Annotated in this window: 45 protein-coding genes and 1 pseudogene (1 of these 46 running past the window's edge); 13 read left to right on the plus strand and 33 right to left on the minus strand. The window is 64.4% G+C overall.

Translation table 11 applies throughout. The features are described from left to right. From AC1DMG_RS00735 to AC1DMG_RS00795, 13 genes and pseudogenes are all read right to left on the minus strand, one after another. A pseudogene (locus tag AC1DMG_RS00735) lies at positions 1–250 on the minus strand (type II secretion system protein GspM); the annotation flags it as partial. Then, on the minus strand, positions 247–1,407 hold the full coding sequence (locus AC1DMG_RS00740) for a PilN domain-containing protein (RefSeq protein WP_441602810.1): 1,161 nt from the start codon (positions 1,405–1,407) through the stop codon (positions 247–249). The gene AC1DMG_RS00740 and the pseudogene AC1DMG_RS00735, both read right to left, overlap by 4 nt. Continuing rightward, positions 1,404–2,264, minus strand: coding sequence for a type II secretion system minor pseudopilin (locus tag AC1DMG_RS00745; RefSeq protein WP_441602809.1), 861 nt, complete (start codon positions 2,262–2,264; stop codon positions 1,404–1,406). Before AC1DMG_RS00745 ends, AC1DMG_RS00740 begins: the two co-directional genes overlap by 4 nt. Continuing rightward, positions 2,261–2,944: a prepilin-type N-terminal cleavage/methylation domain-containing protein gene (locus AC1DMG_RS00750; protein WP_441602808.1), complete on the minus strand. Its 684-nt coding sequence runs from the start codon at positions 2,942–2,944 to the stop codon at positions 2,261–2,263. Before AC1DMG_RS00750 ends, AC1DMG_RS00745 begins: the two co-directional genes overlap by 4 nt. Continuing rightward, entirely contained in the window at positions 2,941–3,336 is a 396-nt protein-coding gene (locus tag AC1DMG_RS00755; protein ID WP_441602807.1) for a type IV pilus modification PilV family protein, read from the minus strand. The genes AC1DMG_RS00750 and AC1DMG_RS00755 overlap by 4 nt, the downstream gene beginning before the upstream one ends. Next, the gene (locus tag AC1DMG_RS00760) at positions 3,333–3,824 is read right to left on the minus strand and encodes a GspH/FimT family pseudopilin (protein WP_441602806.1); all 492 of its coding nucleotides are present in this window, start codon (positions 3,822–3,824) and stop codon (positions 3,333–3,335) included. Before AC1DMG_RS00760 ends, AC1DMG_RS00755 begins: the two co-directional genes overlap by 4 nt. 2 nt (positions 3,825–3,826) lie before the next feature. Next, positions 3,827–4,252 (minus strand): type II secretion system major pseudopilin GspG, encoded by a 426-nt coding sequence (gspG, locus tag AC1DMG_RS00765; protein WP_441602805.1) that lies wholly within the window; start codon positions 4,250–4,252, stop codon positions 3,827–3,829. Between the two features lie 41 nt (positions 4,253–4,293). Continuing rightward, the gene (gene gspF / locus AC1DMG_RS00770) at positions 4,294–5,511 is read right to left on the minus strand and encodes a type II secretion system inner membrane protein GspF (protein WP_441602804.1); all 1,218 of its coding nucleotides are present in this window, start codon (positions 5,509–5,511) and stop codon (positions 4,294–4,296) included. A 162-nt stretch (positions 5,512–5,673) separates the two neighbouring features. After that, complete coding sequence (gene gspE, locus AC1DMG_RS00775) at positions 5,674–7,407, minus strand: type II secretion system ATPase GspE (protein ID WP_441602803.1); 1,734 nt, start codon at positions 7,405–7,407, stop codon at positions 5,674–5,676. A gap of 291 nt (positions 7,408–7,698) precedes the next feature. Continuing rightward, positions 7,699–7,872 (minus strand): hypothetical protein, encoded by a 174-nt coding sequence (locus AC1DMG_RS00780; RefSeq protein WP_441602802.1) that lies wholly within the window; start codon positions 7,870–7,872, stop codon positions 7,699–7,701. 133 nt (positions 7,873–8,005) lie between these two features. After that, entirely contained in the window at positions 8,006–10,675 is a 2,670-nt protein-coding gene (locus AC1DMG_RS00785) for an ESPR-type extended signal peptide-containing protein (protein WP_441602801.1), read from the minus strand. Between the two features lie 197 nt (positions 10,676–10,872). After that, positions 10,873–12,834: a S8 family serine peptidase gene (locus tag AC1DMG_RS00790; protein ID WP_441602800.1), complete on the minus strand. Its 1,962-nt coding sequence runs from the start codon at positions 12,832–12,834 to the stop codon at positions 10,873–10,875. Between the two features lie 566 nt (positions 12,835–13,400). Continuing rightward, complete coding sequence (locus AC1DMG_RS00795) at positions 13,401–15,359, minus strand: S8 family serine peptidase (RefSeq protein ID WP_441602799.1); 1,959 nt, start codon at positions 15,357–15,359, stop codon at positions 13,401–13,403. Positions 15,360–15,716: 357 nt separating this feature from the next. On the opposite strand from AC1DMG_RS00795, the gene AC1DMG_RS00800 reads away from it, so the two are divergent. Continuing rightward, entirely contained in the window at positions 15,717–16,511 is a 795-nt protein-coding gene (locus AC1DMG_RS00800; protein ID WP_441602798.1) for a TatD family hydrolase, read from the plus strand. Between the two features lie 54 nt (positions 16,512–16,565). On the opposite strand, the gene AC1DMG_RS00805 is transcribed toward AC1DMG_RS00800, so the two are convergent. From AC1DMG_RS00805 to AC1DMG_RS00820, 4 genes are all read right to left on the minus strand, one after another. After that, positions 16,566–17,099 carry a pseudouridine synthase gene (locus AC1DMG_RS00805; RefSeq protein WP_441602797.1) on the minus strand — a complete coding sequence of 178 codons (534 nt, stop codon included), beginning with the start codon at positions 17,097–17,099 and terminating at the stop codon, positions 16,566–16,568. A gap of 43 nt (positions 17,100–17,142) precedes the next feature. Next, the gene (locus tag AC1DMG_RS00810) at positions 17,143–18,036 is read right to left on the minus strand and encodes a class I SAM-dependent methyltransferase (RefSeq protein ID WP_477180095.1); all 894 of its coding nucleotides are present in this window, start codon (positions 18,034–18,036) and stop codon (positions 17,143–17,145) included. A gap of 185 nt (positions 18,037–18,221) precedes the next feature. After that, entirely contained in the window at positions 18,222–19,334 is a 1,113-nt protein-coding gene (locus AC1DMG_RS00815; RefSeq protein ID WP_477180096.1) for an S-(hydroxymethyl)glutathione dehydrogenase/class III alcohol dehydrogenase, read from the minus strand. A gap of 176 nt (positions 19,335–19,510) precedes the next feature. Next, positions 19,511–20,419: a LysR substrate-binding domain-containing protein gene (locus tag AC1DMG_RS00820; RefSeq protein ID WP_441602794.1), complete on the minus strand. Its 909-nt coding sequence runs from the start codon at positions 20,417–20,419 to the stop codon at positions 19,511–19,513. A gap of 98 nt (positions 20,420–20,517) precedes the next feature. On the opposite strand from AC1DMG_RS00820, the gene AC1DMG_RS00825 reads away from it, so the two are divergent. Further along, entirely contained in the window at positions 20,518–20,709 is a 192-nt protein-coding gene (locus AC1DMG_RS00825; protein WP_441602793.1) for a hypothetical protein, read from the plus strand. 39 nt (positions 20,710–20,748) lie between these two features. On the opposite strand, the gene AC1DMG_RS00830 is transcribed toward AC1DMG_RS00825, so the two are convergent. Continuing rightward, the gene (locus tag AC1DMG_RS00830; RefSeq protein ID WP_441602792.1) at positions 20,749–22,965 is read right to left on the minus strand and encodes a beta-glucosidase family protein; all 2,217 of its coding nucleotides are present in this window, start codon (positions 22,963–22,965) and stop codon (positions 20,749–20,751) included. A gap of 131 nt (positions 22,966–23,096) precedes the next feature. Here AC1DMG_RS00830 and AC1DMG_RS00835 point away from each other — a divergent pair, with 131 nt between their 5' ends. Further along, a complete protein-coding gene (locus AC1DMG_RS00835) occupies positions 23,097–24,041 on the plus strand; it encodes an aldo/keto reductase (protein ID WP_477180097.1) in 945 nt (314 codons plus the stop codon). A 63-nt stretch (positions 24,042–24,104) separates the two neighbouring features. Here the strand turns inward: AC1DMG_RS00835 and AC1DMG_RS00840 are convergent, their stop codons facing one another. From AC1DMG_RS00840 to AC1DMG_RS00870, 7 genes are all read right to left on the minus strand, one after another. After that, positions 24,105–25,181, minus strand: a complete 1,077-nt coding sequence (locus tag AC1DMG_RS00840) for a TraB/GumN family protein (protein WP_441602790.1) — start codon at positions 25,179–25,181, stop codon at positions 24,105–24,107. Between the two features lie 186 nt (positions 25,182–25,367). Beyond that, positions 25,368–26,219, minus strand: coding sequence for a nitroreductase family protein (locus AC1DMG_RS00845; RefSeq protein ID WP_441602789.1), 852 nt, complete (start codon positions 26,217–26,219; stop codon positions 25,368–25,370). A gap of 133 nt (positions 26,220–26,352) precedes the next feature. Then, the gene (locus AC1DMG_RS00850) at positions 26,353–28,584 is read right to left on the minus strand and encodes an NADP-dependent isocitrate dehydrogenase (RefSeq protein WP_441602788.1); all 2,232 of its coding nucleotides are present in this window, start codon (positions 28,582–28,584) and stop codon (positions 26,353–26,355) included. A 305-nt stretch (positions 28,585–28,889) separates the two neighbouring features. Next, the gene (locus tag AC1DMG_RS00855; protein WP_441602787.1) at positions 28,890–32,018 is read right to left on the minus strand and encodes an efflux RND transporter permease subunit; all 3,129 of its coding nucleotides are present in this window, start codon (positions 32,016–32,018) and stop codon (positions 28,890–28,892) included. A 210-nt stretch (positions 32,019–32,228) separates the two neighbouring features. Beyond that, positions 32,229–32,750 (minus strand): SLOG cluster 4 domain-containing protein, encoded by a 522-nt coding sequence (locus AC1DMG_RS00860; protein ID WP_441602786.1) that lies wholly within the window; start codon positions 32,748–32,750, stop codon positions 32,229–32,231. A 115-nt stretch (positions 32,751–32,865) separates the two neighbouring features. Continuing rightward, positions 32,866–36,102 carry an efflux RND transporter permease subunit gene (locus AC1DMG_RS00865; protein WP_441602785.1) on the minus strand — a complete coding sequence of 1,079 codons (3,237 nt, stop codon included), beginning with the start codon at positions 36,100–36,102 and terminating at the stop codon, positions 32,866–32,868. A 173-nt stretch (positions 36,103–36,275) separates the two neighbouring features. Next, the gene (locus tag AC1DMG_RS00870) at positions 36,276–37,550 is read right to left on the minus strand and encodes an efflux RND transporter periplasmic adaptor subunit (protein WP_477180098.1); all 1,275 of its coding nucleotides are present in this window, start codon (positions 37,548–37,550) and stop codon (positions 36,276–36,278) included. A gap of 355 nt (positions 37,551–37,905) precedes the next feature. On the opposite strand from AC1DMG_RS00870, the gene AC1DMG_RS00875 reads away from it, so the two are divergent. From AC1DMG_RS00875 to AC1DMG_RS00890, 4 genes are all read left to right on the plus strand, one after another. Beyond that, on the plus strand, positions 37,906–38,427 hold the full coding sequence (locus AC1DMG_RS00875) for a c-type cytochrome (protein ID WP_441602783.1): 522 nt from the start codon (positions 37,906–37,908) through the stop codon (positions 38,425–38,427). A 494-nt stretch (positions 38,428–38,921) separates the two neighbouring features. Continuing rightward, complete coding sequence (gene ubiE, locus AC1DMG_RS00880) at positions 38,922–39,677, plus strand: bifunctional demethylmenaquinone methyltransferase/2-methoxy-6-polyprenyl-1,4-benzoquinol methylase UbiE (protein ID WP_441602782.1); 756 nt, start codon at positions 38,922–38,924, stop codon at positions 39,675–39,677. Continuing rightward, a complete protein-coding gene (locus tag AC1DMG_RS00885; protein WP_441602781.1) occupies positions 39,677–40,201 on the plus strand; it encodes a hypothetical protein in 525 nt (174 codons plus the stop codon). Before ubiE ends, AC1DMG_RS00885 begins: the two co-directional genes overlap by 1 nt. A gap of 35 nt (positions 40,202–40,236) precedes the next feature. Next, positions 40,237–40,896 carry a Pr6Pr family membrane protein gene (locus tag AC1DMG_RS00890; RefSeq protein WP_441602780.1) on the plus strand — a complete coding sequence of 220 codons (660 nt, stop codon included), beginning with the start codon at positions 40,237–40,239 and terminating at the stop codon, positions 40,894–40,896. On the opposite strand, the gene AC1DMG_RS00895 is transcribed toward AC1DMG_RS00890, so the two are convergent. Genes AC1DMG_RS00895 through AC1DMG_RS00905 form a run of 3 tightly spaced genes read right to left on the minus strand, consistent with a single transcriptional unit; the run spans position 40,897 to position 42,819 of the window. Next, positions 40,897–41,580, minus strand: coding sequence for a glutathione S-transferase family protein (locus tag AC1DMG_RS00895; RefSeq protein WP_441602779.1), 684 nt, complete (start codon positions 41,578–41,580; stop codon positions 40,897–40,899). A 20-nt stretch (positions 41,581–41,600) separates the two neighbouring features. Beyond that, the gene (locus tag AC1DMG_RS00900) at positions 41,601–41,897 is read right to left on the minus strand and encodes a cupin domain-containing protein (RefSeq protein ID WP_441602778.1); all 297 of its coding nucleotides are present in this window, start codon (positions 41,895–41,897) and stop codon (positions 41,601–41,603) included. 1 nt (position 41,898) lies between these two features. Beyond that, entirely contained in the window at positions 41,899–42,819 is a 921-nt protein-coding gene (locus AC1DMG_RS00905) for a DMT family transporter (protein WP_477180099.1), read from the minus strand. Between the two features lie 107 nt (positions 42,820–42,926). Here AC1DMG_RS00905 and AC1DMG_RS00910 point away from each other — a divergent pair, with 107 nt between their 5' ends. Next, entirely contained in the window at positions 42,927–43,436 is a 510-nt protein-coding gene (locus tag AC1DMG_RS00910; RefSeq protein ID WP_441602776.1) for an Lrp/AsnC family transcriptional regulator, read from the plus strand. Positions 43,437–43,558: 122 nt separating this feature from the next. After that, entirely contained in the window at positions 43,559–44,947 is a 1,389-nt protein-coding gene (locus AC1DMG_RS00915; protein ID WP_441602775.1) for a sensor domain-containing protein, read from the plus strand. Positions 44,948–45,058: 111 nt separating this feature from the next. On the opposite strand, the gene AC1DMG_RS00920 is transcribed toward AC1DMG_RS00915, so the two are convergent. The 5 genes from AC1DMG_RS00920 to glk all read right to left on the minus strand — a co-directional run bounded on the left by AC1DMG_RS00920 (position 45,059) and on the right by glk (position 54,361). Further along, positions 45,059–46,132 (minus strand): acyltransferase family protein, encoded by a 1,074-nt coding sequence (locus AC1DMG_RS00920; RefSeq protein ID WP_441602774.1) that lies wholly within the window; start codon positions 46,130–46,132, stop codon positions 45,059–45,061. Then, positions 46,129–48,429 (minus strand): family 20 glycosylhydrolase, encoded by a 2,301-nt coding sequence (locus AC1DMG_RS00925; RefSeq protein ID WP_441611449.1) that lies wholly within the window; start codon positions 48,427–48,429, stop codon positions 46,129–46,131. Before AC1DMG_RS00925 ends, AC1DMG_RS00920 begins: the two co-directional genes overlap by 4 nt. A 21-nt stretch (positions 48,430–48,450) precedes the next feature. Then, the gene (locus AC1DMG_RS00930) at positions 48,451–50,283 is read right to left on the minus strand and encodes a glycoside hydrolase family 9 protein (protein ID WP_441602772.1); all 1,833 of its coding nucleotides are present in this window, start codon (positions 50,281–50,283) and stop codon (positions 48,451–48,453) included. Between the two features lie 101 nt (positions 50,284–50,384). Continuing rightward, complete coding sequence (locus tag AC1DMG_RS00935) at positions 50,385–53,153, minus strand: TonB-dependent receptor (RefSeq protein WP_441602771.1); 2,769 nt, start codon at positions 53,151–53,153, stop codon at positions 50,385–50,387. 134 nt (positions 53,154–53,287) lie between these two features. Further along, positions 53,288–54,361, minus strand: a complete 1,074-nt coding sequence (glk, locus tag AC1DMG_RS00940; protein WP_441602770.1) for a glucokinase — start codon at positions 54,359–54,361, stop codon at positions 53,288–53,290. Between the two features lie 620 nt (positions 54,362–54,981). Here glk and pxpB point away from each other — a divergent pair. The 4 genes in view from pxpB to AC1DMG_RS00960 are tightly spaced (each overlapping or abutting the next) and all read left to right on the plus strand, a layout consistent with a single transcriptional unit that may run on beyond the window. Beyond that, positions 54,982–55,695 (plus strand): 5-oxoprolinase subunit PxpB, encoded by a 714-nt coding sequence (gene pxpB, locus AC1DMG_RS00945; RefSeq protein WP_441602769.1) that lies wholly within the window; start codon positions 54,982–54,984, stop codon positions 55,693–55,695. Beyond that, entirely contained in the window at positions 55,692–56,663 is a 972-nt protein-coding gene (locus tag AC1DMG_RS00950) for a 5-oxoprolinase subunit C family protein (RefSeq protein WP_441602768.1), read from the plus strand. Before pxpB ends, AC1DMG_RS00950 begins: the two co-directional genes overlap by 4 nt. Next, positions 56,660–57,451: a LamB/YcsF family protein gene (locus AC1DMG_RS00955; protein ID WP_441602767.1), complete on the plus strand. Its 792-nt coding sequence runs from the start codon at positions 56,660–56,662 to the stop codon at positions 57,449–57,451. The genes AC1DMG_RS00950 and AC1DMG_RS00955 overlap by 4 nt, the downstream gene beginning before the upstream one ends. Continuing rightward, on the plus strand, positions 57,448–57,671 hold the beginning of the coding sequence (locus tag AC1DMG_RS00960; protein ID WP_441602766.1) for a DUF969 domain-containing protein. It continues 472 nt past the right edge of the window; the window shows 224 of its 696 coding nt (coding positions 1–224); its start codon is at positions 57,448–57,450; its stop codon lies off the right edge, out of view. Before AC1DMG_RS00955 ends, AC1DMG_RS00960 begins: the two co-directional genes overlap by 4 nt.

The following is a 57,671-nucleotide window of genomic DNA, read 5'->3' on the forward strand; positions in this document are numbered from 1 at the left end:
GCCCTGCGCCCATCGCGGCGAGCCCTGCGCCCATCGCGGCGATGCGTTGCTGCAGCTGCGGCTTCTCGGCGATGGCGGCGGCATAGCGCGCATGCGTGTCGCGCAGGTCGTCCATCTCCGCGTGGATCGATTGCAGCGGCGCGACGAACCACCAGTGCAGCAGCGCGAAGTACGCGACCACCAACACGACCAGCAGCAACAGCACCGCCGCGATGCGGCTTTCGCGCGGCTTGAGCGTCGTCATCTTCATGGTGCGCTCCCTGAAGCCGCCGGCGCCTTGGGCTTGGCATCGTTGGGCTTGCGCAGCTGCGCCACCATGTAGAAGCGCTCCTTGCCCGTCGAAGGGTCGACCTGGATGGTGCCCTGGAAGTTCGCATCGGTGATGACGGGTGAGCCCTTGAGTGCATCCACCAGACGCGCCGCCTGTGGGCTCTGGCCCTGGAAACCGACCTGCCCGCTATTGTCGATGCTCAAACGCTCCAGCCACGCCGTGGTGGGCAGTCGCTGGCTGATGTCCTGCAAGACGCCGAGCGCCGATACCGTGCGCTTCTTGCGTTCGGCAAGAAAACCGGCAGCGCCGGCGTTGTCCTGCAATTGCTGACGCAGTCCGGCCACCTGCTGCGCATCCGCGCGCATCGCTTCCACTTCGCCGCGCATCTGGTCCAGTGCGCTGGCGCGGTTATGCAGGAACTGCACTAGCGACAGCAGCAACAGCACCATCGCTGCAGCACCCAGCGCAAAATTCAGTCGTTGCCGCGGATGCTTGCGGCGCAGGGCGAGTTCCGCCGGCAGCAGGTTCGCGCCCAGGCGATCCGCGCCGAACGACACATCCACGGCATCCACCTGCAAACCCGAGGCGGCGAGTTTGGCCAGTACGGGATCCAGCGCCTGGCGCGGCACCACGACGAGTTCTGCGGCGAAACGCCCCGGCGGTGCGGGTGCGCGTATTTCGCGCACGTCGTAGCGCACTTGTTCGACGCGGAACGGCGTTTGCCGATCCATCTCGAAGGCGCCGATCTGGGTGAGATTGTCGCGCGCCGCCAGCGGCAGGTTCAGGCGCGGACGAAGGACATGGGTGGGATCCAGGCATAGCGCCATGCGCAGGTCTTCGGCATCGATGCCGCGCAACGCATCGGCCAAGGCCACCTGCTGACTGGCGGGATCGAGCTGGCTGCTCCAGCTCGCCAGCACTTGACTGCTGCCAGCTTTGCGCACCGTCCATTCGTCGCCTTCCAGCTGGAGCAGATACCAGGCCAGGCCGCCGCCAAAGCGGCTGTGCCAGGATGCTGGCAACAGCCCCTGCAGCTCACTGCCCCACCACGCAAAAAAGCGCGGCATGGGCGAGCCACGCCACGCACGACGTGCGCGATCGAACTGCAACTGCAGCGGCTGCGTTGTCGTATTCACTCGCCCTCTCCCTCCTGCCAACGCAGCACGGTATACGGCAATGCGCCCGGGCGTATGCCCTGTAATCGCACCGTGGCGCGCAGGATCGCGCGCGTACCGTCAGCCAGCGTGGCCTCCGCACGAATACTATCCGTTACTCCCTGTATAGCGACCAGGCCCGGCTGTTGCGGACCAGCGCCACGGGACGCGGCTATGGCCTGGGCCTGCTGCGGCGTCATTCCGGGCACGGCGGCCAGGGCCAGCGCCGGCGCGGTCTGCGGATCGGGCGAGGGCCGGCCCGACCACAGCGTGACCTGCGAGGCCACCGCGCGATACGTCTTGGGAGTCATGCCCAGCACCATCTGCAACTCCTCGACGGTGCCAAACGGCCCGTGCCGGGGACCGTAGTCCAGCCCGGCATTGGCATAGGCGGCATTGGGCACCGTGCCCGCGGGTGTATAGGAAAAGCTGCGCCAGTCCACGATATTGCGGGCCAGTGATTGCGCGTCCATGTCGGACATGCCGGCGGCACGAAAGAAGTTCTGCAGCACATCCGGCGTGGCGGCGTTGAGATCGACCTTGCCGGTCTCGCTGATGATGCTGATGATCACCTTGGCGCCATCGAACGCAAACGGATAGTTGCGGCCATCCGGCACCCAGCGCTGGTCCTGCTGCGGATCCTGCAAGGCATAGATGGCGCGCATCACCCCCGCTTCCGCCGCGTAGTGCGCCTGGGTCTGCGCAAACTGATAGCGCGCCTGCAGGCCTTCGGTGCGCGCCAACATCGCATAGCCGCCGACCAGGATGGCCAGCAGCGTGCACGCCCACAGCACCACCAGCAGGGCCACACCGCGCTGGCGCTGCAAGGCCGCGTTCATTGCGTGCTCCGGCGCTGCAGGCCCTGCAGCAGATCCACGGCCTGTCCCTGCACTGCGGTCACGTCGACGCGGATCGGCGCATCGAGCAAAGGCCACGTAGTCGTGCCATCCAGCTGCAGGGCGACGCGCACGATGCGCGGCATGGCGCGCGTGTCATCCCACTCGTCGCTCCACTGCCCGGCGCGATCCTGCGCATCGGCCGAGCGATAACTGAATTTGCCGCCGCGGATGTGATCCACCAGCACTTCAGGATCGCCCACCGGCTTGGGTGCGCTGCCATCGGGCGGCATGACCGCAAAGCTCGCTTCCAGCCGCGAGGTGCCGTCGCGGTTATCCACCAGCTTCAGCTGCTGCAATTGCGGCCCCAGCTTGCCGAGATAACCGGGCAGCGGCGCGACAAATTTGAGCTCTCGCGCATCGCCCTTGAAGTAAAGCGGATCGCCCTTGTCGGTGTGCGCCAGCGGCACGGCGCGCGCCTGCGCCAGTTCACGCCTGAGGAATTGCTGTGCCGAGCGCACTTCGTCCATGCGTTCGATCGACGCCTCGCCGGAGCGCACGGTATGCGTGGCCGTGCGCACACCGGAATAGACACCCAGCAGCAGGATGGCGAACAGCGCCAATGCGCCAAGCACCTCCAGCAGGGTGAAGCCGCGTGCACGATGGACGGCGTGATGCTTCATGAGGTCCTCGCCGGACCGAGCACACGCAAAGTGCTGAAATGCGCCGAACGCGGGTGCACCGATGGTCCCCAGATCACATCCAGGTCGAGCTTCAGCACGCGTACGGGCATGTTCTGACCAACCGGCGCCTGACTCCACGGCGTCACCACCAGGCGCCAGCGATAGTTCGCGTCGAAGCGACCTTCGGTGCTACCCGCTTGCAGAGGCGTGGTGATGTCCACGGTATCGAGCATTGAGCGCGCCCACATCGCGGCCTGGCTGTGGTCGTCCGCATTGCGGGTGAGCTGGATGGAGCCGCCCGCCACTTTCAGCAAGGCCGTAAATGCAATCGCGAGCAGCAAGGTCGCCGCCACGACTTCGAGCAGGCTGAAGCCGCGCGCGTGCCGCTTCATCGCTTTGCACTCACGTCAGCGACGCTGACGGCACCGGTGAGCCACGACACATTCACGCGCCACTGGCGCCGCTCGCGCTGCAGCGTGATGTGGCCGCCGGTGGAACTGCCATCGGGGAAGAAGCGGATGCGGCCGGTGTAACTGTTGACCTGGTCTTCCTTCGCGCTGGTGATCCCTAGGCGCATTCCCGAGGGAAGGCGCACGCTGGGACCGTTGTCTGCGCGATAGGTGTTATCGCGTGTATCGACATCGAAGGTGTGTTCGTTGCCGTGCACGATGGCCTGCGTGCGCACACCGCGCAGCGCAGCGGCGAGTTCACCGCTCGCGGCGTTGACGCGCGCACTGGCCAGGCCCTGCGTCACCGACACCGCGACGGCGGCCGCCGCGATGCCGATCAGCAGAATCACGGCCAGCATTTCGAGCAGGGTAAAGCCACGCGCCGCACCCGAAGTGCAGTGGGTTGACGTGCGTGGCGATATCCCTCGCATGCTTACTGCCAGTTGCCCACGTCAGCGCTGTAGCCATCGCCGCCGGGCTTGCCGTCCTGGCCGTAGAAGATCAAGTCGAAGGCACCGTGATCACCGGGGGCCTTGTAGCCAAACTCATGGCCCCACGGATCGTGCARCTCCGACTCCTTCGCATACGGCCCCTGCCAGTTGCGCGCGTTGGCSGGCTTCACCATCAGGTCCTGCAGCTGCTGCGGCGGGGCGCCGTTGTCGAGCGCRTAGTTCTCGATCTTCTGGCTGAGCGTGGTGAGCTGGGCCTTGCCCGCGCCGTACTTGCCCTTGTCGACGTTCTTGCCGACCTGGGTCACCACCACCGCGCCGATGATGCCGATCAGCACGATCACCGCCAGCATTTCCAGCAGGGTGAAACCGCGCGCYGCCGTATGACGGCCGAAAGTCCTTTGTCGCATGGGGTACCTCATCGTGGTTCGAAAGCAGCTCTAGAAAGGGATTACTGGATATGGCTGGTCAGATCGAGCATCGGCAGCAGGATGGCCGCCATGATGAAGGCCACCATCACCGTCATCACGATGGTGAGCGCGGGCACCAGCGCCGCCAGCAGGCGGTCGATGGCGCGGCGGCTTTCCAGCTCGAAGGTGTCGGCCACCTTGAGCAGCATGGTGTCGAGCTGGCCGGCTTCTTCGCCCACCTGCACCATCTGCAAGGCAAGACGCGGGAAGCGCTGCGCCTGGGCGAGCGCAAACGACAAGCCGGCGCCTTCCTTCACCTGCTCGGAGGCCTGCGCCAGTGCCAGATCCAAGGCCTTGTTGCCGGTGACCTGGCGGGCAATGCCGAGCGAGGTCAGCAGGGGCACGCCGTTCTTGAGCAAGGTGCCGAGGGTGCGGGCGATGCGTGCCGTCTCCACTTTGAGCAGCAGCGGGCCGACCAGCTTCATGGTGAGCAGGCGCGTGTGCCACGCCAGCTTCGCCGCCGGATCGCGCAAGCGCGAGCGGGCAATCAGTACGCCGAGAATCAACAGGATCAGCAGCGCCCACCACCAGCTCTGCAAGGTGTTGCCGATCGCGAGCACCACCTGGGTGATCAACGGAATCGGCACCTGCATGTCGTCGAAGATGGGTACGAACTGCGGCACCACATAGGCGAGCAACAACAGCAGCGAGCCGAGCACACCGACCATCAGGAAGGCCGGATAGATCAACGCGTTGATGATGCTGCCGCGCAGCTGCTGCGAGCGCTCCAGATAGTCGGCGAGGCGACGCAGGGTGTCTTCCAGCGAACCGCCCGCTTCACCGGCACGCACCAGGCTGATGTAGAGCTTGGGGAACACGCTGTGCTCATCATCCAGTGCCTGCGACAACGGCGTGCCGCCGCGCACGCGGTCGCGCACGCGCTCGATCAGCTGCTTGGCGCTGGCGCCTTCGGGCAGATCCATCAGGATGCCGAGCGCGCGATCCAGCGGTTGGCCGGCGCCGAGCAAAGTGGCCAATTGGTGGGTGAACTGCGCCAGCTGATCGCCGGTGAAGGCGCCGCGCTTGAACCAGCCGGCCATACCGCCGCTGGCGGCGCCGCTGTCGGCGGCGCGCGCATCGAGCGGCGTGTGGCCTTGGTCCTGCAGACGGCTCACCACCTCGTCGAGGCTGGCCGCTTCCATCTGGCCTTGCAGCATTTCGCCGGCGGCGCTAACGGCGCGGTAGCGGAATTGGGTCATGCGACTAACCTCCTCTCCCCGTCGGGGAGAGGATTGAGGTGAGGGGCGGGTGCTCGCGATAGAGCAGCAACAGGCGTGGTCACACTTAGCCGCGTTTCCGCGAGCACCCGCCCCTCACCCCAGCCCTCTTCCCGCAGGGGAGAGGGAGCAAGTGCAATCGCGTCAGCCTTCCTGCGTAACACGCAACACCTCCTCAAGCGTGGTAACGCCCGCTACCGCCTTGGCGATCCCATCCTCGTACATGGTGCGCATGCCCTCGCTGCGCGCGAGGCGTTCAATCTCGCCTGCATCGGCGCGCTGCATCACCAGCCGGCGCAGCGGATCGGTCATCACCAGGAACTCCATGATGGCGCGACGGCCGCGATAGCCGGTGGGATTGGTCGTGCTGGTGCCGGGTTTCCACAAACGAATCGGGCGTTCGTTGGTGTACTTGTGCAACTCGAACTGCTCAATGACTTCGGGCAGCGCGTCATAAGGGATGGCGGTCTCCGGATCCAGTCGGCGCACCAGGCGCTGCGCCAGAATGCCGTTGACGGTGGAACCCAGGAGGTAATCCTCCACGCCCATGTCCAAGAGACGGGTGATGCCACCGGCGGCGCTGTTGGTGTGCAGCGTGGAGAGCACCAAGTGACCGGTGAGCGCCGACTGGATCGCGATGCGACACGTCTCCAGATCGCGCATTTCGCCGATCATGATCACGTCCGGATCCTGGCGCACGATCGAGCGCAAAGCCCCAGCAAAATCCAGCCCGATCTGCGGCTTCACCTGGATCTGGTTGATGCCTTCGATCTGGTATTCCACCGGATCTTCGACCGTGATGATCTTCACGTCGGGCGTGTTGATCTGCGACAGCGCCGTGTACAGCGTGGTGGTCTTGCCCGAACCGGTGGGACCAGTGACCAGCAGGATGCCGTGCGGCCGCTCCAGCACATCGACGAAACGCTGCTGGAAGTTGTCGGTAAAGCCCAGCGACGCAAAATCGAACACCACCGATTCGCGGTCGAGAATACGCATCACCACCGATTCGCCAAAACTGGTCGGCACGGTGGACACGCGCAGGTCCAGCTCCTTGCCCTGCACGCGCAACTGGATGCGCCCATCCTGCGGCAGGCGGCGTTCGGCGATATTGAGCTTGGCCATGATCTTCACGCGCGAAATCACCGCGGCAGTGGAGCTCGATGGCGGCGCTTCCACTTCATGCAGCACACCGTCAATGCGATAACGCACCTTCAGGCGATTTTCGAACGGCTCGATATGCACGTCCGAGGCGCGCTGTTCGACCGCGCGCTGAAGAATAAGATTGACCAGGCGGATCACCGGCGCCTCGGAGGCAAGATCGCGCAAATGCTCCACGTCGTCTTCCACGGCGGCACTGCCGTCGAGGTTCTCCACAATGGTGCCCATCGCCGAGCGACCGGTGCCGTAGTAGCGCTCGATCAGGTCGTCGATCTCCGAGCGCAGGCCAATGCGCATCGCCACCGGCCGACCGGCCGCCAGCTGGATGGCCTGCAGCGGATACGGATCAGCGGGGTCGGAGACGACCAGGCCTAGCCCGTCCTCGCCCACCCGGACAGGCACGACATGCTGCTGCTTGAGGAAGCGTGCGGACACGTCGAGCTCGGCCGGGGGCATATCAGGCGCGTCGCGGGCCGCCAGCAAGGGAATCGCGAGCAATTCGGACCAGGCCTCAGCCAGATCGCGCTCCGAGACCAGGCCCAGCCGGGCCATCAAGCCCGTGAGCGTGCCATCGGGCGACTCTTCGTGAAGACGGCGCGCACGGACGAGATCCGACTCCTTCAGCCGCCCACGGGAGACCAGCAGCGAACAGACCGCTACCTCGCGGCCTTCCGTTGCCGCACCCTCCGCGTTGGCCGCCGGCTTAGCGACTGCCGACATGCATCACCCCGTTTCAAGACTGGTTCCAACCCGGACGTCGCCCCCAACGGCACCGGAGGCGCATTGTTAACACACCCGCCTATACGCGCGCGAGCACGGTTTCTCACCTCGGCTCACTGGTTCGGACCACACCGCGCGGCCAGTGTTCCGCGATTCATGCAAAGGACGGGCAGCGCCAATGGGCACGGCTGCGAGGTACCGGCTCGATCGCCGATTCGCAAGAACTCACCGCCACGCCGGGTGCAAAACGGCAGCGCGGGGTGGTGGATGGCGACGGCAGCGATGACCTGGCTAGCGTCGACCCTTGCGCCATCGCGGGGAGCGCCCGGTTTCTTTCATCACGGGACGCCAGAACATGCAGGCGACGGCCAGGACCATGCCCTCGGCCAGCGAACCCGCCAACTCGGTACGCACCGTCGTTTCTCGCCAGACGATCGCCGTCGCCAGCAAGACGGGCGCAGCCATGGCAAGTCCCTTCAAAGTCGTGACAAGACACAACATGGCGGCTCCTTGGTTCCACGCGCGGGCATCGCCCTGAGGCGCGACGACACCCAGCCAGGCAGCCGGCGTCAGTCGAACGCCGGCTGCCTGCCCCTCACTACCAACCGAAGCTCACGCCCACGGTGCCGCTGGATTCGCCGCCGCCCGCGATGGAGCCGCCGAGCAGCACGGCACCGTTGCCCGGTAGACGATGCGAGTAGCCCACGGCGAGTGCACTCTGTCCGCTATAGCCGCCCACCGCTGCACTGACGCGATTCTCGGTATTGGGTGCGGCGGCGATCGCGCCCGCCATGCCGGCCATGGCGCTCCCCATCGCACCGACGCGATCCAATCGCGTGTTGACAGTGTGGAACTGCTGGTTCACCTGGTCACGGAAGGCGTTGAAATCGCCGGTGGTGGTGAATCCGGTCAGCTTGGTATCGGTATAGGCCTTGGCCGATCTCAGCGTGTTCTGGTCGCCGGCATCGGCATAGGTCTTGGCGGTGACCAGGGCTTCCTGCACCTGCCCAAGGTTTGCCGCGTCGGTCTTTTGCACGCCCGCTGCTACATTGGTGACTTGCCGCTCATGACCCACCGAACCCACGGATACCGAGTTGTCGCGCGTGGCCACTGAGTTGCTGCCCAGCGCCACGGCATTGGTCGCCTTGGCTTGCGCGCTGCTGCCGATGGCCGTGCTGTTGGCACCGGATGCGAGGGCCGATGCGCCGCCGGCGGTGGCGTTGTTTCCGCTCGCCGTGGGCGCGGCAGCGTTGGTTCCGCTGACCTGAAACATGCCGGCCTGGCCGGTGCTCAGGTTGCTGACGTTGGCGATGGTGGCTTCCACCTTGCCCACGCGCGTGCCGAGCTTGTCCACCGCTTGATTGGTAGCGAATAGCTGGCCGCCGTTGACGGCGTCGGTACTGCCGTTGCCCAGCGTGCCATTGGCCAGGTTGGTGACGACGGTGCCGCTTGCGCCACCGAGCGCCACGGTGGACTTGCCTGCATCGCCGTACATCACGGCGCCGGCCAACGCGTTATTGGCGCTGGCGACAACGCTGTTTAGCTGCGACATGTTGACGGCGTCCGTGGCGCCCATGCCTGCAGCCACGTTGGTGATGCGACGCTCGCCGCCCATCGTGCCCACGGATACCGTATTGGCCTGATCCGACACCGAATAGGCGCCCAGGGCAACGCTGTTTGCCGCCTTCGCCACCGCGTTTACACCGATCGCCACGCTGTTCGCTGCATTGGCAAAAGCGTTGTAGCCCATGGCCGTGGCGTAAGTGGCATTGGTGCCGGCGCCACTGCCAAACGCCGACGAGCCGATGCCCTGAGCCACGGCGTTGCTGCCCATGGCGGTGCTGTTGTTGTCAAAAGCCGCGCTGCCGGCGCCGACTGCGGTGCTTTCAATGGCCGCAGAGACGCTGTTGGGGCCGACAGCCACACTGTCCTCGCCCACTGCCGACGCGTTCACGCCGATGGCTTGAGCGCGATTTGCCCATGCCTGGGAGGAAGCGCCCACAGCCATCGCGTCACTCACATCGCCTATCTTGCTGGCGCCGTCGAGAGTACCGGCCGAAGCGTTGTTGCCAATGGCAAGATTGCGCTTGCCGTCCCCACCGTCGGCCCGGGCGCCAGTGCCCATGGCCTGGTCCAGGTCCGATGAAGCCAGCGCACCGTGACCCACAGCCAAGCTGCCGGCCCCACCGGCGATGCTGGCGTCACCGATTGCCACGCCGTAGGCGGTACCCGAATCCGGGGCATTGGCAAAACTGTAGCGACCAATGGCGACACTGCCGGCACCGTTGGCCTGGGCCTGATAGCCAATGGCAACGGCACCACCGGCCTCGGGGGCACCGAGCAAATTGGCACCTCCCGCATAAGCCTCCACACCCAACGCCATGCTGTTGTTCAATTCCGCCCGCGCGCCTTTGCCCAGCGCGACACTCTGCGCACCTAACGAGCTCGTACCCACACCGAGTGCCATCGAGTTAGTGCCCACCGAATGACTGTTGGTGCCGAGCGCTACGCTGTCGTCACCGTCACCGATGGCACGGAAACCCTGGGCAATCGCACGGGCCCCGTTGGCCGCCGTGTTGACACCCAGCGCGAGGCTGCTGACGCCATTGGCGTACGCGCCATAGCCCATCGCCGAGGCAAAGTCCGCATTGGTGCTTGCGCCGCTACCGATGGCGGACGCGCCCTTGCCCTGCGCCACTGCCTTCGCACCCAAGGCCATGCTGTTGTCGTCGTAGGCCACACTGCCCGCACCCAAGGCGGTGCTCTCGCTGCCATCGGCAAGGCTATGGGAACCCACCGCGCTACTGCGAGCGCCAGCAGCCGTGCTGTTGGTACCGACGGCCATGCTCTCTTCACCGCCCGCCTCCGATTGATAGCCAGCGGCAACGCTATTGATGGCGTTTGCTTTGGCCATGGCACCAACGGCCAGTGCGTGCGTGGCCGTCGCGGCCGCATCTTCGCTGCCGTCGGTGGCGCCATTGGCATCGATGAGATGACCGGCGACGTCCGTGTTGCCGCTAGCGTGCATATCGATATTCGCAACGTGCGTGGGACTGCTGCTGGCTAGGATGGTCTCGTACCCGACCTTCTCTTGGGGGGCATCACCGGCCGTTGCGGACATCGTCGCCAGCAGCAACGCGACGCCTATCGACGGGATCACACCCGATACCTGCCTTGAACCGGTTGTGCCGTTTCGCTTTGCCAACTCCGATACAACGATCAGCTTGCCGAGAGACCGATTCCAGACCTTGCTGTAGATCTTGTTCATTCAACTGCTCCTGATGGGAGCGGCATGGAACTCGCCCTATGACGTGCCAGCGGCGGGACGAATTCCATGTCGTCCGTCTATGTAGTGATGCGCAGAGCCGCGCGCGCAAACCGCGCACGCAAGTGCCGCACAAGATGGTTCGTTCGATGGGGTGTGACGGCTGCGCAGCTCCTGGCGACGCAGCTGCCTGCGTTGTGTCAGGGTTTGTAGCTGGCCTGCACGCTCACTCCGCGATAGGCCTTCACGCCAACCACGCGCAGGTAGTAAGTGGTCGCTTTCGGGACGCTCCTGACGATCACCGATTCGGCGTTGCCCACGTGCACCGAGGACGCATCGAATGACGTCGCCGCCGGCAAGGCTCCTGCCTTCACGTAGAGCGAGACGTCGCCGGTGCCACCTGCGGTACGCATCACCAGCGCGCGTGCGCCAGCGGGAACGTCGATCTTGTAGAAGGCCTCGCTATCCCCATCGCCCTGTTGGCCGGTGAGCGCCACACCGTTCTGAAGCACCTTGGTTTCCGGCGGCGGAGCCGCTTTGCCAACGGCAGCAAACACGGCTGCCTTGGCATCAAGAATGCCCGCACCGAAGGTCTTGAGTGGATCGGGGGCGAAGTGCGGCTTGTGCGCGGTCTTTTTCAGAATGCTGAGCACGTCATCGGGCGAAAGCAGCGGCAATCCAGCGGCCAGGCGCGCGGACTGCATCAAGGCCACGGTGCCGGCCACATGCGGGGTCGCCTGCGACGTACCGGCCATTCCGCCGTATATATCGCCGGCAGGACTTGCCACCGGCGTGGTGTCTCCGCTGTTGAGCGCTTGCCAGGCGAAGCCTTCGGGGTTGAGTTTGGTGCCGGATGCATCCTCGTTCGCAAAGACACCGCCGCCGAAAGCAGCGAGCGCGATGGTGCTGTTGGTGGGAGTGTTGTAGTTGGAGTAGAACGCCAGGCGGCTACCCACACCGATCGACGCCACGCTGATGACACCGGGGCAGCTGGCCGGCGTAAATTCCTCCGCGGGAGCGTCGGAGTTTCCGGCGGCAACCACCACCGCAGTGCCGTTCGCCCGTGCCCTGGCGATGGCCTTCCCGTAAATGCTGGCAGCAGTACACCTACCCCCGCCACCCAAACTCATGTTGATGACTTGAGCGGGATGCTTGTTGTCGGGCACGCCGTCCACATGTCCGCCCGACGCCCAGACGATGGCGTCGGCGATGTCGCTGTCATAGCCACCGCAATGGCCGAGTACACGCACCGGCAACACCTTGGCCTTGTATGCAATGCCCGCCAGACCGATGCCGTTGTTGGTGATCTCCGCGCCGGTAGCGCTGGCGACGTGGGTGCCATGCCAGGAACTGTCATCCCCGTCATCGCCGGGGGAAAGGCAGGCGTCGTCACCCGATGCGTACGGCGCACCCTTGGTCCAGTCACCCAGATCCCAGCCACCTGCCGCACGGCCATCCGTGCCGCGACCGGACATGAAACCGTCGACGATGAAGTCGTAGCCGTCGCCCGCCGACGAAGTGTCGACGTCGGCGTGTTTGACGATACCGGTATCCAACACCGCGATGGTCACACCGGTACCGTCGGCCAGATTCCACGCGCCTGTGATATTTGCGCCACCCCAATTGGCCACACTATTCCCGGCCGCGGTTGGCATACCGTCGCCGGGCAGATAATCCGTCTGATATTTGTCAAACAGCTTGTCGTTGGGAACGAACGCCGCGGGCGCCTTGATGCCGATAGCATGTCGCAGCACGTCGGGCTGCACATAGGCAACCGTGGGATCGGCAGCGATCGCCTGCATGAAAGCGGCAGCTTCGTTTGAGTTCAATTTGCGCGATGTGGTGATGACATGCGCGCCGATGGCCACGGTGCGCTTGTAGGCCACCTTGGGCGCGTGGATGGAAAGCGAAGACTGCGACCTGGCAGCGCGAGCCATGGCTACCGCGGCAGCCTGGCCTGCCGCTACCGGCGCAGTCGGCGTGTCATCGCGATAACGGACGATAAAACGGTTGTAGGTACCGTTGTTTGCCAGCGAGCTGGTATTGATCCGTGCTGAAGCGTCGTTAACGGATGCCGCGCTTTGAGCATGAACCGTCACGCTGAACGAAAGTGCGACGGCAACGGCGGCAGCCAAAGCACTTCGGATGGTGGTGCATTCCATGAATTGAAACCTCCCTGATGATGTCGATGCCGCCTTTCGGCAGCCGGCCTTGCCTCCACTCAAGCTCACGGTTGCCGGCACTGCGAAAGGCAACCAATCCGTTCTTTTGCGGAGACCAAACAACTATCGACGGGCGATCAGGAGACGAACAATCGAATTAGGCGCGCGCAGCTCGCTGCATTTGTCGCCACCCATAGTCAGATTTATCCGATACGGACGCGCATTGCCGCACCGCAGGGAAGCGGGCCTCTGGTGTGCTTCTGGCCGGCCCGATTCTGCTTTCGACGTCATCTTGCTGCGTCCTCATGACGAGGAAACTCCGGAGTAATGCCCTGCTTCCAGATTTTGGCCACGTAACCTGAAGTGCGCGCCGTAGGCGACCAGTGCCGCGAAATGCTGGATGCAATGAGGCGCACATTTCAGCGACGGAGCCAATGACATGCCGTCCGTCAACGTAGTGATGCGTAGAGCCGTGTACGCAAAAAGCCCGCGAGGGCGCCGCACGGGAGAGGGTTCGATTGCATGGCAACTGCGCGGCACTTGGCCACACAGCTGCCACGGTTTCGTCAGAGCTTGTAGGTAGCCTGCACGCTCACTCCGCTATAAGCCTCCACGCCGACTACACGCACGAAATATGTGGTGGCTTTGGGCACGCTCCTGATGATGACCGACTCCGCGTTGCCGACATGCACCGAGGAATAATCGAAGGAGGTGTTTGTCGGCATGCTTCCCGCCTTTACATAGAGCGAGACATCGCCGGTACCACCCGCGGTGCGAATCAACAATGATCGCGCACCGGCAGGTACGTCGATCTTGTAAGTCGCCTCGCTGTCGCTGTCGCCCTCTTGCCCGGTGAGCGGCACACCGTTCTTCAGCACCCTGGGGTCCGGCGGCGGAACGGCCTTGCCTACAGCCACGAATACGGCGGCTTTCGAGTCGAGAACGCCCGCACCGAATGTCCTGCCCTTGGTGACACCGGCATGCGGTTTGTGTGCCGTCTTCTGCAGGATGCCAAGGACATCGTCCGGCGTGAGCAGCGGCAGGCCAGCAGCCAGACGAGCCGATTGCATGAGGGCAACGACGCCAGTCACATGCGGTGCCGCCTGCGATGTTCCCGCCATCCCACCATACGCATCGCCACCAGGGCTTGGCACCGGCTTGGTCTTTCCGTTATTGACGGCTTGCCACGCAAAACCCTCGGGATTGAGTTTGACGCCTGACGAGTCATCCTTGGCATAGACGCCACCGCCAAAAGCAGCAAGCTTGACGATGTTCTGCTCGGGTCCGTTGAAGTTGGAGTAGAACGCCAATCCGCTACCCACGCCAATCGAGGCCACCGTGATGACACCGGGGCAACTCGCCGGCGAATACCCCACGGCCTCGCTGCTACTGTTGCCAGCAGCAACGACGATGCTCGTGCCATTGGCTCTTGCTTTGGCGATGGCCTTGGCCGTCGAGCTGGCGTCGCTGCACGAGCCATCGCTACCCAAACTCATGTTGATGACCTGCGCCGGATGCTTGTTGTCAGGAACACCATCCACATGCCCGCCTGAGGCCCAGACGATGGCGTCGGCGGTATCGCTGACGTAACCGCCGCAATGCCCGAGCACTCGCACCGGCAGCACTTTGGCCTTGTATGCGATGCCAGCCAAGCCGACGCCGTTGTTGGTGATTTCCGCGCCCGTGGCGCTGGCGACATGGGTCCCGTGCCACGAACTGTCATCCCCATCCTCAGGAAGAACGCAGGGATCGTTGCCTGACGAATACGGCGCGCCGGTGGTCCAATCGCCGAGATCCCAGCCACCTGCCGCGCGGCCGTCCTTGGATCGGCCGGAAACATATCCGTCGGAGATGAAATCGTAACCGTCGTCCGCCGACGAGGTGTCGACATCGGCGTGCTTGACGATACCTGTATCCAACACCGCGATGGTCACGCCGGTGCCGTCTGTCAGATTCCAAGCGCCGGTAATGTTGGCTCCGCCCCAGTTCGGCACGCTACTGCCGCCCGATGTCGGAAGACCGTCGCCCGGCAGGTAGTCCGTCTGGTACTTGGCGAACATGGGATCGCTGGGAACAAAGGCGGCGAGCGCCTTGATGCCGATGGCGTGTTGCAGCACATCCGGCTCGACATAGGCGACACTCGGATCGCTGGCGATCGCTTGCATGAAGGCGCTTGCCTCGCTCGGGTTCAACTTGCGCGAGGTGGCGATGACATGCGCACCTATGGCCAATGGCCGCTTGTACGTCACTTTCGGCGCATGGACGGACAGTGAAAGCTGCATCCTGCCGGCGCGCGTCATCGCCGCAGCGGCAGCCTGGCTTGCCACGACCGACGCGGTGGGCGCGTCATCGCGATAGCGGACGATAAAGCGGTTGTAGGTACCGGAGTCTTCCAGCGAGCTGGTGTTGATCCGCGCCGAGACGTCGTTGACGGACGCCGTGTTTTGAGCATGAACCGTGATGGTGAACGACAGCGCTAGAGTAACGGCGGCAGCCAATGCGCTTCTTGTGATGATGCACTCCATGAATTGAACCTCCCTGATGATGTCGGTGCCGCCTTTCGGCAGCGAGCGTTGCCTCGACCCAAGCTCACGTCAGTCCCGCCATCCCCATGGCGAGACCTCCAGCCACTTGCGAAGACCGAACGACTATCAACGGGCGACCAGTAAGCGAACAATCGAATTAGGCGCGCGCGTCTCGCTACCATTGGCGTCGCGAGTGGTCGGATTTGTCCGATACGGATGCGCATTGACGCATCGCGGTCGACCAGGTGCCTGGTGGGATCGCCAGTCAGCCGGCTCCTATGCCCAATATCGTCCAGGATCGTTCTCACAGCACGGAAACTCTGGGAAAATGCCCTATTCCCAGACCTTGGCCAGGCCATGCAACTCGTCGATATTGGCGCCAATCTCACCCACGAATCCTTTCGGCACGACTTTGATGCCGTGCTCGATCGTGCAAAGCAACATGGTGTCGTCCAGCTGGTGGTGACCGGCGCTTCGCGCGACGGAAGCACGCATGCCTTGGCCCTGGCCCGGGCGCACCCTGGCACGCTCTATGCCACGGCGGGCGTGCATCCGCACCACGCGATCGATTACGGCGACGCCACCGATGCGCTGCTGCGCGAGCTGGCGGCGCATGCGGAAGTGCGCGCCGTGGGCGAAACCGGGCTGGACTACAACCGCAACTATTCCCCGCGCGATGTACAGCTGGCCGTGTTCGAGCGGCAGTTGCAGATTGCGGTGGACGTGCAGAAGCCGCTATTCCTGCACCAGCGCGATGCGCATCATGATTTCATCGCCCTGCTGCGCCGTTATCGCGACAAAGTGCCGGCCGTGGTCGTGCACTGCTTTACCGATACCGGCGAGGCGTTGCGTGATTATCTCGCGCTCGATTGCCATATCGGCATCACTGGCTGGATCTGCGACGAGCGACGCGGCACGCATCTGCGTGAGCTGGTGAAGGAGATTCCCGCCAACCGCCTGCTGATCGAAACGGATGCGCCGTATCTGTTGCCGCGCACGGTCAGGCCGCAGCCGTCGCATCGGCGCAATGAGCCGATGTTTTTGCGGCATATCTGCGATGAGATTGCGCGGGATCGCGGCGAGTCACCTGAGCAGACTGCCGCGAACAGCACGGCGGCCGCACGCGCCTTTTTTGGATTGCCTACCGACTGATGCACAAAGGCCCCGCCATGGCGGGGCCTTGATCTGGCGCACGCGTAGCAGTCGTCAACCGACCACGCGCGTGCTTCCCGGTGCGAGTCCATCCAGCGCATACGGCCCGATACGTTCGCGAATCAGGCGCAGCGTGGGAAAACCCACCGCCGCCGTCATGCGCCGCACCTGCCGGTTGCGTCCTTCACGCAACGTGATGCGCAGCCAGCTGGTGGGTATCAGCTTGCGAAAGCGCACGGGTGGATCGCGCGGCCATAGCCACTCGGGCTCGCTCGCATGTTCCGCGGGCGCAGGCAGCGTGGGGCCGTCATTGAGCACAACGCCGCGACGGAGCGCATCGATCGCTTCGTCGGTGATCTGTCCGTCGACCTGTACCAGGTAGGTCTTGGGTTCTTTGTGCCGCGGGTCGGTCAGCGTATGCGCCAGCCGGCCGTCGTCGGTCAGCAGCAGCAGACCTTCGCTGTCGTGATCGAGCCGTCCGGCCGGATAGACGTCTTTTTGCTTGACGAAGCCAGCCAGCGTGGGACGCCCATCCGCATCGCTGAACTGGCAAAGCACACCATAGGGTTTGTTGAGCGCAATCAGCATGCAGCGCGCGCAGCGACCCGCCGAACGACGGATCGCTGCTCTCTCAGTGTGACGAAGCCGTCGCTGTGTCCGGCTTCACGAAGCGCAGCGTCATGCGGTCCGATTCGCCGATGGCCAGGTACTTCGCACGATCCTGCTCACCCAGGGTCAGCGTGGGCGGCAGCGTCCAGACACCCTTGGGATAGTCCTTGGTGTCCTTGGGGTTGGCGTTGATCTCGCTCGATTCCTGCAGGCGGAAGCCTGCGTCGGTGGCGAGCTTGATCACGACGTTGGTGGGCAGGTAACCGCTGTTCTTCACCGCATCCAGGCTGGCGTTGTCGGCGGCGCGGTGATCTTCCACGCCCAGCACGCCGCCGGGACGAAGCACGGCAAAGAAGGCCTTGAACATGGCCGGCGCCGTATCGGCTTCCACCCAGTTATGCACGTTGCGGAAGGTCAGCACCATGTCCGCCGAACCGGCCGGGCCAAACGAGGGCGCCATCGGGTCGAATTCCACCAGCTGCGCCTTGCCGTAATGCGCGGGGTCGGCAGCGAACTTGGCCTTCAGGGAATTCAAATCGCGGCTAGCCTCGCCATCGGCGGCGGGCTTGGAGGTGGCGGCGATGTAGTGGCCGTTGTTGCGCAACAGCGGCGCGAGGATTTCGGTATACCAGCCGCCGCCCGGGGTGATTTCGATGACGGTGAGATCCGGTCGGATGCCGAAGAACTGCAGCGTGCCCTTGGGATGGCGATAGACGTCGCGCGCCTTGTGGTCCTGCGCACGCCAGTCGCCCGCAATCACCTGATCCAGCTGGGAAGCCGTGAAGTCAGTGGCGCTGGTGGGTGGCACCAGGGCGCCGGCTGGCTGGTCCTGCGCCTGCGCGTTGGCGGGTGTGGAGTTGCCACTGCAAGCGGCCAGCAGCACCACGGCCAGCCCAAGAAACACACGGCTATTCATTGAAAACCCCTATTGAACGTCTGAAAGGCGCACGCAGCACCGCGCGTGAGCTTGCCGGCCACGATGTATACAAAGGGTGGAAATGCGGAGGTTTTCCACCCCTGGGTGAAACTAGCTAAACACGGGAAGCTGGAGGCGGTCTTTCGCGGCCTCGGGCGGTCTCGGGGAGGCGCCGGTGCTGCCGCTCAGTAATGAATGACCGATCGGATCACCTTGCCCTCATGCATCAGATCGAAGGCCTCGTTGATGCTCTCCAGCGGCAACACCTTGGTGATCATCTCGTCGATCTTGATCTCACCGGCCATATAGCGGTCGACGTAGCCGGGCAGCTGCGAACGGCCCTTCACACCGCCGAATGCGGAACCGCGCCATACGCGGCCGGTCACCAGCTGGAACGGACGCGTGCTGATCTCCTGGCCCGCACCGGCCACGCCGATGATGATCGACTCGCCCCAACCCTTGTGGCAGCACTCCAGCGCCGAGCGCATCACGTTGACGTTGCCGATGCACTCGAACGAATAGTCCACGCCGCCCTCGGTGAGATCGACGATGACCTGCTGGATCGAGGTGTCCGCATAATCCTTCGGATTGACGAAATCCGTGGCGCCCAGCGCACGCGCCATCTCGAACTTGTCCGGGTTGGTATCCACCACCACGATGCGGCCGGCTTTGGCCATCACCGCACCCTGCACGACCGACAGGCCGATGCCGCCAAGGCCAAACACCGCCACGCTCGCGCCCGGTTCCACCTTGGCAGTGTTGAGCACCGCACCGATGCCGGTGGTGATGCCGCAGCCGAGCAGGCAGACCTTCTCCAGCGGCGCGGCCTTGTTGATCTTGGCCAGCGAGATTTCCGGCAGGACGGTGTATTCGCTGAAGGTGCTGGTGCCCATGTAATGCAGCAGCGGCTTGCCGTTGAGCGAGAAGCGCGACGACCCGTCCGGCATCACACCGCGACCCTGGGTGACGCGGATCTTCTGGCAGAGGTTGGTCTTGCCGCTGAGACAAAACTTGCACTCGCCGCATTCGGGCGTGTACAGCGGAATCACGTGATCGCCCACTTTGAGCGAGGTGACGCCCTCGCCCACTTCTTCCACGATGCCGCCGCCCTCGTGGCCGAGGATCACCGGGAACTGGCCTTCCGGATCGGCGCCCGACAGCGTGAACGCATCGGTGTGGCACACGCCGGTCGCCACGATGCGCACCAGCACTTCACCGGCCTTGGGTCCGGCCACATCGATCTGCTCGATGGACAGAGGCTTGCCTGCTTCCCAGGCGACGGYGGCGCGCGATTTCATGGCTTGGATCCTTGAGGGCTGTGGTGGGGAATGCGAATGATGAAGGGTTGGGGCGGGATGTGAAACTGTCGGGTACGTCGACTTTGGTGCATGCCGCTACCTTGTAGGAGCGCACTTGTGCGCGACAACCTCGCGTGATGGCATCGACATAGCGCCGGTCGCGCACAAGTGCGCTCCTACACAGGGCTGTTGCCAGTCGCGTACGACATCGTCTCCGCATACTTCCCCGCCTCGCACAGCAACCACTCACGGAACGTGCGCAGCCCCGCGTGATCCTTCGCGTGCTCGGGATACACAAGGAAATACGCCTCGGGAATCTGCTGATAGCGATCGCCGAGCACCGTGAGCTGGCCGGCTTCGATCAGCGGACGCGCCATCACCATGCGCCCCAGGGCGACGCCCATGCCTTCCATCGCGCCGCGCTGCAGCGCGTCGGTATTGTCGAAGTGGGCCACGTAGCGACGCGGCAACGCGCTTTCACCGTCGGCGAACCAGTCGCGCCAGCGATCGCCCGGATCGCCCAGCAGCGGCCATTGGCTGAGGTCGTTGGGATCGAGATCGCCCATGCGCTCGATCAGCGCGGGCGACACCACGGGCGCAATCCATTCACCGAATAGCCGCTCGGTGATCAGGCCCGGCCACGGCCCGCGTCCATAGCGTACGGCGGCGTCCACCGGATCACGTTCGAAATTGACCAGCTCCACGCTGGACTGCAGGTTGAGCTGGAGCTCGGGATGCGCCGCCACCAGTCGCGCCAGGCGTGGCACCAGCCAGCTGGACATGACACCGGGAATGGCGCTGAGCGTAAGCACATCGTCGCGGCGGCAGCGGAAGCCGGCCATGGCGCGATCGATGCCTTCGAAATGATGGCTCACCGATTCCATCAGGCGGCGGCCTTCTGCCGTGAGCTGCACGCCGCGCGGACCGCGCTCGAACAACTTGCGTTCCAGCCGTTGCTCCAGCTGCCGCACCTGATGGCTGAGCGCGCTCACGGTGAGGTTGGCTTGCTCGGCGGCGCGCGAAAGATTGCCCAGCCGGGCGACCTGGACGAACTGTTGGAGGAGATCCAGCGATACGCGTCCCATCTTGAATTTCCTTCAAGGCTGGTTTGCGAATATATCGCTTTTTGGTCGCGCGCGGCGGTTCTACCTTGAGGACTCACTCAAACGGACGGGAGGGTGTCATGAGCTCGATTTATACGAATTTGCTGTTCATGCATGGCCATATCACCAACCTGGAGTTGGCGCGTCGTCTGGCTGACGCACCGCCGAGCCAGCCGCGCTCCAAGGGCAAGCGCCAGCCTACCCCCAACCTGATGACGGCCATCCGCAAGAGCGTGGCGCCCTCGAAACTTGCCCACGACGGCTGCGGCTGAGCTGGTGACACCGGCCCCGTGAGGCCGGTGTCAGAACAGTCAAAGCTTGCTCGCGGCCAGTTGGACGTTGACCGGCGTACCCAGGTCTTCCGAGGAACGGCCTTCGACGACGCTGTACTGCCCGCCACGGATCACCCAGGCGTGCTTGGCGGTATCGAAATCCGCCAACAGTCGCGGTTCCAGCGAGATGGTGAGGGTGCGGTGCTCGCCGGGTTTGAGGAATGCCTTGGCGAAGCCGGCCAGGCGGGCCGACTTGGCCCCGGGTACGTGTACATAGACCTGCGCTACCTCGGCGCCGGCGCGTGAGCCCGTATTGGCGATCTCCACCGTCGCTTCGAGCTGGGCGCCCTTTGCATCAACCTTCAACGGGCCATGCTGGAAGCTGGTGTAGGAGAGGCCATAGCCGAACGGGAACAGCGGCTTGATGCCACGCGACTGGTACCAGCGATAACCCACATTGGCGCCTTCGATGGCGTAGTCGACGGACTCGGGCTGCGTGCCGCCGGAGACGCCGGGAATCTCCTTGCGCGGCAGCTGCGAGAGATCGCGCGGCCAGCTCACCGGCAAGCGGCCCGAGGGATTGACCTTGCCCGACAGCAGATTGGCGATCGCCTTGCCGCCGTCGCCGCCGGGATACCAGGTCTCCAGCACGGCGCCAACCTGATCGAGCCACGGCATCGCCACGGGACCGCTGTTTTCGAGCACAACGATGGTGCGGGGATTGGCCTTGGCCACTGCATCGACCAGGGCATCCTGGTTGTCCGGCAGCGACAGATCCGGCGTATCGACCGACTCCGCCTGCCACTTCTGCACGAACACCACCGCCACCTGCGCCTTCGCCGCGAGCGCCGCCGCGGCGGCCACGTCGGTGCCCTCCGCAAACTGCACATCGGCCTTGGGTGCCGCATCGCGCAGCGCCTTCAACGGGGCGTACGGGTGATACATCACGGGGCCGGGCCAGGTGGTCGGCGGCAGACCCGGCACGGCATTGCCGCCCATGGCCGTCACCAGCGACGAACCGCCGCCGGCCAACACGCCCTTGTCGGCGTGCGCGCCGATCACCGCGATCGATTGCAGCTTGGTGAGATCGAGCGGCAGCAGGCTGTTTTCGTTGCGCAACAACACCGCGCCCGATTCCAGCGTTTCACGCGCGACTTTCAGGTTTGCCTGCGCATCGATCGGCGCCTTGCCGGCCGGATACTGGAACACGCCGACGGCAAACATGCTGCGCAAAATACGTTGCACCATGTCGTCGATGCGCGACTGCTTCACTTCGCCCTTGGCCAGCGCCGTGCGCAGCGGTGCGTCGAAATACACTTCCTTGTCGAACACTTCGCCCGCGGACTCCTGGTCCAGTCCCGCATTGACCGCCTTGGCCGCGCTATGTGCGCCGCCCCAGTCGGACATCACGAAGCCGGGATACTTCCAGTCGCGCTTGAGCACCTGGTTCATCAGGTAATCGTTCTCGCACGCCCAGTCGCCATTGATCTTGTTGTACGAGCACATCACCGATGCGGGCTTGCCGCGCTCGATGGCGATCTCGAAGGCGAGCAGATCCGATTCGCGCATGGCCTGCTCGCCAAGCTGCACGTTGATGGTGTTGCGCGCCGTCTCCTGGTCATTCAAGGCGTAGTGCTTGATGGTGGAGATGACGTGCTGACCCTGGATGCCCTTGATCGCTTCGGCGACGATGCTGCCGGCCAGCAGCGGGTCTTCGCCGGCGTACTCGAAATTGCGACCATTGCGCGGCTCGCGCGTCAGATTGACGCCGCCGGCCAGCAGCACATTGAAGCCCTTGTTGTGGGCCTCGCTGCCTATCATCGCGCCACCGCGATAGGCGACCTGCGGATCCCAGCTCGCTGCCGTCACCGGGCCTGCCGGCAGCGGCGTGGCGTGATCGCCGGGACGCATGCGGTCGGAGCTGGCCACGCCCAGGCCCGCATCGCTTTCTTCCAGTGCCGGGATGCCAAGCCGTTCGATGGGTGGAACGTAGCCGGCCGATGCAATCGCGCCCTTCGGGAACGGCGCCGTGGCGGGACGATCCGGACCGGCGTAGTAGCTGCGGATCAGCTGGAATTTTTCGTCCTGGGTGAGTTGCGCGAGCAGCAGCTGGGCGCGCGCATCAGGCGAAAGCGTGGTGTCGTTCCACGGCCGGGCCGTGGTTTGCGACGGCGCCGCGCCGGCCGACGTGCACAATCCCATCACAACCAAACCGGTCAAAACTGCACACCGCAGTGCGGTCATCTTGCTATTCATCCGTCCTCCTTCGCTGTCGCTAGGCCATCGTGCTCGCCTGGGCATCACACGGGCGGCGCGTATACTCGCGGGCCTTGGCACCCGAGTATGCCCCAAGATTTTCTTCCCCACATCGAACACGGAGCACATCCATGCAACTGCGTCCCCTGGGTCGATCCTCCCTTTCCGTCGCGCCGCTGGCTTTCGGTGGCAACGTCTTCGGCTGGAGCGCGGATGAACAACGCTCGTTCGAGCTGCTCGATGYGTTCGTCGACGCGGGCTTCAACCTGATCGACACCGCGGACGTCTATTCGGCATGGGTTCCCGGCAATTACGGCGGCGAATCGGAAACCATCATCGGCAAGTGGCTCAAGCGCAGCGGCAAGCGCGACAAGGTGGTGATCGCCACCAAGGTGGCGAAGTGGGCGGAGCATCCCGGCTTGTCGCCGATGAACATCAACCAGGCGGTCGAAGGTTCGCTCAAGCGCCTGCAGACCGACTACATCGATCTCTACCAGGCGCATGAAGACGACGCCACGGTGCCCTTGCATGAAACGCTCGAGACCTTCGGCAAGCTGATCGAACAGGGCAAGGTGCGCGTGATCGGCGCGTCGAACTATGTGGCAGACCGCTTTGCCGAGGCCTTGAAAGTCTCCGCCGAACACGGCTTGCCGCGATACGAAACGCTGCAGCCGGAGTACAACCTGGTCAGCCGTGGCGGTTACGAGAAGGAACTGGAACCACTGGTGGTCGCGGAAAACATCGGCGTCATCAACTACTACGCGCTGGCCAGCGGCTTCTTGAGCGGCAAATACCGCAGCGCGGCGGATCTCGCCAAGAGCGCAGCCCGAAGCGGCGCCGTGCAGAAATTCCTCAACCCACACGGGCTGCGTGTGCTCGAGGCGCTCGACAAGGTGGCCATGGCGCACAGCGCGACGCCTGCACAGGTGGCCCTGGCGTGGTTGATTGCGCGGCCAAGCGTAACGGCACCGATCGCGAGTGCGACCACGGTGCCGCAGCTGAAGGAATTGCTGGGTGGCGTGAGCTTGCAGTTGAGCAAGGATGAGATTGCGGCGTTGGATCAGGCGAGCGGTTGAGGTTTTCGCGAAAGGCTGTCGCGCACAGGGTGCGCTCCCACGGGGGAGGCGGGAGCGCCAGGTTCAAGGCGATGGGGAGGGGGACGCCACGCCTTCCGCGTCGCTGCCGTCGGGCGCTTCGACTTGGTAGCCCTGGGCCTTGAGGCGGGCGATCAGACCTTTCGGCGACAGCACTTCTTCCATCGGAAGCATGGCGAAGGTCTGCGTATGGGTGGAAAGTGCTTGTTCCGCCGCGCCTATCCACAAGGCATCGGCCTTCTGCTTCACATCGTTGAAACCCAGCTGCTTGGCGAAGCCCGCCTCGGTCACGGCCGAGATGCATGCTTCGCGCTGGTCGTTCATCGGCAGCTTGCGCAGCGTGTCGATATCGCCCGTAGACCAGGCATTCGCGCGCTCGGTGATTCGGCCCATATCGCGCTCCACGGTATCGAGCGTGCGGCCGAAGCATTCGCGGTCGTCCATGGGCGATGTCTTGAACGTCTTCACCGCGTTGCGCGGTTCCTCGATCATCACTGTGTAGCGCGCCGTGACGAAGTTGACGTTGTGCTTCTTGGCGATATTGCGGACCGAATCCTTCACGCCGCCGGAGGAGGTGAGTCCGTAGTGCTTGATCGCCTTGTCGTACAACTCGACCGCGGCAAAGATCGGGCGCCAGTTCTCGATGCCGCTGTCGTTGCCGATGTATTGCTTCTTCAGCGTCAGCCAGCGCGCATAGTCTGGCGCCGGCACCATTTGCTGCAACGTTTGGCCATCCGGGTTCTTGCGTGCGCCCACCAGCGACGGCAGCAGGAAGAGCTTGCCGAAGAAATTGGTCTTGGGCTTGAGCGATACCGACGGCGGCCCCAACACCTCCTGCGACTCGGCGATGGTTTGCTCGACTTCGTCGGTCTTCCATTGGATTTTGTCGGGCAGCGGCGACAACGTGCCGAGCACCCACATCACGTGATCGCCCTTGCTCACCTTCCACAGGCCGGGGCCGGGCTGGATGCCGCTGACGGTCACCGCTTCGAGATTCTGCACCTGGCCCGCCGCGCTGCTTGCCGGCGCAGGTGCCTGCTGTGCAACCGCCGTGCCCGCCATGGCGAGCGGCCCCGTCAGCAGGAGCATGGATAACGAACGAGCCAGGCGGGTGGGTGTCATCGTTTCGAATTCCTTGAAGGGCTGCTTTGAGACACGCGTGCAGCAGCCGGGTTCCTTGTGGAGGTGCGTTCGGCGAGCCGACGCCGCTGCCTGCGCGCCATTCTAGAACGCTGGCTCGCGGAGAACGGCGACAGCCGATGGATCTTTATCCAGCTGCCGTTTGGTTTCGCATCAACGCGGCGTTCATCATGGCCCGCGAGATGCTGGCGCGCCCAGGCAAGGCGCGACGACGCGTTTCAACACGCCGCTGTCGTCCGGCCAGCGAAATGTCGCCTTAAGCGTCTCGCCGCCCTTGGCAGCCGGTATGGCGAGCGTCACGCTTCCACCGCCTGCGAGCCCCTGTTTCGCCACCGCATCAATGTCGCCCGTGGACGCGCCAAACACGAACGGCGTACCGACATTGAACGCACCGCCATCGCCATACCAGCCGCCAACCTTCAGCTTGACGGATGTCGCCGGCATACCCGTCACGACGAGGGGACCGTGCGCCGTCGCGTCAGGCCCCTCAAATGGGTCCGTATCAAAGCCCAATGCCTTGGGGTCGATCACCAGTTCCATCGATACGCGTCCGCCATCCGTACGACAGGCGAATGCCAGCGTCGCGTTGGCCGTGTAGTGCTGAAACGTCGCGCTGCCGGCGATGCGTGCGCGATACAGCGGCGCCGCTTGCTCCGGCTGCTCGAACAACCAGAGGTTGGCTGCGCCATGGGGCGTTGCGCTGAGCGCGAGCGATGGACACAACGCCAGCCACGGCAAGAGACGCCAGGCCCTGCGAATGCTGTGTGCGTCACTTCGAATGATTGATGGTGTCAGCATGACTGTTGTTCTCCAGCGAGCGCGCATCCGGATCATTTTGACCGGCCAGGGTGATGCGGTCCCCAAATGGATGGTCGATTTCCATCTGGCCCACAGCCGCGACACGGTGTGCCCGGCCTCTTCAAAGATCCCAGAATTCAACAACGAGGCCTGCCCGAAAGGCGCCAGGAAAGCCGTACGAACCCTCCCGATTTCTCCGGGGTCGAGCGGAAATTGGCTCACCGCAACAACGTGCTCTTCGCTCTGGCGCCGGTCAATCTGATTATTTCGTGCCAACTGTCGCCAACGTACTGCACCAAAAGCAGAAGGGCGCCATCGGCGCCCTTCTATTTCACTTGCTTGGTCGACAGTTGGCTCAGCCCTGCAACGGCGCCAGTGCGTCGTTGAAGGTCTTGCTCGGGCGCATGGCCTTGGTGATCAGCTCGACGTTCGCGTGGTAGTAGCCCTTGATGTCGACGGGCTTGCCCTGTGCGCCGTTGAGCTCGCCGATGATCTTTGCTTCGTTCTCGGTCAGCGCCTTGGCGATCGGCTCGAACTTCGCCTTGAGCTTGGCGTCGTCGTTCTGCGCGGCGAGTGCCTGTGCCCAGTACATGGCCAGGTAGAAGTGGCTGCCGCGGTTGTCCAGTTCACCGACCTTGCGGGCCGGCGACTTGTTGTTGTCGAGGATCTTGCCGTTCGCTTCGTCCAGCGTCTTGGCCAGCACGCGGGCGTCGGCGTTGTCGTAACGGTTGGCCAGATGTTCCAGCGACGCGGCGATGGCGAGGAATTCGCCCAGCGAATCCCAGCGCAGGTAATCCTCTTCCACGAACTGCTGCACGTGCTTGGGCGCCGAACCGCCGGCACCGGTTTCGAACAGGCCGCCGCCAGCCATCAGCGGCACCACGGAGAGCATCTTCGCGCTGGTGCCCAGCTCCATGATCGGGAAGAGATCCGTGAGGTAGTCGCGCAACACGTTGCCGGTCACCGAGATGGTGTCCTGACCCTTGCGGATGCGCTCGAGCGAGAACTTGGTGGCGTCGACCGGCGACAGCACGCGGATGTCCAGACCCGACAAATCGTGATCCTTCAGATAGCGCTCGACCTTCTTGATCACCTGCGTGTCATGTGCGCGGTTCGCATCGAGCCAGAACACGGCCGGCGTGTTGGACAGGCGCGCACGCGAGACGGCGAGCTTCACCCAGTCCTGGATCGGCGCGTCCTTGGTCTGGCACATGCGCCAGATGTCGCCCGCTTCCACCGGCTGCTCCAGCAGCACCTTGCCGGCTTCGTCGATCACCTTGACCACGCCGTCGCCGGCGATCTTGAAGGTCTTGTCGTGCGAACCGTATTCTTCGGCGGCCTGCGCCATCAGGCCTACGTTGGGCACGCTGCCCATGGTGGCCGGATCGAACGCACCGTTCGCCTTGCAGTCGTCGATGACGACGGCGTAGACACCGGCGTAGCTGCGATCGGGAATTACCGCCTTGGTGTCCTGCAGCTTGCCTTCGGTGTTCCACATCTTGCCGGAGTCGCGAATCATCGCCGGCATCGAAGCGTCGATGATCACGTCGCTCGGCACGTGCAGGTTGGTGATGCCCTTGTCCGAATTGACCATGGCCAGCGCCGGGCGGTTGGCGTATTCGGCCTTGATGTCGGCGAGGATTTCATCCTGCTTCGGCTGAGGCAACTGGCCGAGTCGCGCGTACAGGTCGCCGATGCCGTTGTTCGGCTCGAAGCCCACGCTCTTGAGCGCATCGGCGTGCTTGGTCAGCACGTCCTTGTAGAACTCGTTGACGGCGAAGCCGAACATGATGGGGTCGGAGACCTTCATCATGGTCGCCTTGAGATGCAGCGAGAACAGCACGCCCTGTTTCTTCGCGTCTTCGATCTGCGCGTCGATGAAAGCGGTCAGCGCCTTCTTGCTCATCACGGCGACGTCGATGATCTCGCCGTCCTTCAGCGCGGTCTTTTCCTTCAGCACCGTGTTCGAGCCGTCCTTGCCGAACCACTCGATCTTCACGCTGGTGGCTTTTTCAACGACCGTCGATTTCTCGCTGCCGTAGAAGTCGCCGCCGTCCATATGCGACACGTGCGTCTTCGAATCCTTGCTCCACGCGCCCATCTTGTGCGGATGCTTGCGCGCATAGTTCTTCACCGAGAGCGGTGCACGGCGATCGGAGTTGCCTTCGCGCAGCACGGGGTTCACGGCGCTGCCCTTCACCTTGTCGTAGCGCGCCTTGACGTTCCACTCACTGACGTCCTTGGGATCTTCCGGATAGTCCGGCAGCGCGTAGCCCTGGGACTGCAGCTCCTTGATCGCGGCCTTGAGCTGCGGCATCGAGGCGCTGATGTTGGGCAGTTTGATGATGTTGGCTTCCGGCGTGGTCGCCAGCTTGCCCAGCTCGGTCAGATCGTCGGCGATCTTCTGGTTGTCCGGGAGGATGTCCGGGAACTGGGCAATGATGCGGCCGGCCAGCGAGATGTCACGCGTCTCCACCTGGATGCCGGCGGTAGCGGTGAAGGCCTTGATGATCGGCAGCAGCGAATGCGTGGCGAGGTACGGCGCTTCGTCGGTGAGCGTGTAGATGATCTTGGGCGTGTTCGACATTGTCTGCTATGACCTCGCTGGCTACGGCGTATTCAAATTGGGGGTTGCGCGCCCGAAGGCAGCGCCGTGCGCGGACGCACACGTCGCCCGAAGCGTTCGACATGGGGTCGAAACGGGCGGACGAAAGCCCCTCATTGTCACGATTTCGCGGAAGGGGCGAAAGCGTGGGGGTGTAGCCATGCGCAAACGTATGGTGCGGCGAGGTTTTTTTGTGGGAGGCCACCCTGTGGGCGACCGGCGACGGAGCGCGGATTCTGCGCCGCCGCAGTCGCGCACAGGGTGCGCTCCCACAGGAATGCGTTTGATCAGACGCCCTCGACGGCCGGATGACGCTTGGGCGCACGACGCCGTGCACGCCACGCGGAGTAGCGATCGGCCAGGCAGGAGAAAATCACATACAGCGCCGGCGTGCTGAGCAGGGTCAGGCTTTGCGAAATCAGCAGGCCGCCGATCAAGGCGATACCCAGCGGGCGACGCAGGTCCGAACCCTCGCCCAGGCCGATCGCGATCGGCACAGCGGCAAGAATCGCCACCATCGTCGTCATCATGATCGGGCGGAAGCGCACCATGCTCGCTTCATAGGCCGCCTCTGCCGGACTCAGGCCATGTTCGCGCCGCGACACGAGGGCAAAGTCGATCATCATGATCGCGTTCTTCTTGACGATGCCGATCAACAAGACCAGCGCAATCTGCGCGATCACCGACAGCTCGGTATCCGTGTACCACAGCGCCAGCAACGCGCCGACACCTGCCGCGGGCAGCGTGGAGAGGATGGTCACCGGATGGATCAGGCTCTCATACAGCATGCCCAGCACGATGTAGACGGTGACCACCGCGCCCAGCAGCAGCCATAGCATGCCGCTCTGCGATTGCTGGAAGCGGCGGAAATCGCCACCGATATTGATGCGGATGTCACCCGGCAGGCGCATCTGCGAGCCAGTCTGCTGGATGATCTCCAAGGCCTCGCCCATGCTCACGCCGGGCGCGAGATTGAAGCTCATGCTCATCACGGTGTACTGGTTTTCGTGCGAGATCTGGGTCGGCGCGAGGCCTGGCACCTGTTGCGCGAACGCCGTGAGCGGCACCATCTTGCCGTTGGTGCTGGCCACGTAGACTGCATCGATGGCCGCCGGCGTGGCCGTCTGATTCGGCAACGCGTTGACGACCACCTTGTACTGGTTGAGGTCGGAATAAATCGTGCTGATCTGGCGCTGGCCGAACGCGTTGTACAGCGCGCCATCGATGGTCCCGATGCCCACGCCAAGACGCGCGGCCTTGTCGCGATCGATCACGATGTTCTGCTGCAGGCCGGCGTCGTCGACATCACTGCCCACGTCCTTGAGCTTGGGATTCTTTTTCAGCTCGGCGACGAGTTTGGGTAGCCACAAGGTGAGCTCTTCGGGATTGTCGCCCTGCAGCGACACCTGATACTGCGCGCCCTGGCTGGTGCCGCCGCCACCGCCGAAACTCGGCAGATCCTGGATGGGACGCAGTCGTACATTGAGATCCGGGTAGCGCGCCGCCTTGGCGCTCAGGCGCGCCAGCACGGCAAACGTATCGTCCTTGCGGCCTTGCGCATGCGTCTTCAATTCGATGTCGAAGGTGCCCGAGGAACCCTGGCGGCTCGTGCCCAGACGCGAGCCCACGCGCGCCACGTCGTGGTCCTTCTTGAGCATGTCGATCAGGCGCTGCTGGCGGGCCACCGCATCCTGGAACGACACGGTGGCGCCGGAGGTGGCGCGGCCACGGATAAGGCCAGTGTCCTGCGGCGGGAACAGGCCGGTCTTCACCTGGCCGAACAACAGGATGGTGATGGCGATCAGCACCAGCGGGGTCAGCGAGAACGCCAGCGCGTGCTTGATCGAGAACTTCAGGCAGCGCGAGTACACGCCGAGCATGCCGGCCTGGAATTTCTCCAAGGCCACGCCCACCTTCGTGGTCGGCTTGTCCTGCTCGTGGCCGCTGAGGAACTGGCCGCACAGCGAGGTGGTGAGCGTGAGCGAGACCAACGCCGAAACGATGATCGCCGCTACCAGCGTGATGGTGAATTCCTTGAAGAACAGGCCGGTGATGCCGCTCATGAACAACAGCGGCAGGAACACCGCTACCAGCGACGCGGTGATGGAGACGATGGTGAAGCCAATCTCCTTGGCGCCCGCCAGCGCCGCCTCCATCCGCGTCATGCCCTGGTCGATGTGGCGCACGATGTTCTCGATCACCACGATCGCATCGTCCACCACGAAGCCGATCGCAATCACCAGCGCCAGCAAGGTGAGGTTGTTGAGGGTGAAGCCCAGCACATACATCACCATCGCCGCACCAGCGAGCGACAACGGCACCGCCGCCGTGGCGATCAGGGTGGGCGCCAGCCGGCGCAGGAACAGCGCCATGGTCAGCATCACCATCAACAGGCTGATCAGCAGAGTGGCCTGCACTTCATGCAGCGAGGCGCGGATGGTGGGTGTGCCGTCGAAGTACGGCGTCAGCGTGGTGCCGGGCTGCAGGTAATCGCGCAGCAGCGGCACCGCATCTTTGACGCGATCCACCGTGCCGATGATGTTGGCGGTGGACTGGCGATACACGTACATCAGGATCGCCGGCTTGCCCTGGAACCACGCCGCCTGATACGCGTCCTGCAGGCCGTCGTACACCTTCGCCACGTCGGACAAGCGCACCGGCGTGCCGTTGTTGGAGGCGATCACCAGGCTGGCGAAGTCGGCCGCGTTGTGCAGCGAATCGTTGGCGGTCACCGCCATGGTGGTCTTGCCGTCGGACAGGAAGCCCTGCGGCGAGGTCACGTTGGCCGCGGTGAGCGCATTGCGCAGCTGGTCCGGCGAGAGGCCCAGCGCGTTGAGCTGGCGCAGGTTGACGTCGACGCGGATGGCCGGTGTCGCAGCGCCGAGGATGTCCACTTCCGACACGCCTTCGAGCTGGCGAATGCGCTGCGCGAGCAGCGAATCGGCGATGTCGTAGAGCTCGCGCGCCGACTGCGTTTCCGAGGTCAGTGCGAAGGCGATGATCGGATCGTCGTTGGGGTTGGCCTTCTGGTAGCTCGGCGGCGCATTGAGTCCGCTGGGCAGGTCCGACTGCGCGGCATTGATCGCCGCCTGCACGTCGCGCGCTGCCGAGTCGAGATTGCGACCCGCCTCGAACATCAGGAACACCTGCGTGCTGCCCAGCGAGCTGGACGAGCGCATGGTGTCGATGCCCGGCACCTGGCCGAGGTGGCGCTCAAGCGGCGCAGCCACGGTGGAGGCCATGGTGCTGGCGCTGGCGCCGGCCTGGCTGGCCTGCACGAAGATCACCGGGAACTGCATATTCGGCAACGCGGCCACGCCAAGCAGCGCGTAGCAGATCAGGCCTACGGCGAAGACGCCCATGGCCAGCAACGAGGTACCGATCGGGCGGCGAATGAAAGGACCGGAAATGTTCATGCCGTCAGGAAACCAGGTACGACGCGCGGGGCGCGAAGGAATTCAAAGAAGCCGCACACCACTGAGGAGGCGCGCGCACGAAGGTACGTATATACCGCACATTAACGCAAGAACGCATGACGGTCGGTTTGGTTGAAGCCGTTTGAGCGTGGATCGACGGAATATCTCCTCGCCGTCATTCCGGCGCAGGTGGCTGGAAGTCAATCGGTATTAGACGTCTAAATGCAGGAGTCTCAGGGATTGCAGCTGCGCTTTGAGCGCGGCCATGGAATCCCACGGCAGGATGGGCGAATTGCCGCGCTCGTCGGGCGGGTTCTGCAGCAGCCCGTCTGACCAGCCGCCGCAACCGGTCAACGGCAGCAGCGGACGATGATGCAGCCAGGCCAGGCACACTTCGGAGATCGTGCCGGCGCGTCCGCCGATCACCAGGCAGGCGTCTCCCGCCAACGCCATCAACAGGTTGCGCGCGTCGCCCATGCCGCAGGGAATGACTACGCTGGCGGGCCAGTCGTCCTCTGGCATCGCATCGGCCGGAATGATGCTCAGGACCAGTCCGCCCGAGTCGATGGCTCGCTGCGCCGCGTGCCGCGTGGCGGGACTGCCGCAACCGCTGACCACGGTGATACCTGATCTCGCCAACAGCTCGCCTGCCTGACCGGCCAGCTCATAGGCCTGCGAGCCCGGTTCGGCGCTGCCCAGCACGCAGACCTGCGGCTTTCTCAGTTTGCTCATGTCGTCACTCCGGACCTGGGGAAATTGCACAACGAAAAGGGGCGCGCCATCCCGGCCGCGCCCCTTTCGTGGTTTTGCCGCCGACCCGGCAGGTGCCGGATCGGCGTGGTTGCCATTACATGGCGCCTCGCGTCTGCGCACGCGCCAGCGCGCGCTGTTCGCGACGCTCCTTCAGCCAGTCGGCGAAGCGTTCCATGTAGAGATAGATCACCGGCGTGGTGTACAGCGTCACCAACTGCGACAAGAGCAGGCCGCCGACGATGGACACGCCCAGCGGACGGCGCAGTTCCGCGCCGATGCCATTGCCCAGCGCCAGCGGCAATGCACCGAGCATGGCCGCTGCCGTGGTCATCATGATCGGGCGGAAGCGCAGCAGACACGCGCGACGGATCGCCTCGCGCGGATTCATGCCGTCGCGCTGCGCCTCGATCGCGAAGTCGATCATCATGATCGCGTTCTTCTTCACGATACCGATCAGCAGCACGATACCCACGATGCCGTCCACCGACAGGCTCATATCGCACAGGATGAGCGCCAGCAACGCACCCACGCCGGCCGGCGGCAGGGTCGAGATGATGGTCAGCGGGTGGATGTAGCTCTCGTACAGCACGCCCAGCACGATGTAGATCACCACGATGGAGGCAACCAGCAACAGCACTTCATTGGTGAGCGAGGTGGAGAACTCCGCCGCCTTGCCGATGAACTGGCCACGCACCTGCGGCGGGAAGTTGAGCTTCTGCTCGACCCCACGAATCGCATCCACCGCCTCGGACAGCGAATAACCCGGCGCGAGGTTGAACGACACCGTCACCGCCGGCAACTGCTGCTGATGGCTCACCACCAGCGGCGCCGTGGTCACTTGAGCCGTGGCCAGCGAAGCCAGCGGAATGGTGCCGCCGCCACCGATGATCACGCCGGTATTGGCCACGCCCAGACCCGTGCTGGTGGACGAGTTGCTCGAGGCCACCTGGCCGAACGCGGTGGCATTGCTGCCGGTCAGCGCGCCGCTGCCATTGCTCTTGACCGTGAGCTGGTTGAGCAGCGCGGTGCTGGTGCGGAACTGCGGCGCCACTTCGAGCACCACGCGGTACTGGTTGAGCTGGGTGAAGATGGTGGAGATCTGGCGCTGGCCGAACGAGTCGTACAGCGTGTCGTCGATGGTCTGCACCGGCACGCCCAGGCGGCTGGCCTTTTCGCGATCGATGGTGAGCTTGAGCGAGGTACCCTGGTCGGCGAGGTTGTTGTCGACGTCGGCCAGCTCGGGCAGTTCGCGCAGCGCCTGCGTCATCTGGTTGGCGTAGCCGGAGAGCTCGGTCGCGTTCACGTCGGACATCGAGTACTGGTACTCGGTGGCCGATACGCGGCTATCCAGCGTCACGTCCTGCACGGGCTTGAGGTACAGCTCCACGCCCGGAATGCCGGCCGCTTCCTTCTGCAGTCGCGCCAGCACCTCGTCCAGGCCGTCGCGGTCGCCGCGATCCTTCAGCACGATGCTGAGCTGGCCCTGGTTGAGCGTCGGGTTGATCGAACCGGCGCCGATGAAGGCAGCCACGCCTGTCACGGCCTTGTCGCGACGCAATGCATCGGCGACGGCCTTGGTGCGCACTTCCATCTGCGGGAACGCCACATTCTGGTCGGCCTGCACCACGCCGGTGACCAGGCCCGTGTCCTGCTCGGGCAACAAGCCCTTCGGAATCACGACGTAGAGGAACACGGTGAGCACGACTGCCGCCGCTGCAACCAACAGGGTGAAGCGCTGGTGGCCGAGCACCCAGTCCAGCGAGCTCTCGTACACGTTGACCGTTCGCGTCCACCAGGTTTTCTTGCCGGCGGCGGCGTGGCGCTCGTGCGCGTCGTCGCCCTCGGGCAGCGCGTCGGGCTTGAGCAGGTAGGCGCACATCATCGGCGTCAGCGTCAACGACACCAGCATCGAGATGGCCACCGCGATGGTGAGCACCCAGGCGAATTCGTGGAACAGGCGACCGGTGACGCCCGGCATCAGCAGCAGCGGCAGGAATACCGCGATCAGCGACACCGTCAACGACAGCACGGTGAAGCCGATTTCCTTCGCACCGATCTCGGCCGCTTCCTTGCCGTCCTTGCCCTGCTCGATGTAGCGCACGATGTTCTCGATCATCACGATCGCATCGTCCACCACGAAGCCGGTGGCTACGGTGAGCGCCATCAGCGAGAGGTTGTCCAGCGACATGCCGGTGAAGGCCATCACGCCGAACGTACCCATCAGCGACAACGGCACCGCCACCGACGGAATGATGGTGGCCCACAGGCGACGCAGGAACACGAAGATCACCGCCACCACCAGGAAGATGGTGAGGATCAGGGTGAACTGCACGTCTTCGACCGAGGCGCGGATGGTGATGGTGCGGTCGGCGAACACATCCAGATGGACGTCCGCCGGCAACACGGCGCGCAGCTGCGGCAGGATGTTGCGGATCTGCTCCACCGTCTGCACGATGTTCGCGCCCGGCTGGCGACGGATGTCGAGCAGCACGGCGGGCTTGCCATTGGCCCAGGCGGCGAGCTGGTCGTTCTCCACGCCGTCGATCACGTTGGCCACGTCCGACAGTCGCACCGGCGCGTTGTTCTTGTACGCGATGATGGTGTCTTTGTATTCGGCCGCATCGGCCAGCTGGTCGTTGGTGCCGATGCTGTAGGACTGCGTGGCGCCGTTGAGCGTGCCCTTGGGCGCGTTCACGTTGGCCTCGGTGAGCGAGCTGCGCACGTCCTCCATGGTGAGGCCGAGGTTGGCCAGCTGCGACGGATTGACCTGCACGCGCACGGCCGGGCGCACGTTGCCCGCAATCGACACCAGGCCCACGCCCTGCACCTGCGAGAGCTTCTGCGCGAGGATGGAGTCGGCGTAGTTGTTCACTTCGCGCAGCGGCAGGCTGTCGGAGGTGAGCTTGAGCGTGATGATCGGCGCGTCGGCCGGATTCACGCGGTTGTACACCGGCGGATACGGCAGCGTGCTCGGCAGCGTGCCGCGCGCCTGGTTGATGGCCGCCTGCACGTCCTGCGCCGCGATATCGATATCGCGGTCCATCGCAAACTGCAGCACGATGGTGGACAGACCCGCCGACGAGTCGGAGGTCATCATGGCGAGGCCGGAAATCTGGCCGAAATTGCGTTCCAGCGGCGTGGTGACCAGGGACGCCATGGTCGATGCGCTGGCGCCCGGATATTGCGTGGTCACGACCAGGCTGGGCGCGTCGATCTCGGGCAGCGCCGACACCGGCAGCTCGCGGTAGCCGAGGATGCCGAGCAACAGCACCGCCACCATCAACAGCGAGGTGGCGATCGGTCGGCGAATGAAGAGTGTGGAGAAGCCCATGGGGTTAGCCGTCGATGTGTGTGGCGGGTGCCTGTCCTGCGGCGCCCCGTGTCGTTGCTGAAGGGGTTAGCAGCGAGTAGCGAGGGCGCAAACCCGAACTGCTCGCCAGCCTTCATGAGTGGCGATGGGCCCGGTTGTCGCGCCCTCGCCACCCACCCCTCGCCCCTCTCAAATCAGCCGCCGCGGCGGCCGCCCTGCTTGGCGTTCTTCTTGGCCTTGTCCATCTCGGCCGCGGTCGGCGCTGCCGGCACTTCACCCGGCTTGAGCGCCTTGACCTTGCTGCCCGGCTTGAGGCGGAACTGGCCTTCGGTCACCACCAGATCGTTGAGCGCCAGGCCCGAACCGATCATCACGTGGCTGTCGCCCACTTCACCGGCCACCTTGACCGGGTTCATCTTGACCGTCTGGTCCTGCTGCACCAGGTACACGTAGTCGCCATCCGGACCGCGCTGCACCGCCTGCGCCGGGATCACCAGGCCGCCCTTCACGGTGCGCACCTTCAGGCGCGTATTGACGAACTGGCCCGGCCACAGCTCGCTCTTGGCGTTCTGGAACACCGAGCGCAGCTTGATCGTGCCGGTGGTGGTGTCGATCTGGTTGTCGACCACGTTGAGCGTGCCATCGTCCGCAATGGTGTGCGCGTCGGAGCGGTCCAGCGCCAGCACTTCCAGCGGATCGCCCGAGGCGGCGGCAGCGCGCACCATCTCCAGGTTCTGCTCCGGCAGGGTGAACATCACATAGATCGGATGGATCTGGGTGAGCGTCACCACCGCGGTGGTGGTGGTGACCACATTGCCCGGATCCACGTTGCGGATGCCGGCCACGCCGTCAATCGGCGAGACGATGTGGGTGTAGTCGAGGTTGACCTTGGCGGCGCGCACGGCGGCCTTGTCGGCCGACACCATCGCGGCGAGATTGGCCACGTTGTTGCGGAAGGTGTCCATGTCCAGCTGCGCCACATAGCCCTGGGCCACCAGCGCGTCGTTGCGCTTGAGCGTGCTCTGCGCGGTGGAAAGCTGCGCCTCGTCCTGCTGCTGCTTGGCAGTGGACTGGTCGTAGGCGGCCTGGAACGGACGCGGGTCGATCTGCGCCAGCAGGTCGCCCTTCTTCACTTCCTGGCCTTCCTTGAAGTTGATGCTCAGCATCTGGCCGCTGATCTGCGGATTGATGGTGACGGTGTTGAGCGCCTGAACCGTGCCCAGCGCGGTCAGGTAGACCGGCACATCCTGCTTGAGCACCGGCTCCACCGTCACCGGCACCGGTGCGGCGTCCTTATCCTTGTCCTTGTCCGAGGCATCGCCGTCGGCCTGTCCCTGTCCCTTGTGCTGACCGCGGTGCTGACCCTGTGCGCCTTCCTCGGCAGCGGGCTTATGCAGCAGACGGAAGCCCACGGCTCCCACCACGATCACGGCCACAACGATCAGCGCGATCTTCCAAAAACGCGACATGAAAAAACTCCCAGAATGAAAGACAGGCCACCCGACCCCACCGGTGCGCTCCGCGCGCCTGACCTATGTGTCGAGTGAAAGGATAGGGTCAGATCAACGAAAATAGACAATGCCAGTTGACAGGGGTGCCCCATGACCGATGGCAGGGTTTTCCAAGCGTATCGCGTCCAAATGACGAAACTTGCATGAAATCAGGGCTTATTCGGGCGCGACACGTTGTCCGCCCGACCCGACTGAAACTTGCCGCGGCCTTCGTCTATACTCGGCTAATTGTTGCCTGAACCATAGCTAATCCGGCCTCTTCGGCTGTCCATTGATCTGTCCATTGAATTGGAGTCATTGCGTGAGCGGTTCCATGACGAAGTCCGACCAGAGCTTCATGCGCAGCTTTTCCATGCTGATCGCGGGCCTGAGTGTATTGACCCTGTTGCTGATCGGCGGCGCCTGGTGGATCTACGACCACGAGCCGAAGGAAATAAATCCCCAGACCACCGCACAAACCCAGGCCCGCATCGCGCCGGCCGGTGCGGTTTACGCCGGCGACACCGGCCGCGCCGCCATGCAGGCCGCGCAGGAAGCCGCCGCCAAGGCTGCCGCCTCGCAAGTGGCCTACGGCGGCAGCACCGACGGCAAGACCATCTACGACAACCTCTGCCACGCCTGCCACACCGCCGGCGTCGCCGGTGCGCCCAAACTGGGCGACAAGGCCAACTGGGGTCCGCGCGTGGCCGAGGGCATCGACACCCTGGTCAAGCATGCCATCGACGGCTACAAGGGCCCGGATGGCAACATGATGCCGGCCAAGGGCGGCAATCCGGCGCTGACCGATGAGCAGGTGAAGGCGGCGGTGCATTGGATTGTGGATCAGGCGAAGTAAGCGCTTCGCTGTCGGTAGTCGCAAGAATTTGGATGTTGGGAAAACGCCGCCGCTGGGCGGCGTTTTTCTTTTGTGTGGTGTGCACTTGGGTGTGGTGAGGGCCGCATTCTCTTGCTGCGCATCGGCCTCAGCCCTTCAGCCACCGTCCTGCCCGCTTGTCTGTGGGAGCGCACCCTGTGCGCGACGGCCACGCCGCGGTGTATCGCTCCGTAGGTTCGTCGCGCACAGGGTGCGCTCCCACAAAGAGCAGGCCGTCACCCACGGGCCCGGGCGCACACTTGTAGGAGCGCACCTTGTGCGCGACCGCAGCGCTGGGGTCTACCGCTCCGTAGGCTGGTCGCGCACAGGTGCGCTTCCGACTTTCGCCGGGACGACGAATAGACACGTTCCCGCGAGCACCCGCCCCTCACCCCAGCCCTCTCCCCGGCGGGGAGAGGGAGCAAAGCAGACGTCCCACACGACGAAGCCCAACCCCAATCCGCTACCATTACCCCATGAACGACCAGTCCCCCAACACCACCCATTTCGGTTTCCGCGACGTCCCTGTCGCCGACAAGCAGAAGCTAGTCGGCCAGGTGTTCACTTCGGTCGCGAGCAGCTATGACCTGATGAACGACCTGATGTCGTTCGGCATCCATCGCCTGTGGAAGCGCCACTTCGTCGCCATCAGCGGCGTGCGCCGCGGCGATCGCGTGCTCGACCTGGCCGGCGGTACCGGCGACATCGCCGCCCTGCTCAAGCCGGTGGTGGGCGCCGACGGCGAGATCATCGTGGGCGACATCAATGCGGCCATGCTGGGCGTGGGTCGCGATCGCATGACCGATCGCGGCCTGGTGTCGGGCCTGCGCTGGACCCAGCTCAACGCCGAAGCCCTGCCGTTTCCGGACAACAGCTTCGATGCGGTGACCATGGCCTTCGGCCTGCGCAACGTCACCGACAAGGACAAGGCGCTGGCGGATATCTGCCGCGTGCTCAAGCCTGGTGGTCGTGCGCTGGTGCTGGAATTCTCGCGCGTGCAGAGCGAGCTCTTCAGCAAGCTTTACGACTTCCACTCCTTCAAGGTGCTGCCCAAGCTCGGCCAGCTGTTTGCCGGCGACGCGGACAGCTACCAGTACCTGGCCGAATCGATCCGCAAGCATCCGGACCAGCAGACGCTGAAGGGCATGATGGAGCGCGCCGGCTTCGGCCGCGTGGACGTGCGCAACCTCAGCAACGGCATCGTCGCCATTCATCGCGGTTACAAGTTCTGATGTTTGCGGCGGCTCGCACCAAGGTGCTCCTGGCCGCCGCGCTCCCACTGCTGTTGGTCATGCCCAGGCTATGGGCAACCGAGGAGCAGCGATTCGAGTTGCTTCCGGTCTCTGCGCTCAACGCGACCATGAAGCAGTGCTCGCGTGACACCCCGCATGCCACTGGAGCCTGGACGCCTACGACTGCCCAGTTGCTCGAATTGGAATCCCAGCTTCCCCAATTGGCCACACTCGCGACGCAACAGGGCATATCCCCATCCATCGGCGATCGGACGGCTTCCTTTCGGCAATATCTTGGTGTGATCGTCGACGGCCATCGCTTTATTTACGTCAACGCCGCAGTACCGAAAGAGAAACCGGCCAAGGTTGCTCACATTGCGAGCAAAAGCACTGGCACTCCTTTTCAGGCAGAGGCAGAGCCCGAGCCCATCATCGTCTGTGACGGCGGGAATCATTTCTGGGGTGTGCTTTATGACCCGGAAACCCAGCAGTTCTCACAGCTGAAAACCAACGGCTTCGCCTAGTGCCACGGCCGCTGCGTCGCCCTGAGATTGACACCGTGCTGCAGCCCTATCGCCCGCTCGCCCTGTTCGCCGCCCTGCTCGGCTGGTTCGGCCTGGCGCTACAGCTGTGGTTCTCGATCCGCCTGACCCAGGGCAACGGCGGTACGGCGCTGGAAGGCGTGTGGCTGTTTCTCGGCTTCTACACGATTCTCTCCAACCTGCTGGCCACCAGCGTATTGACCGCGGCAGCTACCGGCCCACGCAGTCGGCTCGGCGTGTTCCTGTCGCGGCCCGGCGTGCAGACGGCGGCGGCGATGAGCATCGTGATCGTCAGCGCCATCTACAACCTGATGCTGCGTCAGTTGTGGAGCCCGTCGGGCTGGTTGCTGGGGGCGGATGTGATCGTGCATGACGCCATGCCGCTGCTGTATGTCGGCTACTGGTGGCTGGCGGTGCCCAAGGGCGGACTGCGTTGGTCGCAGGTGCTGGTGTGGCAGAGCTATCCCGCCGGGTATTTCTTCTACGTGCTGCTGCGTGGCGCGGTGAACGGTTGGTATCCCTATCCGTTCCTCGACGTGCGCGCGCTGGGTTATGCGCAGGTGCTGATCGATGCGATCGGCGTGCTGGCGGCCTTCATCGTGGTCGCCTTGCTGCTCGTGGCCGCCGGTCGATGGCAGGCGCGCCGACAACGGCACGCCGCCGCCGAAGTGGCCTGATCAGCCCGTTCGAAAGTCGTCGACCACATCGCCGTACAGACGCGTTTCCGCCTCGTGCGCGTGATCGCGCCACGGCTCGGCCAGTGCGGCGGTGTACCACTGGCGCATCGCTGGCAGCGCGAGCATGCGATGGACATACGCGGTCGCTGCGCCGTCCGTCGGAATGTCGTAGCTTTGAATGCGAAACACCACCGGCGCGAAGAACGCATCGACAGCCGTGAAAGCATCGCCTGCGAGGAAAGGACCGCCGAAGCGCGCCAGGCCCTCGTTCCACAATTCATTGATGCGCGCGATGTCCGCCTTCAGCGCAGCATCGACCGCATGCAGCCGCACGCGAACGCCGCAACTCATGCCGCAGGCATTGCGCAGCGTGCTGAAGCCCGCGTGCATTTCTGCCGAGGCACAACGAGCCCAGGTGCGCGCATCGGGTCGGGATGGCCAGACGCCGGCGTGACGCTCGGCGAGATACTCAATGATGGCCAGCGAATCCCACACGACGGTGTCGCCGTCGTGCAGGCAGGGCACGCGCCCGTTCGGTGAAAACTGGCGAAACACATCCCAGTTGGAGCCTTCGCCGAACACGTGCAGCTGTTCTTCGAACGGGATGCCCAGCTGGGTCATCAAGACCCAGGGACGCAGCGACCACGACGAGTAATTCTTGTTGGCGATATAGAGCGTGGTCACGGCGGCTCCGGCAGCGCTGATCAGGTGTCGATGATCAGCAGCGTACCGCGACTGCCGCCCTCCACACTGTGCGGCATGCCCGCCGGAACCACATACAGTTCGCCCGCTTCCACCCGCAGCACCTCGCCGTGGATGCGCAGCACCATCACGCCGTCGAGCACCAGCAGGGCTTCGTCGTAGTCGTGGCTTTCTTCCGGGTAAGACCGCTCGTCCATGCGCAGCAGCTTCAGGCGCGCGTTGCCGAAGCTGGCGAGCACGCTTGAGGACCAGGCCTGGGGCAGCTGGGCGGCGACATCGGCCAAGCGGAGCGGCGCCACCTCAGTGCTGCTTGGCCGGCGCGGCCACCACCGGCGCGCTTACCGGCGCGCGGCGGCGGGCATTGGCGAGCACCACGCCACCCACCGTGATCACGCCGCCCACCAGGGTCAGCAGCGTCGGGCGCTCGCCCAGCCAGACCCAACCGATCAACACAGCGATCGGCGGCGAGAAATAGATGAAGCTGCTCACCTGCGAGGCAGGCGCGCGCTGCAGGGCGGCGTTCCACGCGATATAGCCGATGAAGGTGGGCGCAATGCCCAGCCACAACAGCGCACCGATATGCGATGCCGGGGCATGCATCAGTGCCTGCGGCAGATGCAGGCCAAACGGCAGCGAGGCGAGAGCACCGACGAAGAAGGTGAAACCCGTGACGCCAAGCATGGTGTTGCGCGCGAATAGCGGCTTTTGCCACACGAAGAAGATCGAGCACGCCACCACGCTGACCAGCACCAGGGCCGACATGGGTTCGATCTTCACGTCCTTGCCGCTGGTCAGCACGACCACCACCACGCCCACCAGCGCGATGCCCAGTCCGGTCAGCGTGCGTGGCGACAGGCGTTCGCGCAGCCAGATCGCCGACAAGGCCGCCGTTGTCGCGGGCACAAGTGAGATCAAGATGGCGGCGGTGCCGCTGGCCACGCGGGTTTCGGCCGTATTGAGGCACAAGTGGTACACGGTGAGGCCGATCACGCCGAGCAGCGTCAGTTGCGGCCAGTCGCGCCTGTCAGGCATCGGCACTTTTTTCACCACCAGCAGGGCGGCGAAACACAGCGCACCGATGGCCAGGCGCGCCAGCGCCACCTCGCCCGGGGTGAACGAAGCCAGCGCATAGGCGATCGCGGCATAGGCCGACGACCAGGTAAGCAGCGCGATGCCGATAAAAACCAGCGCGCGCCCATCGAGGCGTTCCGGGGTTTGCATGGACTTGATCCGGGTGGGGAATACTGCGCATCGTAAGTTTTGCCGTGCTGCGCTTGAATGATGAATCAGCGTAGGATGGTGATGTTTCGCCAACGAACGAAATGTCTATGAACGCAGTCACCTTTGAATCGAAACCGATCTGGGACGCCACGGATTGGTTGCTGCTGGAGGCCCTCCAGCAGGACGCCCGCCTGGGTTACGCCGAGCTCGGACGCAAGGTGAAACTCTCACCACCGGCCGTGGCCGAGCGGGTGAAGCGGCTGGAGGAAGCCGGCGTGATTTCCGGTTACCGCGCCGTGCTCAATCCCCGCAAGCTCGGTTATGAGATCGACGCCATGATCCGTCTGCGCTGCGATGGCGGCATCTGCGCCCGGGTGGGCGTGCTGGTGGCGGACATCCCCGAAGTGCTCGATTGCCGCCGCCTGGCGGGCGAGGACTCGGCCCTGCTGCGTGTGGTGGCCATGTCCATCCAGCACCTGGAAACCGTGCTGGACCGGCTGCTGAAGATCCACGCCAGCATCAGCACCACCACGCTCGTCGTGCTGCAGACCCCGCACGAGAACCGACCACTGACCCGCACGATGTGGAATGCTGGCCGGGCGCTGCTGGACGACTAGCGTCCGGCACCGGCGCGCTGGGAGGAGGACGTTGGCGCCATGATCACCGTAGCGGCACGCATCTTGCCTGAGAGTGGCATACCGCCAGCTCCGAGCCAGCCCTAGCCTGCCGAACGCGTCCCATGGAACCCGACTTCCTCAACAAGATCATGGATCTCCTGTGGGATGCCATCTGTGTCGTGGACATGGAGGGGCGCTACGTCTTCGTCAGTGCGTCCTACGAGCGCATCTTCGGTTACAAGCCGGAGGAAGTGCTCGGCAAGCGCATGATCGAGCTGGTGCACCCGGACGACCGCCAGGCCACCATCGAGGTGGCCGCCGCCATCATGTCCGGCCAGCCGCAGTCGCACTTCCAGAACCGCTATATCCGCAAGGACGGCACGGTCGTGCACATCATGTGGTCGGCGCGCTGGTCCGAGGCCGACCAGGTGCGCATTGCGGTGGCGCGCGACATCACCGCGCTCAAGCGCGCCGAATCGATGACGGCCGCGCTGCACGCGATTTCCGAAGCTGCGCACACCGCAGACAACCTGCCGGCGCTGTATGAAGAGATTCACCGCATCGTCGGTGCACTGCTGCCCGCGAACAATTTCTTCGTGGCGCTGTACGACCCCTTGCACGCCGAACTGAGTTTTCCGTATTTCGTCGACGAACGCGACGAGGCGCCGCCCGCCCAAAGCATCGATTCGGGCACGTTGACCGCGCAACTGATCCGTACCGGACAGGCCTTGCTGGTCACGCCTGGCACGCCGACCGACCCATCGCTGCCGGTGATCGGCACTGACGCCTTGCACTGGCTGGGCGTGCCGCTGTGCTCGCAGGGCGCCGCAGTGGGTGCACTTGTTGTGCAGAGTTATTCGGACGCGACGCGCTATACGGAAACCGACAAGGAGCTGCTGCAATTCGTTTCCACCCAGGTCGCGGCGGCAATCGAACGCAAGCAGGCAGAGCAGCGGCTGCATCACATCGCGCGACACGATCCGCTGACCGACCTGGCCAATCGCGACCTCTTCCACCAGCAATTCGAGGCGGCGCTGGAGAACGTGTCGCGCTTCGGCGGCAATCTCGCCCTGCTCTATATCGACCTGGACAAGTTCAAGCAGGTGAACGACCGCTACGGCCACCACACCGGCGACCTGCTGCTGTGCGAAGTGGCGCAGCGCATCCGTGGCCATCTGCGCGAAGGCGATGTGGTGGGTCGCATGGGTGGCGACGAATTCGTGGTGCTGCTGTGCCGACTGCAATCGGTGGCCGACAGCATCCAGGTGGCGGAGAAACTGCGGGCCGCGATCAACCAGCCATTCCAGCTGGCGGATCGCACGCTGCACGCATCGACCAGCGTGGGTGTGGCGACTTATCCGCGGCATGGGCACACCTCGCGCGACCTCACCCGCGCGGCCGACGCGGCGATGTATCAGGTGAAGAAGGAGGGCGGCAACCGCGTGCGCGTGGCGCTGCCAAACGACCTGCCCGAAGACGGCGAGCGCGCCGGCGCCGGCTCACCGCGCTGAGACGTCGCGGTAACCCGCGAGTTTTTTGTGGGAGCGCACCCTGTGCGCGACAACCTGACGGAGCGGGAACGACGAGGCGCCTGTCGCGCACAAGGTGCGCTCCCACAGTATTCAAAGCTTGAGGTAGATCTTCTTCCGATCCATGGCATAGACGATCAGCCACCACAGCGCCACGAACGCGATGGCAAAGGTCACCGACGCCACGTACGGTCCGGCAATCGGCGTGATCCAGCTGGCGAACACGCGACGATAGAGGGGATCGAGAATGCCCAGGCCGAGCAGCAGGATCTGCATCAGCTCGGAACCGCCGTAGGCCGTCACGGCATTCACGCCAAAGCGTCGCCCGATGGCCGGCCAACCGCGCTGGTCAATCAGCACATGGAACAGCACCAGCGCGAGCGTGGCCCAACCTGCGGTCCACAGCACGAACGACGAAGTCCACAGATTCTTGTTGAGCGGAAACAGCAGCGACCATGCGAAGCCCAGCAGCAAGTACGCGATACCGGACAGCGCCAGCGCCTTGATGTTTTTGTCGCGCAACCAGTGTCCGGCACGCAGGCCGAGCAGACTGGTGGCAAGCGAAGGCAGGCAGCCCAACAGTCCTTCCGGGTCATGGCCGCGACCGCTGACCGGATCGATCTGATAGACGGTGTGGCCGAAGATGGCGAAGTCGATGCGGCTGACGATATTGGCGAACGGCTCCAGCGAACCTCCCGCCAGCAGCAATACCCAATAGCCCAGCAGCAGCGCGGCGATGGTGATCCATTGCAGACGCGGCTTGACGTAGATGGCGAACGCAGCCGCCCCCGCGAAGCACACGCCGATGCGTTGCAAGACGCCAGGGAAGCGCAGGTGCGCCTGCGGCATGATCGCCCATGCCAACAGGTTGATGGCCACGCCGAGCAACAGGATGCGCAGGCCGCGCTTCAGCGCTGCGCGCATCAGCAGCCCTTGGTCGGCGCCCTGCTCCACCCGCGGACCGATGGCGAGCGCAATGGAGACGCCCACCACGAACAGGAAGAACGGAAACACCAGGTCGGTCGGCGTGCAACCATGCCACTGGGCGTGTTCCAGCGGCCCGTACACGTGATCCCAATCGCCGGGATCATTGACCAGCAACATCAGTGCGACCGTACATCCGCGCAACGCATCAACTGAAGGCAGGCGGCGAAGCGCATCACTCATGGTGCTGGTTTATCTGCCGGCACCAGCGTCACCGCGCCCACACCGTAGATCGGCCCCGTGATCGGCGAGGTGAACACCAGACACAAGTCATGCGTGCCGGCCTGTTTCGCCAAGGCGCCCTTCAGGGTGAACGTGGCCGGCTGATCGGTAGGCAACGGGAGCGAGGCAAGCTGCTTGCCCTTGCAGCTGTCCATATGCACCACCAGCTCGCCCTGCGGCGTGGCCGACGGATATGCCTTGACCAGCTTGGCCTCGTGCGCCAGCGCGTAGTTGCGCGGCAGGCTCGCGGTGTCCACGCGGATGGCGGCGATACCGTCGAGCCTGGCCGCGCGATACATGCGGCAGTTGTCGAACACGTTGATCAGATACGTCGGCGCCATGCTGGTGGCATCCGGCGTGGGCTGTACGCGCAGGCGGAAATCGCTGCCCGGACAGTTCTCCAGCTCACCCGTGGTGCGCGTGCGCAGCGATGGCAGATCGAGCACACGCGTACGCGCGGCAGCCAGCGGCGTGCCGTCAGCGGCCAGTGCCACGGCCTTGATCGTGGTGGGCAGCTTCACCGTGAAGGGACGCACATACAGCGGCGAGGACGCATCCGGCTCGCGGCCATCGGTGGTGTAGTGCAGGCTGCCGACCTTGGCCTGGTTCGATAACTTCACGCTGGCCTGGCCGCTGCTGATGGCGGCATTGCGATCCGTGTCGATCGACGCCGCGAATGCGCTGTCGGCGTATGCGATGTCCTGCATGCGATAGCGCGCCAACTGGGACGGCATGCGCTCGAGGAAACCGTGCCAGTCGTGTTCCTTCGCCGGCGTCCACGCCGCTTCGGACAAGGCGGCGATGCGCGGGAACACGTTGTGCTGAACATGCCGCATGGTCGGCATATGCTCGGTCCACAGATTGGCCTGCATGCCTAGCACGTGTTTCGCCTGCGCCGCGCTCAGCGCCTTGGGCACTGCCTCGAAGTCGTAATAGCTCTGCAGCGACATCGACGGCAGGCGGCCGGTGGTCTCGTCCGGCAGATCGCTCTGCATCTGGTCGAGATACAGCTGCGGCGCCGGCGACAGCACCACATCGTGGCCAAGCTTGGCCGCATCGATGGCGCCCTGCGTGCCACGCCACGACATCACCGTGGCACTCGCCGGCACGCCGCCTTCGAGGATTTCATCCCAGCCGATCAGGCGACGATTGTGGGCCGCGAGGTACTTGCCCATCTGATCGATGAACCAGCTCTGCATCGCGTCTTCGGTCTTGATGCCCAGCGTCTTCATGCGCGCCTGCACGGTGGCAGACGCCTTCCATTGATCCTTGACCGCTTCATCGCCGCCCACATGGATATAGGTGGACGGGAACAAGGCCATCACTTCGTCGAGCACGTTCTGCAGGAACTGCAGCGTGTGATCGTCGACGTTGTAGAGGTAAGGATTCACACCCCAGTCCACCGACACCGGCGGTCGCGTGCCGGTGACGCCAAGCTCCGGATACGAAGCGACCGCGGCCTGCGCGTGACCAGGCATATCGAGTTCCGGCACGACGGTGATATGCCGCTCGGCGGCATAGGCCACGATGGCCTTGATGTCGTCCTGCGTGTAGAAGCCGCCGTAAGGAGCCGGCGGTGCCTGCTTGCCGAGCGTGGGCGGCGTGCGCCAGGCGCCTATGCGGGTGAGTTCGGGGTAGCGCTTGATCTCGATGCGCCAACCCTGGTCATCCGTGAGATGCCAATGTAGCGTGTTGAGTTTGTGCTGCGCCATCTGATCGATGACGGTGCGCACTTCGGCCGGTGTCCAGAAATGGCGCGCGGAGTCCAGCATCATGCCGCGCCACGCGAAGCGTGGTTCGTCGCGGATATGCGCGGGTTCCACGCGCACATCGCCGGTACCCGGCGATGGCGTCATCAGCTGCCATGCGGTGATGGCGCCGTAGAACAGGCCGGCTTCGTCGCGCGCCGTGATGCGGATGCCTTGGGGCGTCACATCCAGCGTATAGCCTTCGGCGTTGGCGACCGGCGCCTGCGGATCGCGCTTGAGCACGATGGCACCCTCGCCGGGTGCACCCGCTTTCACGGCGAGTTGCAGATGGCGCGTGTGAGCCGTGAGCGAGGCAAGATACTCGGCCGTGCGGCGCGCATCCGCATCGCCGCTGTCGACCACGATGGCCGTCTGCGGCGTCACGGTGAATCCTTGACCACTCACGCTCAGCTGCGCCGGCATCGGGATCAGGTTCACCGGTGTGGCGCCGTGGGCGAAGGCGGAGAGACCACAAAGGGCGAGGGCCAGTACGCAGGATGTTTTCTTCATGGTTCGTCTCGTCATGTGACGTCAATCATGGGGAAGGCTGATGGCGAACAGATACCACGCATCGTGCGGAATCCACTGTTCGGTCCAGCGCCAGTCTTCGTCCTTGCCGGTCTGGGCGTAACCGAGGTCGAAGGCGATGCCCTCATCGTCGTTCAAGCCCGAGGTGATGCCGTTGATGATCGCGCCCGGCGCATTGGTGTACGCGTACGAGTCGAAGAACATGTACGGCGCGTTGTTGTGGCCGCTGCCCATCAGCATGCTGCTGTCGTACGGATTGCGGCCGAGTATCCAGTGCAGCTGGTTCCAGGCGTAGGTTTGCAACTTCTTTCGGAAAGCTTCGTCGCCTGCACTGGCGTACAGCGGCGCAGCCACGCGCGCCGCCGCCGCCAGCGAGGCGATGCGCGCATTCTCTCCCTGCCACCACGGCGCGGCCTCGGTGTCGTGTGGGAAGAAGAACGCCGTGCGCACGCGGCCATCGCCGCCGCGCACCAGCTGGCGCGCATAGCCGAACGGATTGCTGACCTCGCTCGTGACGGTCAGCTCGGCTTCGAGCGAGCGCTTCACGATGTCGCGCACCTTGGCCTGGCGCTTCGTATCGGCGATACCGGCGTACTCAACCAGCGCGACGACCGGCAGGCCGGCGTCCGAGGGATGGAAGAACGGACGCGTGCCATCGTCGGCGCGCCAGTAGTCGCGATGGCCGTCGTGCGTGATCAGGCGCGCAAGCAGGCGATCCGCTCGCGCATCCGCGGCTTTGCGCCAGGTCTCGTCGTGCGTGGTGCGATACAGCTCCACCGCAGCGAGCAAGGCGCAGTAATCGTCGGTGATGTTGTCCTTGCCGTCGTTGGTCAGCTCGCGATTGTGGGCGTCGAGAAAGCGATAGGCGTCCTCGGCGGCCTTGAGGTAATCCTTCGCAGTGAAGTCGCCATCGACGCCGGTACGTGCCGCCAGTGCGAGCGTGGCAATCGCCATGCCGCCGCCAGCGCGGAAACTGGCCTCATACGCATGCGGACCATGAGCCGGCTGATCGACGCGCTCGGTGTGATCGCCTGGCTTGAGCTTGATCTGCGTACGCCAGTTCGGATCGCCGATGCGGCGATCCTGCGGCAGCTTGCCGGGACCGGGACCGTCGATGGACTGATAGAACGAACCGTCGGGACGCTTGTCGCGCACCAGGAAGTCGGCACCGAACAAGCCCTCGTCGAGCAGGCGACGGATGTACTCACGGAAATTCTTGTCGTTGCGCGCTTCCAGCTGCTGCCAGGTGCGCAACAGGCTCCAGGCGGCTAGCGGCAACTGCTGAGTGTTGAAGTAACTGGTCGGGTTCTGGTGCGACAGGTGGATGCCGTAGTCGCCCGTCGCGTCGTACCAGCCACCATGGATATCGAGCGTGCCCGGCGTACCGTCGGGATGCGGAAGATGGGTGTCGGCCTTGTCCAGCAAGCCGCTGGAGCGTTGGCCCTTGAAGTAATAGACCACGTTGGAGAGCGTGTTGCGCTCGAGCACGTTGTCCTGGATGGCGAAGGTCGAGGAGCGTGTGTCGCTGCTGTCCTGTGCGACGTCCACGTAGTAGTGCCCCGGTGTACGCATGCTGCTGAAATCGGCGATGGCGTAGCTGCCGTTCCAGCGAGCCACACCCGTGGGCGCGGAAAGCTTGCCTTCCATGGCCACCTTGCCTGAGTTGGCGTCCACAACGCGAAACGTCTGCGGCGATGGGCCGGACGCATCCATCACGATGGCCTGCTTGACCGCGCCGGTGTCGTAACCGACCTGGTCGACCAGTACCTTCCCTTCCGATGCCAGCGCACCCTGCGCGACCAGCACCGCGAAGATCATCGCAAGACGTTGCTTCATGCCATCGGCTCCCGCAGGTTCTTGGAACGGCATTCGAGACCCCGAAGAAAAATCGGGCCCGGCAAGTGTGCCGGGCCCGTTGGCGGGGAGGAAGCCTTAAATCAGATCTTGAAGCGAAGGTTCACGTAGTACTGGCGGCCGTTCACGTAGAACGCGTAGGGCTGCTTGCCGTAGTTCGGGCTGAGCGTGTAGTACTTCAGCTTGGGGTTGTTGAGGTTCATGGCGTCCAGGGTGAGCGACATCCACGAGTTGATGTTGTAGCCGAACGAGGCCGCCAGGTTGCCAATGCCATCCTGGTAGAACGTATCGGTACGGCTCACGCCGGCGTAGAACGACGAACGGTAGGTGTAGCTGATGCGGGCGTTGAACATCTGGTTTTCGAAGTAACCGGAGACGTTGAACGTGTTCTTCGAGGTGCCCTGGAGCGGCACGCCGTTTTCCGCCGAACCGCTGGCGTAGGTGTAGTTGGTCTGCACGCCGAAGTTGTCGCCGATCGGCTGGATGTAGTTCAACTCCACGCCCTTGACGTGACCATCGACGTTGGTCGGCACGCTGACCTGGTACGTCGCGAACACATCGCGGCCGGCCGTGTTGCTGGCCTGCTGGTCCTTGAACTGGATGTTCTGGTTACCGAAGTTGATGTAGTCGCTCAGCTGCATGTCATACACGCCGGCCGACACCAGGCCACGCGGAGCGAAGTACCACTCCAGCGCTGCATCGAAGTTGGTCGAGATCAGCGGCTTCAGCTGCGGATTGCCGCCGGTGCCGGTGTGCGTGAGGTCATCCAACGAGTACGAACCGGCCAGTGCCGAGTAGTCCGGACGGGTCATGGTCTGCGAGGCGGCGAAGCGTGCCAGCAGGTCGTCGGTCAGGTTGAACTTGAAGTTGAAGCTCGGCAGCAGCTTGTCGTAGCTGTGCTTGTAGGTGTTGGTGTAGTAGTCGCCGAACGCGGAACCGGTGATCGGGCCGTTCGTGGTGTAGATCGACACCGCGCTGGAGTTGTAGTTGATGTCTTCCTTGGTATAGACGTAACGGAAGCCCGCGTTGGCGCTCCAGCGCTCGCCGGAGAAGTTCGCCTGCAAGTAGGCAGCCGTGTCCTTCTCGTTGACCTTGTAGATGTTCTGCCAGTTGAAGCGCGTCACCGGATCGCGGTTGGCAAACTTCGCATTGAACGCGGCCAGGTCACCCGGGCTGTAGTACCAGGCCGGACCGGGGCCATTCACGCCCAGATCGCTGTTGAAGCTGCCCGGATAGTTCTTCCAGCTGGTCGGGTAGTTGGCCGGATTCTGCCAGTCGCCGGTCGGACCCTGACCGATGTCGGTCTTGTTGTCGCGGGTGTGATCGGAATAGCGCACGCCGAAGTCGAGCGTGGTCAGCGCGATCGGCGAGCTGTCGAAGGCGTATTCGCCGTCGGCCTGGAAGAAGTTTTCCTTGTCCTTCACGTGGATGTTCTGGTCGCCGAAGATCCAGCCAGCCGACGGAATGATGCCCGACGGCGTGGTGTTGTCGCCGCCGATCGACCAGTTGGTCGGATTGCCGGTGCCACGCATGCCCCAGCTCGCGCCGGCGCCGGCGCCGAAGCCCAGCTCGCTGACGTTCTGCTCGTCGCTGTTGCCCTTGCCCTGGGTGGTGCCGACCTGGCCGGTGAACGTCAGGTGGTCGGTGGCGCGCCATTCGGCATCGAGCGTGGTGAACGCAGACGAGGACGAAGCGCCCGGACGCGAGATCTGGTCGTACACGCCGTACGGCGTGGTGCTACCCGGCTGCGGAGCGAACACGGCATTGGTCAGCACGTTGCCCTTGACGGCATAGCTCTGCAGGCCTACGCCGCTGGGCACGTACTGGCTGTTCCACAGCATGTAGTTGCGGTTGAAGTTGTCCGCTTCCAGCTTGGAATAGAAGGTGTCCAGGTTCAGCGTGAGGTTGTCGAGCGGCTTCCACTCGATGTCGATCGTGCCGCCCTTGCGGGTACGCGTCTGCGTGAAGAGCGTCTGGCCGATCAGGTTCGGGTAGTACTTGTTCGCCAGGTCCGGATGGGCCACGGCGATCGCATCGGTGGCCGCGATCTTGTTATAGCCACCGACGATTTCCTGGCCGTCGCGCTGCAGGCTGCGCTTCTCATAGAAGCCCTGCGCCATCACGCCGAAGGTGTTGTCGTTGTTCTTCCAGTTGACCAGGCCGTCGAACTGCGGCTTGGTGTCGCCAGGCAGATCGGAGTACACGCCACCCACGGCAGCCTGCGCGGTGAACGGCTGGGCGAACTGCAGCGGCTTGCGCGTGGTGATGTCGACGGTGCCGGCGCTGCCGCCTTCCTGCAGCTTGGCTTCGGAAGTCTTGTGCACGGTGACTTCGCTGACGATTTCCGCCGGCAGCAGGGTGTAGCTCACGCTGCGGCCCACGGTCTGCACCTGGCTCAGCACGAACCAGTCGCCGGTGCCCACGGTGTGACCGTTGACGAGCGTCTGGGTCATGCTCGGGTTGGTGCCGCGCAGGCTCACGCGATCGTTTTCGTCAAAGCCGCCTTCGCTGGCGCTGGACGAGCTGATGTTGATGCCGGGCAGGCGCTGCAGCGTGTCGGCCACGTTCTTGGCCGGCAGCTTGCCGATGTCTTCGGCGGTGATCACTTCGATATGCGAGTCAGCGGCCTTCTTGAGGTTCAGCGATTCGGCTTCCGAATCGCGGATACCGACCACGGTGACCGTGCCAAGCTCTTTGGCCTTGGCCTTTTCAGCGGCAGTCTGTGCGTTGTCCTGGCCCGACGCGGCCGGGCCGGACTGCGGCGCAGGCGTGTTGTCGGCGGCATAAAGCGAACCGGACAGACAGAGTCCGGCGATGATGCTGGCGGCTAGCAGAGTCTTGCGGTGTGACATGGTGATCCTCCCCTCGAAGGCGTTTTCTGCAGCGGATGTTGTGGGTCGTCCGGCTGCGGCGTGGCTGTCTGGGCGTGTGCCCGGTTCAGTGCAACGGTGTAGTGCTGAGTCGGTACTTCGTTTTCCCGCGGTCTTTACGTGCGTCCGTCCAGGTACAAGCCGGCCGCACCGATCACACCGTGCTGGCCGTGCTCCATCAGTCGTACGGGAACCTGTTGCAGGAAGGCGCGCATGACGCCCTTGTTGAAAAAGCGCTGGCGGAAGCTGCTGGCGAGCAACACTTCGCGGATCTGCGGAAGAATCCCGCCGGCCAGGAACACGCCCCCGCGTGCGCCATACAGCAGGCATAGATCGCCCACGAAGCTGCCGAGCAAACCGCAGAACACGTCCAGGGCTTCGACCGCTGCCTCGTCGCTGCGCTCCAGTGCCGACTGCGTCACCTGGCTGGGCAAGCTCAGCAGCGGGGCCTGGCCGCGCAGTGCGCACAGCGCGCGATACAGATTGAGCAAACCAGGGCCAGACAGTGCGTGTTCGAACGACACGTACTCGCGATCACGGGCCAGGTAGCGAAGAATCTCGATCTCGCGTTCGTTGCCCGGCGCCAGCGCAATCTGGCCTGCTTCGGTGGCGAGCACGGTCGCGTGCGGCTTGCCGGGCAATAGCACCGCCGAGCCCAAACCCGTGCCCGGACCCATCACCAGCACCGGGCCTTCGGCCGGCGCGGCGTCGGTGGCGATCACCGGCGTGGTATCGGCCTGATGCAGGAACTGCGTGGCATAGGCCACGGCTTCGAAATCGTTGACGACAGCGAGCTGCTCGATACCGAGGCTGTCGCGGATATCGCGGATGGAGACCGGCCACGGCAGGTTGTCGTTGACGATGGCGTCGCCCAGCACATACCCCGCACTGGCCACGGCACAGCGGTTCACGTGCACGTTGTGATCGAGCTGGCCGACGAAGTCCTGCAGCACGGCGGTGAGGCTGGGCCAGTCGGCGCAGGCATAGCGGTGGTACTGCAGCACGGTCACCGGACGCGTGCCGTCCGGCTCGCGGCTCACCAGTCCGATGCGAGCGTGCGTTCCTCCGACGTCCGCAGCGAGAAACATGGCTTCTTGCGCCAAGAACTCACGTGCGTTGTGGCTGACCCCTTCGACCACTTGCGATCCCCTCGTCATCCTGATGTCACGTTCCTGTGAACTCTCCCTCATTTGGCCGGAGTCTGGGTAATGGTTGACAACGTTGTCAACAATCCATCCGGCACATACGAAAATGGCCTATGCGGCAGGGCAGCATCTTGGTTCTACTGGCAGGCTGCCACAGGTCCCATGATCGTCATCAATCGCTTGTTTAATATGTATTTTTAATCCATTTCAGCATCGCCAGGAAACGATCTCGCAGCGCGCCATGGCGACCCCCATGGCGCTTGACTCAGGCCAGCCATTTGCCCTCTGACACGGGGGGATTTTCGGCCTCTATTCCCCTGTCGCGACAGATGAAAGCGGGCTCATTTGACAACGTTGCGAAGTCCGCGAGTCGCAGGAGCTCGCGACGTAACTTCACGTCTCCTCAATCCGCCAGTGATGTGAACCTGCGCCGAAAAGATCGCAAAGAACTGCGCAAACAGGCTGTTTTCGTGTGATGAGCGCCAATGGGAGCGCAGGGTTTTGCCTGGACACGGGTGTGTCGCAGTGCAAGTCGGCAAACTCAGTCTCTTCTGCAACACTCCACCTGACACCCCCCCCCCCCGCCCACGAATCGCCCGCATGTCGACACGCACAGAGCAACTCAGCCCACGTGCTGAAAGAGACGATGCCGGGAAGGTGCGCGCGTGACATTTCCGCTGGCCGACGTACAGATCGAAACACTGGCCGAGGACGCATGGCTGTTGCGCTTTGGCGAAACCATCGACGCCGCCGTCAACGATCGCGTCCACGCCGCAGCCGCCAAGCTGCAGGCGGGCCTTGAGAACGTGGAATGCGTGCCAGCCTATGCCAGCCTGTTGCTGCGTTTCGATGTGCTGCAATGGCTGGACGATGACGGCCGCTTCGGTGCCGAACGCCTGCGCGCAGCGATCGCTGCCGCATGGAACGAGCACTCGTCAGTGGCAAAGGCGGTGCGCGAAGTGAGCATTCCGGTCTGCTACGACGGCGCCGACTTGCCTGAAGTAGCCACGCATGCGCGGATATCGATCGAAGAGGTGGTCGCGCGCCACACGGCTGCGCGCTATCGCGTCGCCATGCTCGGCTTCGCGCCCGGATTTCCCTATCTGCTCGGCCTCGATCCCACGCTGGCCATGCCGCGCCGCAGCCATCCGCGTACCAGCGTGCCCGCCGGCAGTGTCGCGATCGGTGGGCAGCAGACAGGCATCTATCCGCAAAGCCTGCCTGGTGGCTGGCAACTGATCGGGCGCACGCCGATGCGTCTGTTCGACCTCGCTGCCGCATCGCCTTCCCTGCTGGGGCCCGGCGACCATGTGCGCTTTCGCGCGATCGACCAGGACGAGTACGAGCGACTTGCCACCGACCCGGTTACACGCCCATGAGCGTCGAGGTCATCAAGCCTGGATTGCTCACCAGCCTGCAGGACGCAGGGCGTCGCGGGTATGCACATCTGGGACTGGGCCGCGCCGGGGCCATGGACGAGCCGGCCAGGCGGCTGGCCAATGCCCTCGTCGGCAATGCCGGCGACGAAGCGGTGCTGGAGATCACGCTGGCCGGTCCCACGCTGCGCTTTCAACACGACGCCGTCGTGGCGCTCACCGGTGGCCTGATTGAAGCGCGCGTGGAGGGCCAACCCTTGCCCGCGTGGACCAGCTGCTTCCTGCCCGCCGGCAGCGTGCTTCGCCTCGGCGGCATGCGCCACGGGTGCCGCAGCTATCTGGCGGTGCGCGGCGGCTTCGACGGCGCGTCGGTACTGGGCAGCCGCAGCAGCGATCTGCATGCCGGCGTGGGCAGGGCTGCGCAGAGCGGCGACGTCATCGACATCGGTGAACGCGCATCGGCATCCTGGTTCCGCGCCGGACTCACCATGCAGGCGTTGCGCTGGGGCCTCGATCCGCAACCCTGGCTCGACTATGCCCGCGCGCCGCTGGCCTTGTTGCGCGGTCATCACTGGCATGCGTTGGACGATGCCTCGCAACACGCGCTGTTCACCCAGCGCTTCATGGTGAGCAAGGACAGCAACCGCACCGGCAATCGACTGGAAGGCATGCCCCTGCACTTGCGCCAGCCGCTGGAACTGATTTCCGAAGCAACCCTGCCCGGCACCTTGCAGCTGCCGCCCTCGGGCCAGCCCATCGTGTTGCTGGCCGAAGCGCCGGTGACCGGTGGCTATCCGCGCATCGGCCAGCTGGCCATGGTGGATTTGCCGCGTCTCGCGCAGCGTCGGCCGGGCGATACCGTATCCTTCCGCGAGACAACTCTGGACGAGGCGCTGCAACGCCTCACCGAGCGCGAGGCCTCGCTGCAACACCTGCTGCAACGCATCGAACAACGCCTGGAATCCGCATGAAACTCTCCATCGCCAAGACCATCGACATCAACAGCGACCTGGGCGAATCCTTCGGCGCCTGGCGCATGGGCGACGATGCCGCGCTGCTTGCCATCGTCAGCTCGGCCAACATCGCCTGTGGCTTCCATGGCGGCGACCCGGACATCATGCGCGGCACCGTCGCCATGGCGGTACAACACGATGTGGCGATCGGCGCGCATGTCTCCCTGCCCGACCTGCAAGGTTTCGGGCGACGCGAGATGGCGGTGACGCCGAACGAAGCCTATGCCATGACGCTTTATCAGATCGGCGCGCTGCAGGCGTTTGCGCAGGCGGCAGGCACACGACTGCGCCACGTCAAGCCGCATGGCGCGCTGTACAACATGGCGGCACGCGATGCCAGGCTGGCGGCCGCGATTGCGCGGGCCGTCCACGATTTCGATCACTCGCTGTTTCTGTTCGGCCTGGCCAACTCGGCGCTGATCGATGCCGGGCTGGCTGCCGGCATCCCGGTGGCGGCCGAAGCGTTTGCCGATCGTCGCTATCGCGCCGATGGCTCGCTGCAACCACGGCGCGAACCCGACGCAGTGATCCAGGAAGGCGATGAGGCGATTGCCCAGGCGATGGCGATGGCACGCGAAGGTCAGGTGCGCGCCATCGACGGCAGCATCGTGGCCTTGCAGGCTGACACCTTGTGCGTGCATGGCGATGGCGAGCACGCCGTGGCCTTCGCACGTCGATTGCGCGCCGCACTGGAAGCGGCCGACATCGGTATCGCCGCGCCGCACGCCAGCGGGGCACGCGCATGAATTACTGGCCGCTGCTCGGCGTCGCGGTCATCGTCATCGGTTTTGCGCTGCGCTTCAATGCCGTTCCCGTGGTGGTGTGCGCTGCGCTGGTCAGCGGTTTGCTCGCCGGCTTGCATCCCGCCGACCTGCTGGCCCTGCTGGGCAAGAGCTTCGTGTCCTCGCGCATGCTGTTGATGTTCGTGCTCACCCTGCCCGCCATCGGTCTGCTCGAACACGCCGG

This window comes from Dyella sp. 01N36, assembly GCF_056399745.1.

Coding starts and splice junctions, on each gene's coding strand:
- AC1DMG_RS00860 (WP_441602786.1), bottom strand. CDS start 32,750: ATGAGCAAACTGAGAAAGCCGCAGGTCTGCGTGCTGGGCAGCGCCGAA.
- ubiE (WP_441602782.1), top strand. CDS start 38,922: ATGAACGACCAGTCCCCCAACACCACCCATTTCGGTTTCCGCGACGTC.
- AC1DMG_RS00935 (WP_441602771.1), bottom strand. CDS start 53,153: ATGTCACACCGCAAGACTCTGCTAGCCGCCAGCATCATCGCCGGACTC.
- AC1DMG_RS00905 (WP_477180099.1), bottom strand. CDS start 42,819: ATGCAAACCCCGGAACGCCTCGATGGGCGCGCGCTGGTTTTTATCGGC.
- gspF (WP_441602804.1), bottom strand. CDS start 5,511: ATGACCCAATTCCGCTACCGCGCCGTTAGCGCCGCCGGCGAAATGCTG.
- AC1DMG_RS00870 (WP_477180098.1), bottom strand. CDS start 37,550: ATGTCGCGTTTTTGGAAGATCGCGCTGATCGTTGTGGCCGTGATCGTG.
- AC1DMG_RS00885 (WP_441602781.1), top strand. CDS start 39,677: ATGTTTGCGGCGGCTCGCACCAAGGTGCTCCTGGCCGCCGCGCTCCCA.
- AC1DMG_RS00850 (WP_441602788.1), bottom strand. CDS start 28,584: ATGTCGAACACGCCCAAGATCATCTACACGCTCACCGACGAAGCGCCG.
- AC1DMG_RS00760 (WP_441602806.1), bottom strand. CDS start 3,824: ATGCGAGGGATATCGCCACGCACGTCAACCCACTGCACTTCGGGTGCG.
- AC1DMG_RS00925 (WP_441611449.1), bottom strand. CDS start 48,429: ATGAAGAAAACATCCTGCGTACTGGCCCTCGCCCTTTGTGGTCTCTCC.
- AC1DMG_RS00745 (WP_441602809.1), bottom strand. CDS start 2,264: ATGAACGCGGCCTTGCAGCGCCAGCGCGGTGTGGCCCTGCTGGTGGTG.
- AC1DMG_RS00810 (WP_477180095.1), bottom strand. CDS start 18,036: ATGAATAGCCGTGTGTTTCTTGGGCTGGCCGTGGTGCTGCTGGCCGCT.
- AC1DMG_RS00805 (WP_441602797.1), bottom strand. CDS start 17,099: ATGCTGATTGCGCTCAACAAACCCTATGGTGTGCTTTGCCAGTTCAGC.
- AC1DMG_RS00780 (WP_441602802.1), bottom strand. CDS start 7,872: ATGGCTGCGCCCGTCTTGCTGGCGACGGCGATCGTCTGGCGAGAAACG.
- AC1DMG_RS00855 (WP_441602787.1), bottom strand. CDS start 32,018: ATGAACATTTCCGGTCCTTTCATTCGCCGCCCGATCGGTACCTCGTTG.
- AC1DMG_RS00950 (WP_441602768.1), top strand. CDS start 55,692: ATGAGCGTCGAGGTCATCAAGCCTGGATTGCTCACCAGCCTGCAGGAC.
- AC1DMG_RS00830 (WP_441602792.1), bottom strand. CDS start 22,965: ATGAATAGCAAGATGACCGCACTGCGGTGTGCAGTTTTGACCGGTTTG.
- glk (WP_441602770.1), bottom strand. CDS start 54,361: ATGAGGGAGAGTTCACAGGAACGTGACATCAGGATGACGAGGGGATCG.
- AC1DMG_RS00785 (WP_441602801.1), bottom strand. CDS start 10,675: ATGAACAAGATCTACAGCAAGGTCTGGAATCGGTCTCTCGGCAAGCTG.
- AC1DMG_RS00930 (WP_441602772.1), bottom strand. CDS start 50,283: ATGAAGCAACGTCTTGCGATGATCTTCGCGGTGCTGGTCGCGCAGGGT.
- AC1DMG_RS00910 (WP_441602776.1), top strand. CDS start 42,927: ATGAACGCAGTCACCTTTGAATCGAAACCGATCTGGGACGCCACGGAT.
- AC1DMG_RS00820 (WP_441602794.1), bottom strand. CDS start 20,419: ATGGGACGCGTATCGCTGGATCTCCTCCAACAGTTCGTCCAGGTCGCC.
- AC1DMG_RS00800 (WP_441602798.1), top strand. CDS start 15,717: ATGCAACTCGTCGATATTGGCGCCAATCTCACCCACGAATCCTTTCGG.
- AC1DMG_RS00920 (WP_441602774.1), bottom strand. CDS start 46,132: ATGAGTGATGCGCTTCGCCGCCTGCCTTCAGTTGATGCGTTGCGCGGA.
- AC1DMG_RS00915 (WP_441602775.1), top strand. CDS start 43,559: ATGGAACCCGACTTCCTCAACAAGATCATGGATCTCCTGTGGGATGCC.
- AC1DMG_RS00840 (WP_441602790.1), bottom strand. CDS start 25,181: ATGACACCCACCCGCCTGGCTCGTTCGTTATCCATGCTCCTGCTGACG.
- AC1DMG_RS00875 (WP_441602783.1), top strand. CDS start 37,906: ATGACGAAGTCCGACCAGAGCTTCATGCGCAGCTTTTCCATGCTGATC.
- AC1DMG_RS00790 (WP_441602800.1), bottom strand. CDS start 12,834: ATGGAATGCACCACCATCCGAAGTGCTTTGGCTGCCGCCGTTGCCGTC.
- AC1DMG_RS00795 (WP_441602799.1), bottom strand. CDS start 15,359: ATGGAGTGCATCATCACAAGAAGCGCATTGGCTGCCGCCGTTACTCTA.
- AC1DMG_RS00750 (WP_441602808.1), bottom strand. CDS start 2,944: ATGAAGCATCACGCCGTCCATCGTGCACGCGGCTTCACCCTGCTGGAG.
- gspE (WP_441602803.1), bottom strand. CDS start 7,407: ATGTCGGCAGTCGCTAAGCCGGCGGCCAACGCGGAGGGTGCGGCAACG.
- AC1DMG_RS00825 (WP_441602793.1), top strand. CDS start 20,518: ATGAGCTCGATTTATACGAATTTGCTGTTCATGCATGGCCATATCACC.
- AC1DMG_RS00955 (WP_441602767.1), top strand. CDS start 56,660: ATGAAACTCTCCATCGCCAAGACCATCGACATCAACAGCGACCTGGGC.
- AC1DMG_RS00865 (WP_441602785.1), bottom strand. CDS start 36,102: ATGGGCTTCTCCACACTCTTCATTCGCCGACCGATCGCCACCTCGCTG.
- AC1DMG_RS00755 (WP_441602807.1), bottom strand. CDS start 3,336: ATGAAGCGGCACGCGCGCGGCTTCAGCCTGCTCGAAGTCGTGGCGGCG.